Below are 56,549 nucleotides of genomic sequence, written 5' to 3'. Positions count from 1 at the left end.
TCGGCGAGTTCTCCTCCAAGTTCGCGAAGGCGGCGAAGCTCGCCCCGTGGCTCGCGGAGCCGACGGTGATCTCCTCGGACCCGGGCACGCACCCCGACCCGGAGGCCGAAGCGGGCGTGGACGTCTACGCGTTCACGCACAACGAGACCTCCACCGGCGTCGCCGCCCCGCTCGCGCGGGTCGCGGGCGCGGACGAGGGCGCGCTTGTCCTGGTGGACGCCACGTCGGGCGCGGGCGGCCTGCCGGTCGACATCGCCGAGACGGACGTGTACTACTTCGCCCCGCAGAAGTCGTTCGCGTCGGACGGCGGCCTGTGGATCGCCGCGTTCTCCCCGGCCGCCCTGGAGCGGGCGCGGCGGGTGCACGCGAGCGGCCGCCACGTGCCGGAGTTCTTCAGCCTGCCCACGGCGATCGACAACTCGCTCAAGAACCAGACGTACAACACGCCCGCGCTCGCCACGCTGTTCCTGCTCGGCGAGCAGCTGGACTGGCTCAACGGCCAGGGCGGCCTCGACTGGTCGGTGCGCCGCACCGCCACCTCGGCCCGCACGCTGTACGGCTGGGCGGAGGAGTCGAAGTACGCGACGCCGTTCGTGACGGACCCGGCGAAGCGCTCGCAGGTGATCGGCACCATCGACTTCGACGACGAGATCGACGCGGCGGCGGTCGCGAAGGCGCTGCGCGCGAACGGCATCGTGGACACGGAGCCGTACCGCAAGCTGGGCCGCAACCAGCTGCGTGTGGCGATGTTCCCGGCCATCGACCCGGCGGACGTCGAGGCGCTGACGCGCTGCGTGGACTACGTGATCGAGAAGCTGTAACGGCACCTTTGACGCGGTGAAGGGCCCGGCACGCACCAAGCGCGCCGGGCCCTTCACCGTGCTCGGCCCCCGGCCCTCACCGGCTCAACGCCTTGAACTTCCGTACCGCGAGCGGCAGGAACAGCGCGGTCACGGCCAGCGGCCACACCGCCGCCATGAGGACGGCGTGCTGCTCGACCCAACTCGCGCCGCCCGCGCCCGGGTTGCCGAACAGCTCGCGGGCGGCGGTGCCCGTGGACGACACCGGGTTCCACGCGGCGACGGGGGCGAGCCAGTCGGGCATCAGGGACGGCGCCACGAACACGCTGGAGATCATCGTGAGCGGGAAGGCCACCGCGTACAGGCCGCCCGCCGCCTCCGGGGTGGGGACGACGAAGCCGAGCCACACGCCGACCCAGATCAGGCTGAAGCGCAGGAGCAGCAGCAGGGCGAAGGCGGTCAGGGCGTTGCCGACGCCGTGGTCGGGGCGCCAGCCGATGGCCACGGCGGTGAGCGCGAGGATCGTCAGCTCGGCGCAGGCCACGACGAGGTCGGCGAGGCCGCGCCCGGCGGCTACGGCGGAGGGCGCCATGGGCATGGAGCGGAAGCGGTCGATGACGCCCTTGGAGGCGTCGGTGACGACGCCCATCGCGGTGTTCATGAAGCCGAAGGCCATCGTCATCACGAACATGCCGGGCATCAGGAAGTCCTTGTAGTCGCCCGTGCCGCCGGGCACCTTCATCGCCTCGCCGAAGACGAAGCCGTACAAGAGCACGCTGATGATGGGGAAGCCCAGCTGCCAGGCGATGAGGACGGGTACGCGCCGGAAGTGGGTGAGGTAGCGCCGGGCGATGTTCAGGGTGTCGGCGACGGCCCAGTAGGCACGGCCGTGCGCGGGCCCGGGGCCCGGTCCCGCGTCCGGGCAGGACAGCCCGTCCCGGGTCAGTACGTCGCTCATGCCGCCGCCGCCTCCGTCCGGCCCGCCGCCGCCTCGGCCTGGGGCGGCCGCTCGCTCTTCGCCTCCGTCAGCTTCAGGAACACGTCGTCCAGGCTCGGCCGCCGCAGGCCCACGTCCTCCACGGCGACGCCCTCGTCCCGCAGGGTGCGGGCGACCTCGGCGAGGGCACCGACGCGGTCGGTGACCGCGGCCCGTACGCGCCGCTCGGTGTCGACCGCCTCCGGCTCGCCGTCCGCGACGCGCGCCACGGCCTTCACGGCGGCGGGCAGGTCGGCGGCCTCGCTGACGACGACCTCCAGCTGGCTGCCGCCGACGGTGGCCTTGAGGCCGTCGGGGGTGTCGTCGGCGATGGCGCGTCCCTGGTCGATGACGGTGACGCGGGAGGCGAGGCGGTCGGCCTCCTCCAGATACTGGGTAGTGAGTAGAACGCTCGTTCCAGTCGCCACCAAGTCCCGTACGGAGTCCCAGACCTCGCTGCGGCCGCGCGGGTCGAGGCCGGTGGTCGGCTCGTCGAGGAACAGCACGGACGGGGCGAGGATCATGGACGCGGCGAGGTCGAGGCGCCGCCGCATGCCGCCGCTGTACTGCCCTGCGCCCTTGTCGGCGGCGGCTTCGAGGCCGAACCGCTCCAGGAGCTCCTGCGCGCGGCGAGCGGCCCGGCGGGAGCCGAGGTGGAAGAGGCGGCCGAACATCTCCAGGTTCTGACGGCCGGTGAGGACCTCGTCCACGGCCGCGTACTGACCGGTGAGGCCGATGCGGCCGCGCACGACGGCTGGTTCGTGCCCGACGTCGGCGCCGCCGACGGTGGCGCGGCCGCCGTCGGGGCGGACCAGGGTGGCCAGGACGCGCACGGCCGTGGTCTTGCCCGCGCCGTTCGGCCCGAGCAGGCCGTGGACCGTGCCGTGCGCGACGGTCAGGTCGAAGCCGTCGAGGGCCTTCTTGTCGCCGTACCGCTTGTGCAGGCCGCGGGCCACCACCGCGTACTCCCCACGGTCGGCCCCACGGCCCGCCCGGCGGTCCGCCCCGCGCGTGTGCTCACGCATCACCGCTCCACTCACCATCCGTTCCCCCTCGTCACACCCTTGCCGAGCCTTGCTGAGTACACCGTACTCAATAGAGAGTACATCGTACCCAGTTTTCGTCCAAGGGCTTATCGTGAGATCCATGACGACCACGGAGACCAGCGGCAGCGGCGACATCACCCGCAGCCTCGAACTGCTCTGGGGCGACGGCGAGCGCCGCACGCGCGGCCCCAAACCGGCCCTGACCCTGGAGCGGATCGTCACCGCCGCGGTCGCCCTCGCCGACGCGGAGGGCATCGCGGCCGTCTCGATGCGCCGCCTCTCGCAGGAGCTGGGCACCGGCACGATGTCGCTGTACCGCTATCTGCCGGGCAAGGCCGAACTGCTCGACCTGATGCTCAACCACGTCCAGGCGCCCACCGACGACGAGGACACCTTCACCGGCGGCTGGCGCGCGGGCGTCGAGGCGTACGCCCGCGAGGTCCTGGAGCGCCACCGCGCGCACCCCTGGCTGCTCCAGGTCAACCAGGCGCGGCCGGTGCTCGGCCCGAGCGCCGTCGGCGGCCTGGAGAAGGTCCTGTCCCGCATCAAGCCCATGGGCCTGCGGGACCCGGAGCTGATCTCGGTCCTGATCCTCGTCGAGGGGTACGTCACCGGGGTGGCGCGCATGCAGACCCAGTCGGTGGAGGCCGACGCCGCCGGGCTCTCCGAGGAGGCCTTCTGGGAGAAGCAGGGGCCCGTGCTCGGCCGGATCATGGCCAGCGGCAGCTATCCGCTGGTCGCCGGACTCTCCGACGACACGTTCGGCCCGGACTTCGACCACTTCGAGTTCGGCCTCCAGCGGATCCTGGACGGACTCGACGCCCTGGTCGAGCAGCGCGAGCGCGCGGCGGGGCGGCAGCGGGGGTGACAGACCGGGCCGCCCGTGCCTGTATGGAGGGATGAAGCCGAATCCCGCGCGTCCGGCGAGCCCGGAGCTCGCCCGGTTCGAGAAGCAGCAGGCGGTCCTGCTGACCAGCCACAAGAAGGACGGCACCGGCGTCGGCACCCCGGTCCACTTCGCGGTCGACGGCGACCACGCGTACTTCCGCACCTTCGGCAGAGCGGGCAAGGTCAAGCGGCTGCGCCGGGATCCGCGGGTGGAGATCGCGCCCTCGACGCTGCGCGGCAAGCCCACCGGGCCCGGGATCGCGGCCCGGGTGCGGCGCCTCGAACACGGCACCGGCGAGGACGCGCGCGCCGCCCGCCTCATCGCCCGCAAGTACCCCGTGCAGCAGGGCGTGCTCGTACCGCTGTGGCACAAACTCCGCCGGGACACCACCCTGCACTACGAGATCCGCCCGGTCCCGAGCCCCGACCCCGGCCCTGCCGAACCCACGCCGGGCGACACGCCCCCTGCCCTCTAGCGCTGCTGCCCGCGGGTCATCTGCGGCTCAGCGCGGAGATCCGGCGTTGCGCCCGACCTTGAAGCATGACCAAACGATCTTCCCTAACGGTTCGCGGGTGGTGACGCCCCAGTCGTCGGACAGGGCAGCGACGATCAGCAGGCCGCGTCCGGTCACGTCCGTGTCGGCGGGCTCCCCGGGAACCGGATGCTTGCTGCGGCTGTCGTGGACCTCCAGGCGTACGACGTCGTCATCGATGACGATCCTCACGAGGAAACCGTGCCCGGGAGTCGTGCCATGGGTGACCGCGTTGGAGGCCAGCTCGGAAACGCAGAGGCGGATGTCCTCGGTCCGGACGTCGAGTTCCCGGGCGGTGAGGGTGCGGGTGGTGAAGTCCCGCGCCGCTCGCACGGATTCAGGCCGTGCTGTGAAGAACTGCTGCGTAGGGTCAGGCATGGTCGCCTTCATGTCTCGGCATCCGGCACACGGGTGGGCTTCCGGGTCCGACAGCGGGAGGGCTCGTCCCAAGGCCTCGCTGTCGCGCGTCTGGAGGAGGACGGACGGGTGTCACGGACCAGAAGGAGCCGCACACCTGCCGCGTCGATGCCTCTGCGGCGCTTCGTCGCTATTGCTTTCGGCCCCAAGTGGGAGAAGGCGGGGAGGACGACGCCATACGCGCCAGGGGCCGACAACGCGTCCAGGAGCCCGGTGAACGCCGGGGTCACGGCCCCCGCGTCAGCGCGGTCGGCGAAGGTGCCGGAAAGCCGAAGTTCGTGTCGGCGACAGTACTCGGCGAGCGAACCGAGCAGCGCGTCCTGCCTGGCCTCGGGGACCCGGATCAGCCTCAGGAAGCCGTACACGACGGGGCCGTCGACCGGGCGGAGCTCCGTGACTGATGCCATGCTCGTAACCGTCCAAAGGGTGGGGAAGTAGGGGCACTCAGAGCGTGCCGTGCTCCCGGCCGACGTGAAATCGACCGTCGTTCCACTTGCGTTCCACTTCTGTCCCGTCGGCTGCCGAGTGCGTGCTTCGATGGCCGGAAAGGCGTGGCAAAGGGAGCGACGCGTGGCGACCGTGCACCATTGGACCGGCCTGGAGGCGAGGGCGCTGCGTCTTGCCCTGCGCATGAGCGTGCGGGTGTTCGCCCAACACCTCGGCCTGGCGGTCGCGACCGTCTCCAAGTGGGAGAAGCACCTTGTCGACACCGAGCCGAGACCCGACACCCAGGCCATCCTCGACACCGCACTCGCACGCGCGGACTCGGCGGCCCATCTGCGCTTCGAGGCGCGCCTCTCGGAGGCCGGAGTCGCGCCGTCGGCGAGCGGGCGGCGCCTCGTCCCGACCTGCCCCAGAGCTTGGGAGTACGAGTCGTGGACCGACGACCTGGACCGTACCGTCGCCGCGCTGTCGACGCAGCACTTCGCCTTCGCCGACAACCTGCTCACCCGCTGGTTGCACCGGTTCGCCCCGCAGGAACTGGACGATGAGGGCCTGTATCTGTTCGCCCGCTCCACCGCCTTGCTCGGCGACCTCCAGCGTGACCAGGGTGCCGTGCTCGGCCCGTTGTCGGCCCAGCACTCCTACGCCACGGCCCGCCAGGTCTTCGTCCAGCTCGACATCCCGCGCCGCGTCGCACAGCTGGACCTGTCTCTGGCGGTCGTCGCGGAGATGACCGGCGAGCTGGAGGGCGCGGCCCGTCAGTACGAAAGCCTCACCAGGGACGACCGGCTCTCCCGCCGTGACCGGGCGAGGGCACGGCTGTGGGTGGGGACCGCGCTCAGCAAGGGCGGCGACCACGACTACGCGACCCGTGTCATGCAGGTGGCGACCCGCGAGTTCGAGGACCTCACCGAGCCGGAGGACTGGGCGGTGTCCCACCAGAAACTCGCCCTGGCCCGCCGCGGCGCAGGTGACCTGACACAAGCCCTGGCGCTCATCGACATCGCCCGCGGCAGTGGTACGGCCCACTCACCTTTGCAGTGCGTACGGCTGGACACGGCTCATGGGCACATCCTGCTCTCCGACATGGCGACCCGGGATGATGGGCTCCTCGTCCTCGACCTTGCCGCCAGGAACGCCGCGCGATTCGGACTCGTACACCAACTGCGCTGCATCGAGGACATCAGGACCACGAGCGAGGGGCCGCCCGGCCTCCGCCGACGGTGACCAGGGAGACGACGCGTGCGCAACGACCAGCGGGCCATCACCGACGACCAGCGGACCCATGCCGGGCTGATCTGGGACTACCACCAGATGCGCCACCCGCTCCAGCCCGTCGACGTGGCGATCGGACTGGGCAGCCACGACCTCGGAGTAGCCGCCCACAGCGCGCGGTTGTACGCGGCCGGGCTCTTTCGGACACTCGTGTTCACCGGCGGCAACAGCCCCACCACGGCCGAGGTCTTCCCGCGGGGCGAGGCCGTGCACTTCCGCGAGCACGCCATCGAACTGGGCGTCCCGGCGGGGGCCATCCTGCTGGAGCCGAAAGCCGCCAACACCGGCCAGAACATCTCCTATTCGCGCGATGTCCTGGCAGCCGCCGGTATCACCCCGAGGTCGGTGCTGCTGGTCTCCAAGCCGTACATGGAGCGGCGCTCCTTCGCCACCGCCCGCAAGGTGTGGCCCGAAGTGGAGCTCACGTGCGCGTCGGAACCGCTGGAGCTTGACGACTACCTCAAGAGCATCGGAGACGAGAACCTCGTCTTGGACATGCTGGTCGGGGACCTGCAACGGGTCATCGAGTACCCCAGGCTCGGCTTCGCCGTCGAGCAGGACGTACCGGACGCCGTGCGTGCGGCGTACGAATCCCTCATTCATGACGGCTTCACCAGTCGCCTCATCGCGTCGTGAGCCGGGCTCCCGGCCAGAAAGCACCCCGCCTCGACCGTAAATAACCAAGCGCGCTTGATTGTTTCTTCGGGCGCTGCCATGCTCCCAGGGCACACCGCCGTGCCCTGAGGGGAGCGCACCGTGTCCGACGCCCGCGCCGTCATCGGCGTACTCGACGATCTGCGCGACGAAAGCGACGAACTCGACCGCCTCGTCGGTGACTTGGAGCCCGAGCGGTGGGCCCTGCCCACGCCCGCGCCCGGCTGGACCGTCGCCCACCAGATCGCGCACCTCGCCTGGACCGACCGGGCCGCGCTGCTGGCCGCGACCGACCCCGACGCGTTCGCCGTGGAGGCCGCCGCCGCGCTGGAGGCGCCGGACACCTTCGTCGACGACGGTGCCCGCGAGGGCGCGGCCCAGCCGCCCGCCGTGCTCCTCAAGGACTGGCGCGCCGGGCGCGACGCGCTCCAGCGGGCCCTGCGCGCGGCCCCGGCCGGGGCCCGCCTCCCCTGGTACGGGCCGCCCATGGCGCCCGCCTCCGTCGCCACCGCGCGGATCATGGAGACCTGGGCCCACGGCCAGGACGTCGCCGACGCGCTCGGCGCGACCCGCGCCCCCACGGCCCGCCTTCGGCACGTCGCCAGGATCGGGGTGCGGGCGCGGGACTACGCCCACGCCGTGCGCGGTCTCGACGCCCCGGGCGAGGAGTTCCGCGTCGAACTGACCGCGCCCGACGGCTCGTTGTGGACGTACGGGCCCGAGGGGGCGGCCCAGCGCGTCACCGGGCCCGCGCTCGACTTCTGCCTCCTGGTCACCCGGCGCGCCCACCGCGCCGACCTCGCCCTGCGTGCCGAGGGCGCCGACGCCGACCGCTGGCTGGACATCGCCCAGGCGTTCGCGGGGCCGCCAGGACCGGGGCGGTCGCCGGAAGGGGCCGACCGGTGACGGGCGGGCGTGCGGAAGGCCGTGCGGAAGGCCGGGCGGCCGAAGAGCGACGGCCACCGGCCGCGCCCCTGCGCATAGGCAACGCCTCCGGCTTCTACGGCGACCGCTTCGACGCCGTGCGGGAGATGCTCACCGGCGGCCCCCTCGACGTCCTCACCGGCGACTACCTCGCCGAGCTGACCATGCTCATCCTCGGCCGCGACCGCCTCAAGGACCCCGACCTCGGCTACGCCAAGACCTTCCTGAAGCAGCTGGAGGAGTGCCTGGGCGAGGCCCACGACCGGGGCGTGCGCATCGTCGCCAACGCGGGCGGCCTGAACCCGGCCGGGCTCGCCAGGGCCCTGCGCACGGCCGCCGCCCGCTTCGGCCTGCCCACACGCGTGGCGCACGTGGAGGGCGACGACCTGGGCGCCCGCTTCCCCGGCGCCCTCACCGCCCACGCCTACCTCGGCGGCTTCGGCATCGCCGAGGCCCTGCGCGCGGGCGCCGACGTCGTGGTGACGGGGCGGGTCACCGACGCCGCCCTGGTCACCGGGCCCGCCGCCGCCCACTTCGGCTGGGCCCCGGACGCGTACGACGAACTCGCGGGCGCCGTCGTCGCCGGGCACGTCCTGGAGTGCGGCACCCAGGCGACCGGCGGCAACTACGCCTTCTTCACCGAGCACGACCCCGCCGTGCTGCGCCGCCCCGGCTTCCCGCTCGCCGAGGTCCACGCGGACGGCTCCTGCGTCATCACCAAGCACGACGGCACCGGCGGCGTCGTGGACGTCGGCACGGTCACCGCGCAGCTCCTCTACGAGACCTCCGGCGCCCGGTACGCGGGCCCCGACGTCACCGCGCGCCTGGACTCCGTACGGCTGCGCCAGGACGGGCCCGACCGCGTCCGCGTCGACGGCGTGCGCGGCGAACCCCCGCCCCCCGACCTCAAGGTCGGCCTGAGCCGCCTGGGCGGCTACCGCAACGAGGTCGTGTTCGTACTCACCGGGCTCGACGTCGACGCCAAGGCCGACCTCGTCCGCGCCCAGGTCGAGGACGCCCTCGGCGGCGCCAAGACCCGTCCGGCCGAGGTGCGCTGGGAGCTCGCCCGCACCGACCACCGCGACGCCGCCACCGAGGAGAGCGCGAGCGCCGTGCTCCGGCTCGTCGTCCGCGACCCCGACGCGGCGGCCGTGGGCCGCGCCCTCACCAGCGCGGCGGTGGAGCTCGCGCTCGGCAGCTACCCGGGCTTCCACGTCACGGCCCCGCCCGGCGCGGGCACGCCGTACGGGGTGTTCGAGGCGGCGTACGTGCCCGCGGGCTCCGTACGGCACGTGGCGGTCCTCCCGGACGGGCGGCGCGTGGACATCCCGGCGGCGGCCCGGACCCGCGACCTCGTGGACGCCGAACCGCCGCCGCTGCCCGAGCCGTTGGCGCCCGCCGGGCCGACCCGCAGGGTTCCGCTCGGGTACGTGGCGGGCGCCCGCAGCGGCGACAAGGGCGGGGACGCGAACGTGGGGGTGTGGGCGCGCACCGACGAGGCGTGGCGGTGGCTGGCCCACCGGCTCACGGTCGAGGAGTTCCAGGAGCTGATCCCCGAGAGCCGGACGCTGAAGGTCACCCGGCACCTCCTGCCCCGCCTGCGCGCGCTCAACTTCACGGTCCACGGCATCCTCGGCGAGGGCGTCGCCTCCCAGGCCCGTTTCGACCCCCAGGCCAAGGGCCTCGCCGAATGGCTGCGGTCCCGGTACCTGGACATACCGGAGGAGCTCCTGTGACCGTCCTCGCGTCCGCGCTCGACACCGCGGGCCCCGAATACGCCGCCCACCGCGAGGCCATGCTCGCCAAGCTCGCCGAGCTCGAAGCCGAGCAGGCCAAGGCCCTGGAGGGCGGCGGCGAGAAGTACGTCCGGCGGCACCGGGGGCGCGGCAAGCTCCTCGCCCGGGAGCGGATCGAGCTGCTCCTCGACCCGGACACGCCCTTCCTGGAGCTGTCCCCGCTCGCGGCCTGGGGCAGCGAGTACCCCGTCGGCGCCTCGATGGTGACCGGGATCGGCGTCGTCGAGGGCGTCGAGTGCCTCATCACCGCCAACGACCCGACCGTGCGCGGCGGCGCCAGCAACCCCTGGACGCTGAAGAAGGCCTTCCGCGCCCACGAGATCGGGCACGCCAACCGGCTGCCCTCGATCCACCTCGTGGAGTCCGGCGGCGCCGACCTGCCCTCGCAGAAGGACATCTTCATCCCGGGCGGCGCCCTGTTCAAACACCTCACGCAGGCCTCGGCGGCGGGCGTCCCGACCGTCGCCGTCGTCTTCGGCAACTCCACCGCGGGCGGCGCCTACGTCCCCGGCATGTGCGACCACGTGATCATGGTCAAGGAGCGCGCGAAGGTGTTCCTCGGCGGGCCGCCCCTGGTGAAGATGGCCACCGGCGAGGAGAGCGACGACGAGTCCCTCGGCGGCGCCGAGATGCACGCCCGCGCCTCCGGCCTCGCCGACCACCTCGCGCAGGACGAGCACGACGCGCTGCGCCAGGCCCGCCGCGTCGTCGCCCGCCTCAACTGGCGCAAGGCGTACGCCGATCCGCCGCCCGCCGAGCCGCCGAAGTACGACGCCGACGAACTCCTCGGCGTCGTCCCCGCCGACCTGCGCACCCCCTTCGACCCGCGCGAGGTCGTCGCCCGGATCGTCGACGGCTCCGACTTCGACGAGTTCAAGCCCCTGTACGGGGCCTCGCTCACCACCGGCTGGGCGCGCCTGCACGGCTATCCGGTCGGGATCCTCGCCAACGCCCAGGGCGTGCTGTTCAGCGAGGAGTCGCAGAAGGCCGCGCAGTTCATCCAGCTCGCCAACCAGCGCGACATCCCGCTGCTGTTCCTGCACAACACCACCGGCTACATGGTCGGCAAGGAGTACGAGCAGGGCGGCATCATCAAGCACGGCTCGATGATGATCAACGCGGTGAGCAACAGCCGGGTCCCGCACCTCTCGGTGCTCGTGGGCGCCTCGTACGGCGCCGGGCACTACGGCATGTGCGGCCGCGCCTACGACCCCCGCTTCCTCTTCGCCTGGCCGAGTGCCAAGTCCGCCGTCATGGGCCCGCAGCAGCTCGCGGGCGTCCTGTCCATCGTCGCCCGGCAGTCGGCCGCCGCGAAGGGGCAGCCCTACGACGACGAGGCCGACGCGGCCCTGCGCGCGATGGTGGAGCAGCAGATCGAGGCGGAGTCCCTGCCGATGTTCCTCTCCGGGCGGCTCTACGACGACGGCGTGATCGACCCGCGCGACACCCGCACCGTCCTCGGCATCTGCCTGTCGGCCCTGCACACAGCCCCCTACGAAGGCGCCCGTGGCGGCTTCGGCGTCTTCCGGATGTGAGGCGGTCACCCGTGATCACCAAGCTGCTCGTGGCCAACCGGGGTGAGATCGCCGTCCGGGTCTTCCGCACCTGCCGGGAGCTGGGCATCGCCACCGTCGCCGTGTACTCCGACGCCGACGCGGGCGCCCTGCACGTCCGCGAGGCCGACGAGGCCGTACGCCTGCCCGGCGCGGCCCCGGCCGCGACCTATCTGCGCGGCGACCTGATCGTGGCCGCGGCCCGGGCGACGGGCGCCGACGCGGTCCACCCCGGCTACGGCTTCCTGTCGGAGAACGCCGTGTTCGCCCGCGAGGTCGCCGGGGCGGGGCTCACCTGGGTCGGGCCGCCCCCGGAGGCCATCGAGGCCATGGCCTCCAAGACCCGCGCGAAGGAGCTGATGGGGCTCGCGCCGCTGGCCCCGGCGGACGTGACCGAGGCGGACCTGCCCGTCTTGGTGAAGGCGGCGGCGGGCGGCGGCGGCCGCGGCATGCGCGTCGTACGCGAACTGGCCGCGCTGCCCGGTGAGTTGGCGGCGGCCCAGGCGGAGGCCGCGAGCGCCTTCGGCGACGGCGAGGTGTTCGTCGAGCCGTACGTGGAGGGCGGGCGGCACGTGGAGGTGCAGCTCGTCGCCGACGCGCACGGCACGGTGTGGCCGCTCGGGACGCGCGACTGCTCGCTCCAGCGCCGCCACCAGAAGGTCATCGAGGAGGCCCCGGCGCCGGGCCTGCCGGACGCCCTCGTCGAGCGCCTGCACGCACTGGCCACGCGCGCCGCCCACAAGGTCGGCTACCGGGGCGCGGGCACCGTCGAGTTCCTCGTCGCCGCCGACGGCACCCCGCACTTCCTGGAGATGAACACCCGCCTCCAGGTCGAGCACCCGGTGACGGAGGAGGTGTGCGGCCTGGACCTGGTGGCGCTCCAGCTCCGCGTCGCCGAGGGCCACGCCTTGACGGGGCCGCACCCGCCCCGGCCCGTCGGGCACGCCGTCGAGGCCCGCCTGTACGCGGAGGACCCGGCGGCGGGCTGGGCCCCGCAGACCGGCACGCTGCACCGCATGGCCGTGCCCGACGGGGTGCGCCTGGACACCGGGTACGCGGACGGCGACACGGTCGGCGTGCACTACGACGCCATGCTCGCGAAGGTCGTCGCGTACGCGCCCACGCGCGCCGAGGCCCTCCGCAAGCTGGCGGGCGCCCTGGAGCGGACCGTGGTCCACGGGCCCGTCACCAACCGCGAGCTGCTCGTCCGCTCGCTGCGCCACCCCGAGTTCACCGCCGGGCGCATGGACACCTCCTTCTACGACCGGCACCTGCCCGGGCTGACCGTGGCGGACGCGGGCCCCGAGGTCCGGTACGCCCCGCTGGCCGCCGCCCTGGCCGACTCCTGCGGCCGCTCCCGCTTCGGCGGCTGGCGCAACCTGCGCTCCCAGCCGCAGGTCAAGCGGTACCGCGACGCGGCAGGCGCCGAGCACGAGGTCCGCTACACGCGGACCAGGGACGGCCTCCTGGCGGACGGCGTCCGCGTCCTCGACGTGACCCCCGGTCGGGTCACCCTCGAAGTCGACGGCGTGCGCAGGGAGTTCACGGTCTCGCGTTACGACGACAGCGGCCGGGTCCACGTCGGCAACGTGGCCCTGGTGGCGCTGCCCCTGCTCCCGGAGCCCACCGTCCGGCAGGAGCCCGGCTCGCTGCTCGCGCCCATGCCGGGCACGGTCGTCCGGGTTGCCGAGGGGCTCGCGGAGGGCGCCGAGGTCACCGCCGGGCAGCCGCTGATCTGGCTGGAGGCCATGAAGATGGAGCACCGCGTCACCGCCCCCGCGTCCGGCACCCTGACCGCGCTGTACGCGGAGCCCGGCCGACAGGTGGAGGTGGGCGCGCTCCTGGCCGTCGTACAGGAAGTAGTCAAGGAAGTCGTACGGGAGCAGGAAGCAGAGCCCACGTCTCGGGAGGAAGTCTCCGCATGACCGGCATGAGCACCGTCCTGGAAACCGAGGAACACACCGCGCTGCGCACCGCCGTCGCCGCGCTCGGCCGCCGCTACGGCCGCGACTACCTGACCCGCGTCGTCACCGAGGGCGCCCACCCCGACGAACTGTGGGCGGACGCCGCCAAGCTGGGCTATCTCGGCGTGAACCTGCCCGAGGAGTACGGCGGCGGAGGCGGCGGCATCGCCGAACTCTCCCTGGTCCTGGAGGAGTTGGGCGCGGCTGGCTGCCCGCTGCTCATGATGGTGGTGTCCCCGGCGATCTGCGGCACGGTGATCGCCCGCTTCGGCACCGACGCGCAGAAGCGGGCCTGGCTCCCGGGCCTCGCCGACGGCAGCCGCACCATGGCGTTCGGCATCACCGAGCCGGACGCGGGCTCCAACTCCCACCGCATCACGACGACCGCCCGCAAGGACCCCGGCACCGGCGACTGGCTCCTGACCGGCCGCAAGGTGTTCATCTCGGGCGTCGACATCGCGGACGCCACGCTGATCGTGGGCCGCACCGAGGACGCCCGCACCGGCCGCCTCAAGCCGTGCCTGTTCATCGTGGACCGGGACGCGCCGGGCTTCCAGCGGCGCGCCATCCCCATGGAACTCAAGGCGGCGGAGAAGCAGTTCGAGCTGGTCCTCGACGACGTACGGCTGCCCGCCGACGCGCTCGTCGGCGACGAGGACGCGGGCCTCCTCCAGCTCTTCGCGGGCCTCAACCCCGAACGGATCATGACGGCCGCGTTCGCCCTCGGCATGGGCCGCTACGCGCTCGCCCGCGCGGTGGAGTACGCCAAGGACCGCACCGTGTGGAAGGCCCCCATCGGCGCGCACCAGGCGATCGCCCACCCGCTCGCCCAGGTCCACGTCGACCTCGAACTCGCGGGCCTGATGACCCGCAAGGCCGCGCTCCTGTACGACGGCGGGGACGACGTGGCGGCGGGCGAGGCCGCCAACATGGCGAAGCTCGCCGCCGCCGACGCCTGTGTGAAGGCCGTCGACCAGGCCGTCCACACCCTCGGCGGGAACGGCCTGACGGCGGAGTTCGGCCTGGCCTCGCTGATCGTCGCGTCCCGCGTGGCCCGGATCGCCCCGGTGAGCCGCGAGATGATCCTCAACTACGTCTCGCACCAGACCCTGGGCCTGCCCAAGTCCTACTGACCCCGCACCCCGTGGGAAGGGAAGTGCCCATGACCGTGGTGACCGCGTCGAAGCCCGAGCGGGGCGTCGTGACCCTCACCCTCGACGCGCCCGCCCACCGCAACGCGCTCTCCGCCGACCTGGTCGCCGAGCTGACGGCCGCCCTGGAGCGGACCCGGGCGGACGACGGCGTACGAGCCGTGGTGCTCACGCACACGGGCTCGACGTTCTGCTCCGGCGCGGACCTGCGGCAGCCGCCAGACCCGGCGGCGTTCGTGGCGCTGATGCGGCGGATCCTGACCCTGCCCAAGCCCGTGGTGGCGCGGGTGGCCGGACACGCGCGGGCGGGCGGCCTCGGCCTCGTCGCCGCCTGCGACATCGCGGTCGCGGGCGGCGGAGCGGCCGGATCCGCCTCCTTCGCCCTGACCGAGGTGCGCGTCGGGGTCGTCCCCGCCGTGATCTCCATCCCGCTCCTGGCCCGCGTCGACGCCCGCGCCGCCGGGCGCTACTTCCTCACCGGCGAGCGCTTCGACGCGGCGGAGGCGGCCAGGATCGGCCTGGTCACCGCGTACGACGACGACGTCGACACGGCCCTCGCGCCCGTCCTCGACGGCCTGCGCCAGGCGGCCCCCGGGGCGCTGGCCGACACCAAGGAACTCCTCACGGCTAAGGTTCTGACCGCATTCGACGAGGAGTCGGACGCCGCCATCACCCTGTCCGCGCGCCGCTTCCGCTCGGCCGAGGCACAGGAGGGCATGGCGGCGTTCCTGGAACGACGGGAGCGCCCATGGGTGCTGTGACGGAGGCCCACCGTTCGCCCAAGCAGGACCGCAGCCGGGCCACCCGGCGGCGGCTCCTGGAGGCGGCCGTGGCCTGTCTGGCCGAACACGGCTGGACCGGCTCGACGGTCACCGTCGTGTCCGAGCACGCCGGGGTGTCCCGGGGCGCGGCCCAGCACCACTTCCCGACCCGCGAGGACCTCTTCACGGCCGCCGTGGAGTACGTCGCCGAGCAGCGCTCCGCCGCCCTGCGCGGCCTCTTCCCCGAGGGGGCCCGCGCCGCCGACCGGGCCGCGGTCGTCCGGGCCCTCGTCGACCTCTACACCGGGCCGCTGTTCCGCGCCGCCCTCCAGCTGTGGGTGGCCGCCGCCAACGAGCCGCAACTGGGGCCGCGCGTCGCCGAGTTGGAGGCCCGCGTCGGCCGCGAGACCCATCGCATAGCCGTCGAGCTCCTCGCCGTCGACGAGTCCCGCCCCGGCGCCCGCGAAACCGTCCAGGGCCTCCTCGACATGGCCCGCGGCCTCGGCCTCGCCAACCTCCTCACGGACGACGCGACCCGCCGTGACCGGGTGGTCCACCAGTGGGGCCACCTGGTCGCGTCAGCGCTGAGCTGATCCCTCGCGGTGCGCCCCTGACCCGCCCCTTCCCGATCCGGGGGCTGCGCCCCCCTGCCCCCGCTCTTCGGCGCTGCGCGCCTCGTCCTCAAACGCCGGACGGGCTGGGACTGTCGCTGGTTGCGGCAGACCTTTCAGCCTCTCCGGCGTTTGAGGAGCGGGGGTCTGGGGGCGGAGCCCCCAGGAAGCGGGAAGGGGCGGGCTTGGGGAACCCTCCGTTAGGGCCTCAGCCCGAGATGTCCGCGTACCCCGGGATGTCACGCGGGCCGCGGGCCGCAGGGCCCACGTAGCGGGCGGACGGCCGCACGAGCCGCCCCGTCCGCTTCTGCTCAAGAATGTGCGCCGACCACCCCGCCGTACGAGCACACGTGAACATCGACGTGAACATGTGCGCCGGCACCTCCGCGAAGTCGAGCACGATCGCCGCCCAGAACTCCACGTTCGTGGCGAGCACCCGGTCGGGCCGCCGCGCGTGCAGCTCGTCGAGCGCCGCCTTCTCCAGCGCCTCGGCCACCTCGAAGCGGGGCGCGCCCAGCTCCCGCGCGGTCCGCCGGAGGACCCGCGCCCGCGGGTCCTCGGCCCGGTACACCCGGTGCCCGAAGCCCATGAGCCGCTCGCCCCGGTCGAGCGTCTGCTTCACGTACGCCACGGCGTCCCCGCTGCGCTCGATCTCCTCGATCATGCCGAGCACCCGGGAGGGCGCCCCGCCGTGCAGCGGCCCGGACATGGCCCCGACGGCCCCGGAGAGCGCGGCCGCGACGTCGGCGCCGGTGGAGGCGATGACCCGCGCGGTGAACGTGGACGCGTTCATGCCGTGCTCGGCGGCGGACGTCCAGTACGCGTCGACGGCCTGGACGTGCCGCGGGTCGGGCTCGCCGCGCCAGCGCCGCATGAACCGCTCGACGACGGTCTCGGCCTTGTCGATCTCCCGCTGCGGCACCATCGGCAGGCCCTGCCCGCGCGCGGACTGCGCGACGTACGACAGGGCCATGACGGCGGCCCGCGCGAGGTCGTCGCGGGCCTGCGCCTCGTCGATGTCGAGCAGCGGCCGCAGGCCCCACACGGGGGCGAGCATGGCGAGCGCGGACTGCACGTCGACGCGGATGTCGCCGGAGTGGACGGGGATGGGGAACGGCTCGGCGGGCGGCAGGCCCGGGTCGAACGCGCCGTCGACGAGCAGCCCCCACACGTTGCCGAAGGAGACGGCGCCGACCAGGTCCTCGATGTCGACGCCCCGGTAGCGCAGGGCGCCGCCCTCCTTGTCCGGTTCGGCGATCTCCGTCTCGAACGCGACGACTCCTTCAAGTCCGGGTACGAAGTCGGACATCAGGCGGCTCCTCATGATGTGGACGAGATGTGTACGACAGAGGCGTGCGACCAGTGGCCTCGCGATGCTCTGGGGTAACCCGGTGATGCCCCGCGCGGCCGGAGGTCACCCAACCGAAACGGTTTCGGCACGATAACCCTTGGTGCCACCCTTCGCGATGGACTGCGGCACTCAGTGCCACACATCACCTCATGGAGGGGCGCGCGGGGGCCACGCGCCCGCCGACTGCCGCTTCGTGCCCCGGCATTCGTATACGGCAAGATGACCGCGTGACCGAGTCCCGCGCCACCGCCTCCGAGTCCGCAGCAGCCGTAGACCTGGCCGCCATGCGTGCGCAGTACCGCACCGACGGCATCGCGGAGGCCGACTTCCCCGGTGATCCGTTCCAGCAGTTCGAGCTCTGGTTCCGGCAGGCGGCCGCGGAGGCGGCGGACCCGGCCGGTGTCCTCGCCGAGCCGAACGCGATGGTCGTGTCCACGGTCGACGCCGAGGGGCGGCCGAGCTCACGCACGGTGCTCCTGAAGGGCTTCGACGAGCGCGGCTTCGTCTTCTTCACCAACTACGAGTCCCGCAAGGCCCGGGACATCGCGGGCAACGCGCGGGTGTCGCTGCTCTTCCCCTGGCATCCGATGGGGCGTCAGGTGATCGTCGAGGGCGTGGCGGAGCGGACCGGGCGGGAGGAGACCGTCCGCTACTTCCGCAGCCGCCCGCACGGCTCCCAGCTGGGCGCCTGGGCCAGCGCGCAGTCCACGGTGATCGCCACGCGCGCCGAACTGGACGCGGCGTACGCGGACTTGGCCGCGCGCTATCCCGAGGGCGAGCAGGTCCCGGCGCCGCCGCACTGGGGCGGCTTCCGCGTCCGCCCCGAAACGGTCGAGTTCTGGCAGGGCCGCACCAACCGCCTCCACGACCGCCTCCGCTACACCCGAACCCCCACCACCTGGACCCTCCAACGCCTCAGCCCCTGACCGCGCCTTCCCCCCAGGGGCCACCCTGGCCCGGCGCCACCGTGGCCCCACGAGCAGCCCCCGGCCCGGTGCCGCAGCCGCCCTGGGCCCAAGGCCCAGCCCCGGCCCGGCGCCGCAGCCGCCCCGGGCCCACACGCAGCCCTCCGAGCCCGCGCTGCGCGCCGCCGGGGCGGTCCCACCCGCCCGCCCCCACCTTGACCAAGGGGCCCGCAGCGGAGGGGCCACTGCCCAGCACCTCACCCCGGCCTCGCGCGTCAGGGACAGTCCCACTCGCCTGCCCCACCCAGGCCAGGAGACTCGCGCTGCGCGCCGCCAGGGCGGTCCCACCCGCCCGCCCCCACCCCGGCCAAGGGGCCCGCAGCGAAGGGGCCGCTGCCCAGCACCCCACCCCGGCCTCGCGCCACCGGGGCGGTCCCGCCGCCCGCCCTCGCCCGGCCCTGGGCCCCCGTGGGGGCGCCACCGGCAAGCGCTTCGCGTCGGGGCCTGCCGGGCAAGGCTGGGGAGTGTCGGGTGGGAGGGTGGGAGAAACCCGCCGCGGTAGCGGCGGCACCACCCACCGACCCGCACCGCTCCCCGCCACCGGGGCAGGCACCCGCGCCGGGCCCCGCCCGGCAAAGGCCAGGCAGTGTCGGGTGGGCGGGTGGGAAGAGGGCGCCCGGGCCTAGGGGTCCGTGAGGACCCGGTCGAGGAAGGGCTCGATGGCTTCGCGCCAGCCCTCGGGCCGGTCATAGTGCACAAGGTGCCCCGCGTCGGCAACCTCCGCATAGGCCCCCCGCGGCAGCACCCGCACCATCTCCTGGGCCTCCGCCCGCCCCAGCTCCCCGTCGAGCCCGCGGACGACGAGGGCGGGGCAGCGGACCTGGACGAGCTCCTCCCAGTGCGCGTCGTACACCCACGTCTCGCGGGACTTGAGCATCTGCGCGGGGTCGAAGACGGGCCGCCAGCCGTCGGGCCCCTCGGCCATGACCTCGGCGAAGAAGGCGCCCCGCGAGGGGTTGGGCCGCTCCACCCAGGGGTCGTCCTCGCCGAACCACTTGCGGACGTCCGCGAGCGTCGCGAACGGCACCGGCCAGGACTTGAACCAGGCCTCCCACTCCCGCTGCGAGGCCGCCCCGAGCGCGGAGGCCCGCATGTCGCAGATGATCAGGCCCCGGACGAGGTCGGGGCGGCGCGCGGCCAGCTGCCAGGCGGTGAGGGCGCCCATGGAGTGGCCGATGAGCACGGCGGGGGAGAGGGCGAGCTGTTCCAGGGCGGCCTCGGCGTCGTCGACGTAGGCCTCGCGGGTGTAGGGGCCGTCGGCGGGCTTCTCGCTGCGGCCGTGGCCGCGCTGGTCGATGGCGACCGCGCGGTGTCGCTCGGCGAGCCAGCGGGCGGTGCCCGCCCAGTGCGAGGCGCGTCCCATGAGCCCGTGGAGCAGGAGTACGCCGCCCCGCGGCTGCTCGGCCTCCCTGGATTTGGGAGGGTCGGCGTACTCCCAGGCCGCGAGGTTCACGCCGCCCGCGCCGGTCACGTCGATGCGCCGCACCATGGTCCCAGGCACCCCCCTTGGTTCCGCTCGGGTTCTCAGCTCACGCTCCCCGGCACGCTATCGAACTCTCATTCGAGAGCGGCCGTATTGCCGCCAACACCCCTCGTTCGGGTGACCATGCTCAAGGATTGACCGCCGTCGCCGAGGGGAGATCTTCAGCGGGAGGCGGGCCGATCGGGGAGACCGGTCCGAGGGGGATGACCCTGAGAGCTCGGGGCTCTGGGTCAGCACAGGGGAGGACAGGCCCCGGCGCCGCGAGGTGCCGGGGCCCTCTGCCGTCCGGGGGCCGCGCGCCACGGGGGCGCCGCTCGCGCCGCCGCGGATCCTGCGGGGCCGCGGGTGGCGCACGCGGGACGCCGGGGCCGCGCGGCGCGGCGACCGCGCGCCGCCCACCCGCCGCCGCGCGCCGCGGACGTACGCGCCCTGCCGCGGGTCTCCGGGGCGCCCGGGGCTCCGCCCCGCGTACCCCTGTTCACAAGGCGGGCACATCGTCCGTCCCCTCTCCGGCCGGGACCGGGCGGCCACTCGGCCAAGGCCTGGTACCGGCGCGGTCAAGAGCCCTCAGGTCATATGCCTCTCGCGACAGCGTCGCACGCAAATCGTCCCGGCGCTGCGATTCGGCACACTGAATCTTGGACTCCGGCGCGTCCCGGCCCCGCCTCAACCACCGCTGTGGTAACGGCCGTTGACACGCGTGCCGGGGCGGGCCGGAGCCCGGTGCGCCGGTCTCAGCGCTTGGCGACGAAGACGTGCGAGGCCACGTCCGCCGCCAGCTCGGCGGCTTCGCCGCTGCTGCCGACGAGCACGCCGCCCGCCGACTCCGTCACGCTCACCACGGAGCCGGGCTGCACGCCCGCGCGCCGCAGCGTGTACATCAGCTGCGCGTCCGTCTGGATCGGCTCGCCGATGCGGCGCACCACGACCGTCTTGCCGTCCGTGCCCGGGTCGAGGTCGATGAGGGAGACCATCCCCTCGTCCAGGAACGGGTCCGCGCCGTCCTTCTCGCCGAGCTCTTCCAGGCCCGGGATCGGATTGCCGTACGGCGACTCGGTGGGGTGGCGCAGGAGCTCCAGGACGCGGCGCTCCACCGCCTCGCTCATCACGTGCTCCCAGCGGCAGGCCTCGGCGTGCACCTGCTCCCACTCCAGGCCGATCACGTCGACCAGGAGGCACTCGGCGAGGCGGTGCTTGCGCATGACGCGGGTGGCCAGGCGGCGGCCCTCCTCGGTCAGCTCCAGGTGCCGGTCGCTCGCGACGGCCACCAGGCCGTCGCGCTCCATCCGCGCCACGGTCTGGCTCACCGTCGGGCCGCTCTGGTCGAGCCGCTCGGCGATGCGGGCGCGCATGGGGACGACACCCTCCTCCTCCAGTTCGAGGATGGTGCGCAGGTACATCTCAGTGGTGTCAATAAGCCCCGACATGGGTCGCCCCTCAGAATTCGCTCGTGCGCTGGCCCTGCCCTCAATTCTGACCCATACCACTGACAAGCGGGCCGCGCCGGGTGAGAGAGGCGCTGTGAGCCCGTATTGACAGGGCGCTGGTTCAGACCGCACCGTGATCCGCGACACGACGGGACGCGGCGGGACGAAGGGGTTTCGCGGATGACCAACGGTACGCGGGACGGCGGCGCGGGCGGACCCGGAGCTGCTGGGCTCGCCGGACGGTACCTGGACGCCGCGATCGGCCTCCTGGAACGGGTGCGCGACGAGGAGGCCGCCGCGATCACCGCCGCGGCCGACGTCATCGCCGACGCCGTCGCCGCCGACGGGCGGCTCTTCGCCTTCGGCGCCGGGCACTCCTCGCTGGCCGCGCAGGACGTCGTCTACCGCGCGGGCGGGCTCGCCCTGATGAACCTGCTGTCCGTACCGGGCGCCGTCGGCGTGGACGTCATGCCCGCGACCCTCGGCTCCGCCCTGGAGCGGGTCGACGGCCTCGCGGGGGCCGTCCTCGACTCCAGCCCGGTGCGGCCCGGGGACGTCCTCGTGATCATCTCCCTGTCCGGGCGGAACTCGCTGCCCGTCGAGATGGCCGTGAACGCCCGCGCGCTCGGCCTCAAGGTCATCGGCGTAACGTCCGTGGCGTACGCGGAGGGGACGAAGTCGCGGCACTCCTCCGGCACGTTCCTGAAGGACCACTGCGACATCGTGCTCGACACGAAGATCGCTGTCGGTGACGCGGAGCTGACCCTCGACTCCGTCGAGGCGCCCTTCGGCCCGGCCTCCACGATGGTCGCGAGCGCCCTGATGCAGGCCATGATGGCCACGGCGGCCGCGGGGCTCGCGGACCGCGGGATCCAGCCGCCGCTGCTCCGCTCGGGGAACGTGGACGGCGGCCACGACTGGAACGGCCGCGTCTTCCAGGAGTACGGCGACCGGATCTTCTACCGCCACTGACCCCCAGGACCGCAGCCGACCCATCGGGCAGGCCCTAGTCCCCGAGGACCGCCGCGAGGTCGAGGGCGGCGGCGATGCGGACCGCCACGCTCTCCGCGTACGCCGCGTCCGCGCGCTCGAACTGGGTGCGCGCGCCGCCCCGCAGAAACGTCACGACGCCCAGCGTGCGGCCCCGGCTGCGCAGCACCGCGCACAGGGCGTGCACGGAGGAGTCGGGCCACTGGCGGGCCGACGCCCACTCGCGGGCCCGCTCGGGCGCCGCGAGCCCCGCGCTGGCGCGCACGGACCCCATCCGCTCCACGGCCTGCGTCGCCGGATGCCCCTCCGGATAGCGCACGGGAAGACCGGCCTTGTCGGCGGCCAGACAGGGCCCGGGCGACCCGGCGGGCGTCGCCGCGGCCCGCACGAGGCGCACCGCGGGCTCGGCGGCGGTCAGGAGGTCGATCAGGGCGTGGTCGGCGAACCCGGCGAGGGCGAAGTCTAGATGGACGGTGGCGGCCTCCATCGGGTCCTCGCACTCGGCGGCGGCCCGCGCGGAGCGGTGCAGCTGCTGCGAGCGGAAGCGCAGCTTCGCGGCCTCCTGCTCGGCCCGCTTGGCGTCCGTGACGTCCCGGAAGAGCCAGCCGACGCCCAGCGGCACCGGCTCCTCGGCCAGGGGCGAGCCGAGCCGCAGGAAGCCGCTGCGCCAGCACCGGCGCTCGGCCTCGCCGCCCTCGCCGCGGGCCGTCACCCACAGCTCGGCGGGCGCGGGCGGCGCGCCCTCGGCCAGCACGTGCGTGAGAGCGCTCTCCAGCTCCTCGACGCCCTGGAGCAGCACCTCGCCGAGGGGCCGCCCGAGCAGCGCGGTGCGGCCGATGCCGAGCAGCCGCGCGGCGTGTTCGTTGACGACGGCGGGCCTGAGGTCGGCGTCGACGAGGACGACGCCCCAGGAGGCGTGCTCGAACAGGGCCTCGCTGAGGGCGATGGACCGCTCCAGGTCGATCTGGGCGTGCACCTCGCTGAAGGCGCAGTACACCCCGGCGGGCTTGCCGTCGCCGCCGCGCACGGCCGCGGACTGGGTGCGCACGAGGACGCGGCCGCCGCCCTTGGTGAGGAGCGCGAACTCGTGCACCTGGCGGCCGGGGGCGTGCATGGCGGCGAGGAGCCGCTCCTCGACCTCCTCGGCGTCCGCGGGCCGCACGGCCCACCCGGCGAACCCGCGCCGCCCGACGGCCTCCGCGGCGGTCCAGCCGAGGATCCGCTCCGCCTCGCGGTTCCAGTGCGTCACGACCCCGTCGGAGTCGAAGGCGCACAGGGCGGCGTCCATCCCGTCGAGGAGCGCCGCGAGCAGTTCGGCCCCGCCGGGCTCGGGCTCTTCCGGGCCCAGTTCGTCCGTCGTCCCGCTCTGTCGGGAAGCACTCACCTGGAACCCCCTGCAGGCCGCGTTCTCTTCCGCATGAGCTGAGTGTGCTGCACGTCAGATCATTCAACTCGAACGTGACGCGGACCACAGTAGGTTCCCGGAAGTTGAGGCAAATCGTTGTGAGTCCCGGCACGCGGAAAAACAGTTGAACGCGCCCGGCCCGGTTCCTAGGGTGAGTGTTACTTCGGAGAGGAGGTGGTTCGGCAGATGTATGGAAACCGGACGGAAGAGGTGGCTGCGGGCTAGCGGCCCGCCACCACGCTCAGTGCGGTGCCGGACCAGCGCGTGAGACAGGCGCGCAGCCGGCCAATCCACAGCAGTCACCCGACCCGCGAGCCGCCGGTACGTCCGGCCGGCTCCTCCCGCCCCCAGGGGCGAGGAGGACCAGGCTCGCGGGTTGCTGCGTTTCCGGGGCCTTCGGCTCAGCCCTTGCTGACCGCCGCCAGGATCTCCGGGAGCCGCGCGGCCGCGCGGGGCGCCGCGAGCCGCAGGCCGAGGGCGGTGACGGCGGCGCCGTAGCCCGCGCCGACGGGCAGCAGCAGCCAGGACCAGGAGCCCTGTCCCGAGGCGTGCAGCCAGATGGTGAGGGCGATGACGGGCGCGCACAGGGCGACGGCGCCCAGCATGCCGCCGAAGATGGAGATCCAGGCGAGGCCCGCCTGGCCGGGCGCCACGTTCTTGTGGCCCTCCTGCGGGATGGAGTACGGGAAGCGGGCCGACGCCCAGGCGCCGGTGGCCAGCATGGCGCCGAGCAGCGCGAAGGAGAGCCCGAGGGCTTCGGCCAGGGAGTGCCAGACGCCGAGGAGGGCCGTGGTCGAGGCGGTCACGAGGGCGGCGTAGGGGAGGGTGACGAGCAGCAGGGCGAGGGCGCGGGCCCGCAGTTCGTCGTAGGCGTCGCGCGTCGAGGCGATGGTCATCGCCACCATCCAGAAGGCGGACGTGTCCTGGCCGAACTGGTTGTACATCTGGATGCCGAGCATGCCCGCCGCGAAGCAGGCGAAGTAGACGGATCCGGTGCCCTGGAGGGCGTTGAAGAGCGGCACGATCAGGCCGATGGCGAGCGAGGTGACCCAGGCGGCCTTCGTCTTGGGGTCGCGCCACACGTAGCGCAGGGTGCGCTCCATGACCGGGCCGGTGCGGCCGGAGGGCAGCAGGCCCGCGAGGCCGCCGCCGCGCCGGGTGCGGGCCGGCTCGGCCGCGGCGAGCGTGGAGCCGTCGGGCGTGGTCATCAGGCGGGTGAGGCTGCGCTGCCACAGCCGCAGCAGGAGCACCAGGGCGGCGGCGGTCAGGGCCAGTTGGGCGGCCGCGACTCCGTAGCGGGCCTCGCCGGTGGCTCGTACGGCGGACAGGGCGGAGGCGGGCGGGATCCAGCCGACGACGTCCGCCGCCGGGTCCAGCTCGCCGAGGCCCGCGTCGGAGGAGCCGATGCGCTGCACCCCGAAGTTGACGAGCTGGGCGCCGACGGCGATGACGAGGCCGCTGAGGACGGCGAGGTCGCGGCCCTTGCGGCTGGTGAGCAGGCGGATGTTGGCGGCGGCGACGGCGCGGGCGAGCGCGACGCACAGCAGCAGGACGAGGGGGACGGCCGCCACGCCCACCGCGACGGCGGCGCCGCCCCGCGCCACCGCGATCACCGCGCCGAGCGCCAGGCACAGCGTGACCAGCGGCCCGATGCCCACGAGCGAGGAGACGAGCAGGGCCCGTACCAGCGGCCGCGGGCGCAGCGGCAGCATCACCAGGCGGGTGGGGTCGAGGGTTTCGTCGCCGCTGGGGAAGAACAGCGGGAGCACGGCCCAGCCGAGCGCGAGGACCGCGACGAGCAGGACCGAGACCGTGGCGGCGTGCGGGTCGCCGCGCAGCAGGACCAGGCCGAGCAGCTGGAGCGCGGCGACGAGCAGGGCGAGCACCGCGGAGGCGGCGTAGGCGGCGCGGCGGCCTGAGGACTGGCGCAGGCCGTTGCGCAGGAGCGACAGCTTCAGACGTACGAAGACGGGGATCAGGCCGGTCTCGACGGGGGCGAGGGGCGCGGTGGCGGTCATCGGGCGCCGCCGCCGAGCCAGTCGAGGTCGGAGCCGGTGTCGCGGCCGTGCGCGCCGACGAGTTCGAGGAACGCCTGCTGGAGCGAGGGGGCCGCGCCGCGGACCTCGGCGAGCGGCCCCTGGGCGCGGATGCGGCCCGCCGCCATGACGGCGACCCAGTCGCACAGGGACTCCACCAGCTCCATGACGTGGCTGGAGAAGACGACGGTCGCGCCGGACGCGGTGTACCGCTCCAGGACGCCGCGGATGATCTGCGCCGACACCGGGTCGACGCCCTCGAACGGCTCGTCGAGGAAGAGCACTTCGGGGTTGTGCAGGAGCGCCGCGGCCAGGCCGATCTTCTTGCGCATGCCCGTGGAGTAGTCGACGACGAGCTTGTGCTGGGAGCCCGCGAGGTCGAGGACGTCCAGGAGCTGGGTCGCGCGCTTGTCGACCTCGGGGCCCGCCAGGCCGCGCAGCCGCCCGGTGTACGCGAGGAGTTCGCGTCCGGACAGCCGCTCGAACAGGCGCAGGCCTTCGGGCAGGACGCCGATGCGGGCCTTGACCTCGGCCGGGTCCCGCCACACGTCGTGGCCGACGACCTCGACGGTGCCCCGGTCGGGGCGGAGGAGGCCGGTGACCATGGAGAGGGTGGTGGTCTTGCCCGCGCCGTTCGGGCCGACGAGGCCGACGAACTTTCCCGCGGGCAGGGTGAGGTCGACCCCGGCCACGGCGACTTGCGTGCCGAAGGCCTTCCACAGGTTCTCTACGCGTACTGCCGCGTGGGTCACGGGTGCCCCTTTGCCGTCGCCGCCGTCGTCCGTGTGCGCACGATACGTCGGTGACGCGGGGCCCGGTTCCTACCTCCGGCGGGCCTCGCGGCCGCAGGCGTAGGCCAGGGGGGAGATGATTTCCTCGGCGTCCGGGAGCCAGCGGTTGGCCGCGGTGGGGCGGCAGGCCCACTGCACGGCTCCGGAGGCGCCGAAACGCGTGGGCGGCGCGGCCACGTACGCCCCTTCACCGAGGGTGACGAGGTCGAGGGTCGCGGGCGGCCAGCCGAGCTTGCGGACGAGGTCGGGAACCTTCGCCGCGGCGCCGGGCAGGACGAAGAACTGCATGCGCCGGTCGGGCGTGCAGGTGACCGGGCCGAGCGTCAGCTCCATGCGCTCCATGCGGGCGAGGGCGAGGAACCCGGCGGTCTCGGGGACGTCGACGGCGTCGAACGTACGGCCCGTCGGAAGGAGGATCGAGGCGTTCGGCTGCTTCGACCAGAGGCGGCGGGCGACGGTCGCACTGCCCGTGGCCTGCGTCGGCCAGTCGTCGCGCACGGCGTGCGCGCCGGGCGCGGGGCACGCCGCGTCGCCGCACGAGCAGCGCCAGGTACCGTCGACGGACTCGAGCCAGGCGCCGGGGAAGACGTCCCAGTGCCGTTCCTCCGCGTACCGTACGGCTGAATCCTGCAGGGCCTCTCCGCGCTGCTTCGGGATCTGCGCGGCTGACGTGACTCCGATGGTCTCTTCCACGGAGTCCTCAACTTCCGCTCGTCAGCTCCGGTTACGGCCCGTCATGTGCGCGGGGGAGGAGCATCGTTCCCGCTACGGGGCGCATGGGTGCACGAGTGGGGGCGCGCATGGGCAAGGGGGGCCGAGCGCGGGTAGCCACGTCCAGGGGCAGTCGGAGTTCACCCAAGTTCACCCGGCTCGCTGATGTGTGACGCGTTATGCCATGTTGCGATGTATTGCGATGCGTTGTAGCAGAGTGTGGTGCGTTTGTGGGTGTTTGTGGTGCATCTTCCGGTTGTTTCCCGGGCATTGATCATCTGGGCGGCTCGGACGGACCAGTCCGGGACCGTTCCTCATTCGTCATCCGACCCGAAGTACCAGATGGTCCACGGTGCACACAGGGGGTACGCCATGGCCGCCAGGCCACTCGTCGCGCGGCAGCCCAATGAAAGGCTGCAAGCACTCATTCAGGAAGCCGGCTGCTCGAACGCCGGTCTGGCCCGCCGCGTCAACATGTGCGGGGCGGAGCACGGTCTCGATCTTCGATACGACAAGACGTCGGTGGCGCGCTGGCTGCGCGGGCAGCAGCCGCGCGGTCGCGCCCCCGGCATCATCGCGGAGGCGCTCGGCCGCAAGCTGGGGCGCACGGTCACGATCGACGAGATCGGCATGGCGAACGGCAAGAACCTCGCCTCCGGGGTGGGACTGCAGTTCTCGCCCACCGTTCTCGGCGCGATCGAGCAGGTCTGCGAGCTGTGGCGCAGCGACGTGGGGCGCAGGGACTTCCTGTCCGGCTCCTCCGTGGCCGCGTCCGCGCTCGTCGAGCCGAGCCGCGACTGGCTGATCTCCTCGCCCGACCCGCAGGTGGGCCGCACGGCCGGGCCGCGCGTGGGCCTGTCGGACGTGGCGGCGGTCAAGGCCATGACCGAAGCACTGACGCAACTGGACCACCAGTACGGCAGTGGACACGTGCGACCGGTCGTCGTGCACTATCTGAACTCCGTCGTCTCCGGGCTGCTCGCGGGCTCGTACCGGGAAGCGGTGGGGCGCGAACTGTTCGCGGCCGTCGCGCGGTTGACGGAGCTCGCCGGGTACATGGCGGTGGACACGGGCCAGCCCGGCCTCGCCCAGCGGTACTACATCCAGGCCCTGCGCCTGGCCCAGGCCGCGGGCGACCGCGGGTACGGCGGCTATGTCCTGGCGGCCTCGATGAGCCATCTCGCCGCCCAGCTCGGCAACCCCCGCGAGATCGCCCAGCTCGCGCGGGCGGCGCAGGAGGGGGCGCGCGGGCGCGTCACCCCGCGCGCGGAGTCCATGTTCTACGCCGCCGAGGCCCGGGGCCACGCCCTGCTCGGCGACGCCCGGTCGACCCAGGCCGTCGCGGGCCGCGCGGTCGAGGCGATGGAGCGGGCCGTCGGCGGCGAGCAGTCCGGCGACGACCCGGTCTGGATCCGCCACTTCGACCAGGCCTATCTGGCCGACGAACTGGCGCACTGCCACCGCGACCTGGGCCAGGCGGACGGCGCGGCCAGGCGCGCGGAGGAGGCCCTCGCCGGGCACCCGGAGACCCGGGCGCGGCGGCGCGCGATCGGCCTCGTGCTGCTCGCCACCGCCCAGGTCCAGCGGCGCGACGTGGAACAGGCCTGCCACACGGGCCTGAAGGCCGTGGAGCTCCTGGGCACCCTGCGCTCCAACCGCGGCGCGGAGTATCTGGAGGACTTCCAGCAGCGCCTGGAGCCGTACCGGGAGGAGCCGGTGGTGCGGGAGTTCGGCGCGCGCGTCGAGCTGCAGGCCGCGTGAGGTGGGCGGGAGGCGCGTCCGGGGCGGCCGGTCGCACGCGGTGCGGCCGCGGCGCCCCTTGAACAGCGTCTCCCGCGCAACTTCCGTTACTCCCGCGGCGTCTGTGACAAGGGCGTCATCTGAGTGCTCTGAGCTGCGTGGCAGACGGCCACGGGGACCCGGTAGCGTGAGCCGACGTTCCGAAGGTCCCCCATAAGTAGGAGTCCCGGTGACGCAGCAGAGCGGTCAGGGCGCCGCGTCCTCCGACCCGCGGCAGCCCGCGGAGCGGCACGCCCACGAGGGCATCGTGCTGCCCGCGGACGGTGGCGAACCCCTGATGCCCGGCGGCCACCAGGCGGCCCCGCCGGTCGGCAGCCCCTGGGGCGAGCCGTGGGGTCCGGAACCCACCCAGCCACCGGCGGGCCCCGGCCAGGCCTGGACCGCCCAGGGGCACGCCGGAGCCGCGCCGCGCCCGGCGGGCGGGATGCCGCTGCCCCCCGAGGGCACGCCCCTGCCGCCCAGCACGCCGCCGCAGCAGTCGTACGGCGGCCCGGCGGGCGCGGGCGCGCTGCCGCCGGAGCAGCACGGGACGTCGGGGTACGGGCAGCCGCTGCCGCCCCTGGGGCAGGACAGGACCGGCTACGGCGAGACGTTTCCGCCCGCCGCGCAGAGCCAGCCGCTCCCGCCGCCGGGTCCCGCGCAGAGCCAGCCGCTGCCCCCGTCCGGCCCCGCGCAGAGCCAGCCGCTGCCCCCGCCGGGCCCCGCGCAGGGCCACCCCCACGCGCCGCCCTACGCCGGGCAGGACTACGGCCTGCCGCCCGCGGGCCCCGCCCCGGCCGCCGAGCACACCCAGGTCCTTCGGCCCACCGACGCGGGGCAGCCGCTGCCGGGCGGGCCCGACGCGCAGGCGACGCAGTACATACCCCCGGTCGCGCCCGGTGCGCTGCCGCCCGAGATGCCCCCGGGGGGCGCGGGGGGCGCAGGGCACGGCGCACGGCACGCGATGCCCGCGGCGGACTCCACGCAGTTCCTCGGCCGCGCCGACTCCACGCAGTTCCTGGGCCAGGCCGCGGACGTCGTACCCGAAGAGCCCGCCTTCCACGGCGACAACGCGCCCACCCAGTTCATCGCCCCCGTCACCGACGACGGCCCGCCCGCCCCGGCCGCGGCCGCCGGGGGGTACGGCGAGCGGCAGCCGCCCGCCGAGTTCGACAGCCTCTTCCGCCAGGAGCCGGAGGGCGCCTCCGCCACCCAGCAGATGCCCCTCGTCCCGGCCGCCGCGGCGGCGCCGGACCCGGTGCCGGAACCCGCCTCGCGCCGCAAGGGGCGTACGGGATCCAAGACGCCGCTGCTCGTCGCCGTGGGCGTGGCCATCGCCGTGGTCGGCGTCGGCGCGGGCGCGATGCTCGCCGGTGGCGGCGGGGACGCGAAGGCGGAGAACTCCGACGGCAAGGAGCCGCTGGCCGCGACCTCTTCGGAGGCCCCGGACGACAAGGAGAGCGCGAAGCCGTCCCCGTCGGCCGACCCCGTCAAGCGGCAGGCCGTCGCCCTGGACAAGCTCCTCGCGGACAGCAACGACAGCCGCGAGTCGGTGATCAGGGCCGTGCGCAACGTGGGTACGTGCAAGAACCTGCGCCAGTCCGCGGCCGACCTCCGCGACGCGGCCAAGCAGCGCAACGGCCTCGTCGGCCGCCTGTCGGGCCTGACCGTCGACAAGCTGCCCTCGAACGGGCGGCTGACCGCCGAGCTCAACCGCGCCTGGCGGGCGTCCGCGTCGGCCGACAACCACTACGCCGCCTGGGCCGACCAGGTCCGCGGCAAGAAGGGCTGCCACAAGGGCCGCGCCCGCACGACCCCGCAGACGGCGGCGGGCAACCGCGCGAGCGGCGAGGCCACCAAGGCCAAGCGGCAGGCGGCGGCGCTGTGGAACGCGATCGCCGACAAGCACGGCCTGACCAAGCGGAACCCCACCCAGCTCTAGCCGGGGCGGGGCGCGGGTCAGCGGGCGGACTCCAGGGTCTTCTGTACGTTCACGAACGACCTGCGCGTCACCACCAGGCGGCCGTCGCGCACCACCTGGAAGGTCACGTCCGCGTTCACCAGACGCGGGTACTCGCCCGCCGCGAGCATGTCGTCGAAGCGCCAGCTCAGCATCGGCGTGAGCCCGCCGGTGTCCACGCGCAGGCCCTGGTCGAGGGTCTTGCGCAGGGCCCGGGACGTCACCTCGCCGCCGTTCAGCGACTCGACGGCCTGCCGCAGCACGGTGTACGCGATCCAGGTGGTCTGCACGCCCGCGTCCGAGGGGTCCACGCGGGTGTCGTCGAAGGCGTGCTCGCGGATCACCTCGCGCATCGGCTCCCAGCGCTTGTCGCGCTCGGCCGGGTACCAGCCGGTGACGTACGCGCCCTCGTAGGGGCCGTCGGCGCCTCCGGTGCGGTCCAGGAGGGTCTGGTCGACGCTGCCGAGCACGGAGGCGGTGCGCACCTTGGGGTAGTTCTCCTCGACGCGCCGGAACGAGTCGAAGAACGTGTCCGTGCGCGCGCCGAGCGCCGCCGCCACGCAGCCCTTCTTGCCGCCGCGCGCGGAGCGTTCGAGGGCCTGCCGCGCCTGCCAGGTGTAGTCCGAGGCGTCCTCGGGCGCCCGGATGTCGGCGGAGGCGGCGCGGTCGCCCTCGGCGAGGCCGGAGTCGAGGAGCTTGGAGAGGTTGTCGCCCGTGGTGGTGTCGGGCCGCACCAGGGACACGCGGTCGCAGACCCCGGCGAGCTGGCGTCCGTTGCCCGCGAGCAGCGCGGGCTGGCCGCCGTTGACGGGGTAGGACAGCGGGCTGGAGAACTCGTCGTCGGTGAGGCCGTAGCCGCCGATGTACGGGATGCCCGCGACCTCCAGGGGGGACATGAAGGACCGGCCGTGCTGGCTGTACGAGCCGACGACCGCGACCACCTTCTCGTCGGCGGCCCGGCGGGCGCAGCCCGCGGCCTCCACCGGGTCGTTGTGGTCGTTGCAGGTGAGGACCTTGAGCTGGTGGCCGTCGAGGCCGCCGCTGGCGTTGACCCAGCGGGCGAACGCCTTGGCCATCGCGGGCATGCCGGGTTTGTTGGTGGCCCGGGTGCCGTCCGGCGCCCAGGTCATGACGGTGATGGGGGCATCCCCGGAACCCCCCGTGGTACCGGGGATGACCCCACACCCGGCCGTCAGGGACGCACACGCCGCCAGGGCCGCCGCGCTGAGCACGGCCGTGCGCGCTCGGTGCGCGGTCTCGGCGGGGCGGGGGAGGAAGACGCGTCGCAAAGCGGCCATGGACCCGCACGATTCCGCGAGGGGAACAACCAGGGAGTGACGCCCACCCAACGGTGGGTGACGAACACGTGAACGGGTGGGGCCCGGGAAGCGGGGAACGTGTGGGAACGTACGATCGATGACCGTGCAAGGTTCGGAGAAGTCTTCCCGTCGCGGCCGTCGGTCAAGGACCATAGGCGCCATGCCAACGAACGACATGCCGTGGTGGCGCTGGCGCTGCAATGTGCGCTCGGCGCTCCACATGCTCTCGGACCAGGAGTTCCAGCGGGAGTGCTGGCTCGCGGGTCGCGAGGAGTACGGGGACGTGACGGACGCCGTGTACCGCCTTGTCGAGGATACGTGGCTGGACAACTGGTCCGCGGAGAAATACGTCGGGACGATCTTCCGCGACTCCCAGGAGGCGGCCCTCGTCGACTCGGCCGTGCTGCGGGTCCTGCGGATCATGCACGAGGTGGGCCCCGACGCCGCGGTCGCCGCGTATCTGGACCACCCCGGGTGGCCGGACGCGGTGCGGGCGGCGCGGGACGCGCACGTACGGCTCGCGACCGGTGACGACGACGACCCGGACACCGCGCCGCGCACCCTGGAGGTCCTGCGCATCCTCACGCGGTCGGCCTGAGCGGCGGCGGCACGGGGCCGAGGGGCCCGTCCGGATATGGGACCCTGGGCGGATGAACGAGCAGTCCGCCGCCGTGAGCGAGAAGCCCACCGACCGCACGACCGACCGCGCCGAGCAGTACGTCCTCACGCTCTCCTGCCCGGACAAACAGGGCATCGTGCACGCCGTGTCGAGCTATCTGTTCATGACCGGCTGCAACATCGAGGACAGCCAGCAGTTCGGCGACCACGACACCGGGCTGTTCTTCATGCGGGTCCACTTCTCGGCGGAGTCGCCCGTCACCGTGGACAAGCTGCGCGCGAGCTTCGCCGCGATCGGCGACTCCTTCGGCATGGACTGGCAGATCCACCGGGCCGAGGACCGGATGCGGGTCATCCTGATGGTGTCCAAGTTCGGCCACTGCCTGAACGACCTGCTCTTCCGCTCCCGCATCGGCGCGCTGCCCGTGGAGATCGCGGCCGTCGTCTCCAACCACACGGACTTCGCCGAGCTGTCCGCCTCGTACGGGATTCCGTTCCACCACATCCCGGTCACCAAGGACACCAAGGCCGACGCGGAGGCACGCCTCCTCCAGCTCGTCCGGGACCTGGACGTCGAGCTCGTCGTGCTCGCCCGCTATATGCAGGTGATCTCGGACGACCTCTGCAAGCAGCTCAGCGGGCGGATCATCAACATCCACCACTCGTTCCTGCCGAGCTTCAAGGGCGCGCGGCCGTACCACCAGGCGCACGCGCGCGGCGTGAAGCTGATCGGTGCCACCGCGCACTACGTGACCGCGGACCTCGACGAGGGGCCGATCATCGAGCAGGAGGTCGAGCGGGTGGGGCACGAGGTGACTCCGGCGCAGCTCGTGGCCATCGGCCGGGACGTCGAGTGCCAGGCCCTTGCCCGGGCGGTCAAGTGGCACGCGGAACACCGCATCCTCCTGAACGGCCACCGCACAGTCGTCTTCGCCTGACCCCCACCCCGCGGCGGGGCCGCGGCTACATGCGGCTCAAGGATGCTGCGGCGAAGAGGACGTCTCGGATGGCTTCGCGGTCGCCTACCTGGCCCGCCGCGGCCTCCTCGGGGGAGACGTGGCCCGCGGCCAGGCGGCAGAACTCCACGCCGTCCAGGGCCACGTGCGCGACCTCCAGGTCGGCGGAGCCGCTGGCCCCGGGCGAGTCGAGCGGGATCAGCCACTCGCCGCCCCCGACGCCCTCGACCTCCAGGCGCAGGCTGCGCCCCGGCGCCCCCGCGGCGACGAGCTCCCGCGCGGGCCCCGCGCGCCCGGCCCGGCGCCGCTCGGCCAGCGTCGCGGGCAGCAGCCGCGCCGCCAGGTCGATCATGTGGTGCAGATGCCGGGGCGCGGGCGGCTCGTACGGGTAGTCGACGGCCTGCGCGATGTCCTCGGCGTGGATCCAGCACTCGAAGGCCCGCTCCAGCATGGAGTCGCGCAGCGGCAGCTCGATCCGCCGGGCCGGGCCGCCGGGCGCGTCCGGCGCGATCCCGTACGTCACCGCGAGCCGCCCGGATCCGCCGCCCGCGAACGACACCGTCCGGATCAGCTCGTGCGTCTGGTCCCGCCAGGGCCCGCGCACCGCCCGCGTGGGCGGGAACTGCGACGCGCGCCAGTACGCCTCCGTGCGCTCCCCCGGGTCGAGGCTCGGCGGCGCCCCGGCACCCAGCGGGTCGTCGAGGCCGAGCGCGGTGCCGACCAGGCCGTCGACGGCGATGAGGTGGGCGATGACCCCCGCGACGGTGGTCTTGCGGGTCACGGGGTGGTCGTCGTCGAACCAGCGCAGCCGCACCGGCGCGTGCCACTCGGCGTCCCCGATGTCCTGGAGCAGCGCGTCGAGCCGGGCGGCCTCCGCGTCGTACGGAGCGGCCCACTCCGGCAGCGGGACGCGGGGCGGGCGCCGTCCGAGGCAGCTCGCCAGGACGCGGGTGCGCAGGCCGGGGTCGAGGTCGAGGCTCTCCTCGGGGTGGAGGAGCCCGACGGCGTCCCGCAGCCGCAGCGCCTCCTCCGCGCACGGCCCGCAGTCGCCGAGGTGCTCCTCGACGGCCGCCGACTCCGCGGCGGAACACGCGGAGAGCGCCCACGCCCCGAGGAGGGACTTCAGGACGCGGTGGTCGAGCACGAGCGGCTCGGGCGCGGCCGCGACGGGCCCGGCGTCGGGCAGGGGCGCGCCGGTGTCCTCCACGGAGGCGCGCGGTGCCGGTATGCGCGGCTTGCCGACGCCGCCGTCGTCCCGCCCGGCGCCCGCGGCCCCGGCGCCGCCCGCGCCCGCGGGGAACTCCTCGTCGGGCCCGCGGCCCGTGCCCTCGCCCCCGCTGTCGTACGGATCGGGGCGGCCCGGCCAGCTCACAGCGCTCTCCCGTACCCGTGCGCGCCGTCGTCCTGATCGGCGGGGCCGTCGCCGAAGGCGGCCGCGGTGGTGTCGTGGGCGGTGGAGAGCAGCTGCAGCCCGAGGCGGAGCCTGCGGCGGGCCTCGTCCTCGGTGACGCCGAGGTCGGCGGCGGTCTGGCGGTAGTCGCGCCGCTGGAAGTAGGCCAGTTCGAGCGCGGCGCGCAGCGGGGCGGGCATGGCCGTGACGATGTAGTCGGCGCGGGCGGCGGCGGAGGCGCGGCGCACCTTGCGCTCCAGGTCCTCCGCGGTGCCCGCGCCGCCCCGGGCGAGCGCGGCGGACTCGGTCTGGCGCAGCCTGCGCACGGCCTGCTGGTGGGCGAGCGTGGCGATCCAGGAGCGCAGCGGGCCCTGCTTGGGGTCGTACGCGTCGGGGTTCTCCCACACGTGCGTGAACACGTCGCGCGTGATGCGGTCGGCCGCCGCGACGTCGCCGAGCACGCGGTGCGCGAGGCCGTGCACGAGCGAGGCGAAGCGGTCGTACAGCTCTCCGAGTGCCGCCGCTTCCCCGTGGGAGAGCCGCTGTTGCATGCGGCGGTCCCAACGACGCGGCGCGTCCTTCGGCATGCGGCCCCCTCGTGCACTCGCCGTGCTCACCTTCACCGTTGAATCGAATGTAGTCGGCGTCCGCGAGGACGCACCTGCCTTTCCCCGTGCTTTCCCGCTCTTTGCGGCAACGCGGGGCCGCGGGGCGCCGCGGATGATATTGACCGGCTCGTCCGCAACGCCCGCTTCCCGCGCCCGCGCGGGCCTGGTGTTTCATGGAAGGACGGTGGGGCAGCCGCGAAGCAGGAAGCGGAAGGGTTCTGGTGGGTTCGGTGGACGAGAGGCGTGGCGCGTGACGCTGAAGGTTGCCGTCGGCGAGCAGCGCGGCTGGGCCGTGCTGCGGGTCTCGGGTGAGATGGACCTCCTGACGTCGCCGGTGCTGCGCCAGCGGGTGCACGAGGCGGTGGCCGAGGGCCGCCGCAGCCTGGTCCTCGACCTGTCCGACGTGCTGTTCTGCGACTCCAGTGGCGTGGGCGTACTGATCGCCACGCGCCGCCTCATGCGCTCGTGCCGGGGCCGACTGCGGCTGATCCTGCCCGCCCAGGGCGCGGTGGAGGGCTCGCACGTCAACCGGGTCCTCGCGGCCCTCGGCGTACGGCGCCTGTTCGAGGTGTACGCGGACGCGGAGCGGGCCGTGGACGACGCGGCGGAACCCCTGTCGGCGTAGGGCCCGCGGCAGAAGCGGAACCCCGTCTACCCCCCAAGATCAGCTTGCTGATACAACCGTTCCGAGCGGATGCCACCGTCGGCGCCACCGCCGGGCCCGGGGCGCGTCCGCGACACGCTCTTGTCGCGGAATTCCCGCGGTCTTGGCACAAGCGTCGCCTTTCTGCCTCCCGGCTGCCGTCGGCGTCGTACGCTCGCTGGACAGATACCTGAAGGACGTCCGGGGCGGCCCACGGCCGCGCCGGAAGATTCCACCGCATGAGAAGTGAGGCGGCCCCAACACCATGGACAGTGCCGAGTACGAGCGTAAGATCGCGGCCCGTTTCGCCACCTTCGACCAGGACGGCAACGGCTACATCTCCCGTGAGGACTTCAGCACGGCGGCCGCGGCGCTGCTCGCCGAGTTCGGGGTGACCGCGCGGTCCGAGAAGGGCCAGGCCCTGTACGTCGGGGCCGAGGCGTTCTGGCAGGGCATGGCCGGGATCGCCGACCGCGACGGGGACCAGCGGATCACCCGGGACGAGTTCGTGGGCGGGGCCGTGAAGCGGCTGCGGGACAATCCGGCGCGGTTCGCGGAGATCGCGCGGCCGTTCCTCCACGCGGCGTTGTCCTTGGCGGACGGCGACGGGGCTGTGCAGGGGGCGGATGTGGAGCGGGCCCTGCGGGCGCTGGGCGTGCAGCGGGAGATCGCTTCCCTGGCCGCGCAGTCCCTTGGGCCGGTGACGGAGGACCAGGTGGTGTCCGCGTTCGCCTCGTACTTCACCGTCCCTGAGTAGTCGGTCTGCGCCGCCGCTTCGCGGCGGATTTCTCCCACCCGCCCACCCGTGACGCGCGGCTTCGCAGCCTGAGCCCCGACGCGGAGCGCTTTCCCCGCCGTTTTCAGTCCGCGTACCGCTCCCGCAGTTTGTACTTGAGTACCTTCCGCAAGGCGTCGTTGCGCGGCAGTTCGTCCACGAGTTCCAGCTGTTCGGGGAGCTTGTGGACGGACAGGCCCGCGGCGCGCAGGTGTGCGGTGGCCTCGGCGAGGGTCAGGCCGGGGGTGCCGGGGGCGCGTTGCACGACGGCGCAGACGCGTTCGCCGCGGGTGGGGTCGGGCAGGCCGATCACCGCCACGTCGGCCACGGCGGGGTGGCCGTGCAGCAGGTCCTCGATCTCCTTGGCGGAGATGTTCTCGCCCTTGCGGAGGATGACGTCCTTGGCGCGGCCGGTGAGCACCAGGTGCCCGGAGGCCAGGACGTGGCCCAGGTCGCCGGTGCGCAGGAACCCGTCGGCGTCGAAGGCCTCGCGGGTCGCCGCCGCGTCGAGGTAGCCCCGGCAGACGGCCTCGCCGCGCAGCCGCACCTCGCCGTCCTCGCCCGCGGGCAGCTCCCGGCCCGCGGGGTCGGTGACGCGGATCTCCATGCCCGCGGGCGGGCGGCCCTCGGTGGTGGCGAGGTGCTCGGGGCTGTCGTCGGGGGAGCCCATCGTGATCATGGGCACCTCGGTCATGCCGTAGCCGTGGGTGAGCGGGCAGCCAAGCTCGCGGACCACGGCGTGGTACAGCTCGGGCGGCTTCGGGGCGCCGCCGCCCGCGAGCAGCCTGAGGGTGGGGATGAGCGGGCGGCCGGGGTCCTTGCGCTGCTCGGCGAGGAACATCGAGTAGAAGGCCGTGGAGCCGCCCGCGACGGTCACCCCGTGCCGCCGGTAGCCGTCCAGGGCCTCCGGCAGCGCGAAGCGCTCGAACATCACGGCGGGGAAGCCGTACAGGAGCAGCATCACCGTGTAGTCGGGCCCCGCGATGTGCGCGAAGGGGAACGCCATGGAGCCGACGTCGCGCGGGGACAGCTTCAGGGCGTGGGCGAGGCACGCGCCGCCCGCGATCAGCGAACGGTCCGTGTGCAGCACGCCCTTGGGGTCGGAGGTCGTGCCGGAGGTCCAGTAGATCCAGCGCACGGCCGTGCCGTCGCGCGGTGGCGCGGGCAGCCCGCCGGGGTCGCCGTCGGGCAGTTCGTCGTACGCGGTGAAGACGCCGCGCGCGCCGAGGCGGCGGGCCATCTCGGTGTGGTCGTAGCCCCGCCACACCCCGGGCACCGCGAAGAACTCGGCCTTGGACGCGCGCAGCGCGAAGCCGACTTCGCGGTCGCGGTAGAACGGGATGACGGGGGACTGGACGGCGCCGAGCCGGGCCAGGGCGAAGGAGAGCACGGCGGTCTCGATGCGCGTGGGCAGCTGCCAGGCGACGACGGTGCCGGGCCCGACCCCCCGCTCGTACAGGCCCGCCGCGACCCGCTCGCAGCGCTCCCGCAGCCCGCCGAAGGTGAGGGTCCGGTCCTCGCCGGGGTCGTCGGCCGCCTGGACGAGGGCGGGGGCGCCGGGGGTGAGCGCGGCGCGCCGCTCGATCAGCTCCCACAGGGTGCGGCTGGCGGCGAGCGCGCGGGCGGTGTCGGTCACGGGGTGCCCCCTTCCGGCGGCCGGACGACGGAACGGCCCGACGGCGCCCGTTGCTGACGCTTCGTCAGATCGTGCGCAGAGCGTAGGGCGCCACGCCTTGTCGGTCCAGGGGTGCGGGGCTAGCCTGCCGTCTGACGGCCCATCAGAAACTGTCGAGGCGGGTGACCCCGGTGGACCTCTCGTACACCGCGCAGGAGGAGGACTTCCGCGCCCGCCTGCGGGACTGGCTCGCCGACGTGCTGCCGAAGCTGCCCGAGCGGCCCGACCCGCTCGACTGGCCCGCGCGGCGCGCGTACGACACCGGCTGGCAGCGGACGCTGTACGACGCCGGGTACGCGGACGTCCACTGGGAGGCGTCGCCCACGCTGCGGATGATCTTCCTGGAGGAGAGCGAGCGCGCCGGGGCGCCGTACGTGGGCGCGAACTTCGTCGGCCTGCTGCACGCCGGGCCCACCATCGCCGCCGAGGGCACCCCCGAGCAGCGGGCGCGCTGGCTGGAGCCGATCCTGCGCGGCGACGAGGTCTGGTGCCAGGGCTTCAGCGAACCGGACGCGGGATCGGACCTGGCGTCGCTGCGCACCCGCGCGCGGCGCGACGGCGACCACTACGTGGTGAGCGGCTCCAAGGTCTGGACCTCGCACGCCGAGGTCGCCGACTGGTGCGAACTCCTCGTGCGGACCGACCCCGAAGCGCCGAAGCACCGGGGCATCAGCTGGCTCGCCCTGCCGATGGACGCCCCGGGGATCACGGTGCGGCCGCTGCGGACGCTCGCCGGGTCCACGGAGTTCGCCGAGGTCTTCCTCGACGAGGTGCGCGTGCCCGTCGCCAACCGGGTCGGCGCCGAGAACGACGGCTGGCGCGTCACCATGGTGACGCTGTCCTTCGAACGCGGCACCGCCTTCGTCGGCGAGGTGGTCGCCTGCCGCCGCGTGCTCGGCGAACTCGCCCGCGAGGCCCGCGCGAACGGCCGCTGGGACGACCCGGTGCTGCGCCGCGGACTCGGGCACCTGAGCGCCGAGTTCCAGGCCCTGTGGCGCCTCACGCAGTGGAACGTGAGCGAGGCCCAGCGCACCGGCGGCGTGCCCGGCGTGGGCGGTTCGGTGTTCAAGCTGCGCTACTCGCACGCACGTCAGGCGCTGTACGACGCCGCCGCCGAGGTCCTCGGGGACGGCGCCCTCGACCTGGAGAACGCCTGGACCCGGGAGCGGCTCTCCTCGCTGTCGTACACCATCGCCGCGGGCACCTCGCAGATCCAGCGGAACATCGTGGCCGAGCGGATCCTCGGACTGCCGAAGGGGCGGTGACGGCCCACGTGGACCTCCAACCGGACGACGACCAGCGGGCGTTGCGCGACGGCTTCCGCGCGCTGCTCGAACGCCGCTTCGGGCGGGACGCGCTGCGGACCGCCGTGGCCGCGCCCGGCCTCGACCGCGGGCTCTGGCGGGCCCTCGGCGAGGCCGGGTTCTTCGCCCTGCGCGTCCCCGAGGCGCGCGGCGGGCTCGGCCTCGGCGCGGCCGAGGCGGTGCTCGTCTTCGAGGAGGCCGGGCGGGCGCTGCTGCCCGGACCTCTCGTGGCGACGTTCCTCGCGGCGGGCGACGTCGAGGGCGCGGCGACCGGCGAGGTGGCCGTGACGGCCGTGGACGGCACGCTCGTGCCCTGGCTCGACGCGGCCGACGTCGTCCTGGGGGACGCCACCGGCGCCGAGGCCCTGCGCTCCGTGGACCCCCTGACGCCCCTGCACCGCGTCCCGGCCGGGCGCGCCGGGGCGCCCGGCGAGGCCTCGCTGCTGCTCGCCGCCGAACAGCTCGGGTCGGCCTGCCGCACCCGCGACCTGGCCGTCCAATACGCCCGCGAGCGGGAGCAGTTCGGCCAGCCCGTCGGCGCCTTCCAGGCGGTCAAGCACCTGTGCGCCGAGCTGCTCGTACGCACCGAGGTGACGCGTGCCGCCGTGTACGCCGCCGCCGTCACGGGCGAGCCGGGCGAGGTCGCCGGGGCAAAACTCCTCGCCGACGACGCCGCCGTGCGCAACGCCCGCGACTGCCTCCAGGTGTACGGCGGCATGGGGTTCACCTGGGAGGCGGACGTGCATCTGCACCTGAAGCGGGCCTGGGTGCGGGCCGGGCTCGGCACGACGGCGGCCCGCGCGGAGGAGGAGCTGGCCGCCGCGCTGTGACGCCGTGGGCGGCCGCCGTGGGGCGGCTTCCGCGTCGCTCGTCGGGGTCGCGTCGTCACGCGGTGCTTGCGGGCGGCTTGATCGACTTGAGGAACCCGGAAACGGCGGGAAGGCTACTGAGCGTCGATATCGGGTTGTGTCCTACGCGTGACTCGTCGCGACGCGGAGTCGGCGCCCGGCTCCGGTACCTTGTGTCAGATGCGAGTGGTCCTGAGGCCGAGCCGTGCCGGTGTTGCCCCCGAGGCAGCTCCGCGCCTGGTGGCGCGCTCCGCTCGCCGCACAGGACGCGGCCGAGCGCCCGCCTGTTCGACCCCCTGCGGCGCGCGTCGCACAGTATGCCGCACGCGTACTCCTTCGCGCTGGAATATGCCCGAAGCGCTTGTTGGGGTGACTGTACGTCAACCATGCTGTCTCCTCAGGGGCTCACGTTCCGTGACCCTGGGGCGTCACGAGGCGTTGTGTCCGCCGGTTCGGATGGTGTGAGCGGTGCAGGTGCTTCAAGTTCAGCTGGAAGTCGGGCCGGACCCCGAGGAAGTGGGACGGGCCCGCAGATGGGCGCGGTCACGGCTCGCCGGGTCCGGCATAGCGGCGGACGAGCCGCTGGCCGAGACGCTCATCCTGCTGATCTCGGAGCTCGTCACCAACGCCGTTGTGCACACGGGCTGTCCGGCCGTCCTGCGCATGCTGCTCCCCGGCGTGCCCGCCAGCGAACCGGGCACGGTGCGCGTCGAGGTCACGGACCGCAGCGCGCGGCCGCCGCGGCCGCGGCACGCCGAGGGCGACGAGACCAATGGGCGCGGGCTTGAGCTTGTGGATGGGCTTGCGGATCGGTGGGGGTGGCAGCCGGAGGGGGGCGGTAAGCGGATCTGGTGCGAGGTGGATCGGTGTGACGCCGCCGCGGCTTCCGCTTCGCGGGGGCTTGCGTATGGGGAGGTTGCTCTCGGGGTGCGCTGACCGTCCCTCGCGGGGCGCCCCAGGCCCGCCCCTTCCCGAACCGGGGGCTGCCGCCCCCGGGCCCCTGCCCTTATCGGCGCTCCGCGCCTCGTCCTCAAGCGCCGGACGGGCTGGATGGTGCCGCTTGCGGCCTGCTGTCGGATGTCCGGCGTGCCCCCGGTGTGCTGGCGCGTGCGCCGTCGCGTGCTGCGGTGCGCGGCCGTGCGCGGGCGGGGTAAAAGGGGCATACTTCTTAAATCCCCGAGCGGGTGTTGACGTACCGTATTCGGTTGATCACGCTGGTGGGCAGCGATTCGCCGCGAGGGGACGTCGAGGGGCGGTGGAGCCTGTGGCCCGGTCCTTGGCGAGGTGCGGTTCGCGATTCGGCGTCGCGCTCCTTTCAGGGCAGAAGGGGGGCGGGGCTCGTACGCCGGAGCCGGATGGCGGCGCGCGGTCACGCGCTCGGGGCGGAGCGCCGACGCGCCGCCACCCGAACTCCGTACGGGTCAGAAGACGGCCACCGGGGCCACCGGAGTGCCCGTCGCGCCCGTGAACGGCTCGGGCATCGCCGCGAGCAGGAAGCTGTGGCGCCGTTCTTCTCCACAGGCTGTGGACAACTCTTCGAGATTCCAGTTCTGGCCCTGGAGCATGCCCATCTCCACCAGGTGGAGGGCGTGCACCGGCAGCCACAGGTTCTCGATCTCCGGCGGGAAGATCTCGAAGGTGAGCGTGTCGTTGGCGACGGCCGCCACGTCCCGCGCGTGGAACCACTCCGGGGTGCGGCAGGAGAGCCCGGGCGACGGCAGCGCGTACGCGTGCTTGTCGCCCGCCAGATAGAGCTGGACCTGGCCCGTGCGGACGAGCACGACGTCCCCGGCGCGCACCGTGACGCCGCCGAACTCCTCGGCCAGGGACAGGTCTTCGGGGGTCACCGCGTGGTCGCCGGGCAGCCGGTCGAGGCCGTGGGCGCGCGCCACGTCGAGCAGGACGCCGCGCGAGAGGAGGTGCGGGACCTTCTCGATGCCGCTGAAGCGGGCGCCCTCGTGGGCCGTGACGCTGTCGGCGGGGCGGCCGTTGTAGAGCAGGCCCGAGTGCGAGGCGTGCGGGAGGGCGTCCCAGTGGGTGGCTGCCTGGAGGCCCATGGTGACCGCGTCGTCGCTGGTCGCGACGGTGCCGGGGCCGAAGAGGCACTGGTTGATCTGCACCATCGTGTGCAGCGGGTTGACCCGGCCGGGGATCAGGCCCGCCTGGACGCCGTCGTGGCGCAGCGGAAGGGCGAGCGGGACGCGGCGGCCCGTGCGCACCTCGGCGGCGGCCTCGCGCACCACCGCGTCGGTGATCAGGTTCAGGGTGCCCAGTTCGTCGTCGGCGCCCCAGCGGCCCCAGTTGTTGACCCGCTCGGCGAGCTTGCGGAACTCGGGCGGCATGGCCGACATGGGTCCTCCCCGGGGCTTGTCTCACCGTATCTGACGGGTCATAGAATCTAACGGTCCGTCAGAAACCGCGGGAAGGGGCCGGTGTGGGGAACTTCTTGGCAGGCAAGGTGGTCGCCGTGACGGGCGCCGGGCGCGGCATCGGCAGGGCAGTCGCCCTCGCCGCGGCGGCCGAGGGCGCCAAGGTCGTCGTCAATGACTACGGGGTGTCGGTCGAAGGCGCGGAGCCCGCGAGCGAGATAGCCGACGCCGTGGTCAAGGAGATCCAGGCGGCCGGGGGCGAGGCGGTGGCCGTCGCCGACGACATCTCCACCATGGCGGGCGGGCAGCGCGTCGTCGACGTGGCCCGCACCGCGTACGGGCGGCTCGACGGGGCCGTGTGCGTCGCCGGGATCCTGCGCGAGCGGATGCTGTTCAACATGACCGAGCAGGAGTGGGACCCGGTCCTCGCCACGCATCTGAAGGGCACCTTCACCGTCTTCCGGGCCGCCTCCGCCGTGATGCGCGCCCAGCGCTCCGGCACCCTCGTCGGCTTCACCAGCGGCAACCACCAGGGCTCCGTGGCGCAGGCCAACTACAGCGCGGCCAAGGGCGGGATCATCTCGCTGGTGCGCAGCGCCGCGCTCGGTCTGCACAAGTACGGCGTGACCGCCAACGCGGTGGCGCCCGTGGCGCGCACCCGGATGTCCGCGAACGTGCCGATGGAGCTGACGGAGATCGGCGAGCCGGAGGACGTCGCCGCCTTCGTGGTGTATCTGCTCAGCGACCGGGCCCGCGACGAGCGGATCACTGGGCAGGTGTACACCGTCGCCGGGCCCAAGATCGCGGTGTGGGCGCAGCCGCGCGAGCTGCGGGCCGCGTACGCCGAGGGCGGCTGGACGCCGCAGCGGATCGCGGACCTGTTGCCGGGCACGGTGGGCGCCGACCCGATGCCGCTCCTGGAGCGGGTGGAGGCGATGGCGCGGGCGGCGGCGGAGGGCGCGCGGCCCAACGCGGGGCCGGGCGGCCGGTCCGCGTCGGGCCCCACCGCCTAGGCCCGGCCGTGGACTTCGCATTCGGGCCCGCGGACGAGGAGTTCAGGGCCGAGGCGCGGGAGTGGCTCGACGGGCATCTGACCGGCGGCTTCGCGGCGGCCGCGGGGCGCGGCGGGCCCGGCGGCGAGCACGAGGACCCGGGCCTGCGCCGGGCCTGGGAGCGGGAGTTGGGGCGCGGCGGCTGGATCGGCATCGGCTGGGACACGGCGCCGGGCGCGTACGGGAACCGTACGGCCTCGCTCACCCAGCAGGTCGTGTGGGCCGAGGAGTACGCGCGCATGCGGGCGCCCGGCCGCTGTGGGCACATCGGCGAGAAGCTGCTCGCGCCGACGCTGCTCGCGTACGGGAGCCGTGAGCAGCAGGACGCGTTCCTGCCGGACATCGCACGCGGGCAGGCCCTGTGGTGCCAGGGGTACAGCGAGCCGGGCGCGGGCTCCGACCTCGCGGGCGTCCGTACGGTCGCCGAGCGGGACGGGGACGCGTACCGGATCAGCGGGCAGAAGATCTGGACCTCGCTCGCGCACGAGGCCGACTGGTGCTTCGTGCTCGCGCGCACCGGGGGCGGCGGGGCGCGGCCGCACGAGGGCCTGTCGTTCCTGCTCGTGCCGATGGACCAGCCGGGGCGGATCGAGGTGCGGCCCATCCGGCAGCTCACCGGGACGGCGGAGTTCAACGAGGTCTTCTTCGACGGGGCCCGCGCGCAGGCCGGGCACGTCGTCGGGGGCGAGGGCGCGGGGTGGCGCGTCGCGATGGGGCTGCTCGGCTTCGAGCGCGGCGTGTCGACGCTCGCCCAGCAGATCGGCTTCGCGGCGGAGCTTGCGGCCGTCGTCGAGGACGCGGTGCGCGGCGGCGCGGTGCGCGATCCGGTGCTACGGGAGCAACTGGTCAGTCTTTGGGCCGAGTTGCGGGTCATGCGGTGGAACGCGCTGCGGACCCTCGGCGGCGGCGACCCGGGCGCGCCCAGCGTCGCCAAGCTCCTGTGGGGCGGCTGGCACCGGCGGCTCGGGGAGCTCGCGGTGCGGGTGCGCGGGGCGCTCGGCGCGGCGGGGCCCGGCGACTGGTCCGCCGACGCGCCCTACGCACTCGACGCGGCACAGCGGCTCTTCCTCTTCTCACGCGCCGACACGATCTACGGCGGCTCCGACGAGATCCAGCGGAACATCATCGCCGAGCGCGTGCTCGGCCTGCCGAGAGAGGCCCGGGGGCCTCGGTGAGGGGTGTGCGATGAGGGGCGTGGTGTTCGACGGGCGGAGCGTGGAGGTCGTCGACGACCTTGAGGTCCGGGACCCGGGTCCCGGCGAGGTCCTGGTGGCCGTCGCGGCGGCCGGGCTCTGCCACAGCGACCTGTCGGTGCTCGACGGGACGATCCCGTTCCCGGTGCCGGTGGTGCTCGGGCACGAGGGCGCGGGCGTGGTGGAGGCCGTGGGGCCCGGCGTCACGCACGTCGTCCCCGGTGACCACGTGGCCCTGTCGACGATCGCGAACTGCGGGGCCTGCGCCGAGTGCCACCGGGGGCGGCCCACCATGTGCCGCAAGGCGATCGGGGCGCCCCGGCAGCCGTTCACGCGGGGCGGGGCGCCGCTGTACCAGTTCGCGGCGAACTCCTCCTTCGCCGAGCGGACCCTCGTCAAGGCCGTGCAGGCCGTGCGGATCCCCAAGGAGATCCCGCTGACGTCCGCCGCGCTCATCGGCTGCGCGGTGGTCACCGGCGTCGGCGCGGTCCTCAACCGGGCCCGGGTCGCGTACGGGGACTCCGTCGTCGTCATCGGCACGGGGGGCATCGGGCTCAACGTGCTCCAGGGCGCGCGGATCGCGGGCGCGCGGCCGGTCGTGGCCGTCGACGCGAACCCGGACAAGGAGGAGGCGGCGCGGCGGTTCGGCGCCACGCACTTCCTGCCGTCGGCTCGGGGCGTGGCGGAGATCCTGCCGACCGGCGCGGACCACGCCTTCGAGTGCGTGGGCCGCGTCGAGCTCGTCCGGCAGGCCGTGGACCTCCTGGACCGGCACGGGCAGGCGGTCCTCCTCGGGATGCCGCCCGCCACCGCCGAGGCGTCGTTCGTCGTCTCCTCGCTGTTCCTGGACAAGTCCGTCCTCGGCTGCCGCTACGGATCGTCCCGGCCCCAGCGGGACTTCGCGCTGTACGCGGAGCTCTATCTGGCGGGGCGGCTCCTCCTGGACGAGCTGGTGACGCGCACGTACGAGGTCGAGGACTTCGCCCGGGCCCGCGCGGACGCGGAGGCGGGGCGGGTGGCGCGGGGGGTGGTGGTGTTCTGACGCGGCCGCGGCCCGCGCCCCAGCCGACCCTCGCTCCCTCCAGAGAGGAACCTCATGGACGACCCCCGGATCCACCACACCACGCGGCGCCACGTCACCTGGATCACCCTGGACCGGCCCGAGGTGCGCAACGCGCTCGCTCCGGTCGACCGGGATCGGCTCATCGGCCTGCTGGGGGAGGCCTCCCGGGATCCGGGTACGCGGGCCGTCGTGATCACCGGTGGGGGTGGGGCCTTCTGTTCGGGGGCCGATCTGCGGGGCGTGGCCGCCGGGGGCGAACGGGTCGTGGGGGACATCGCGCGGACCCTGCGCGAGGGGGCCCAGCGGCTGATCACCGGGGTCCTCGACTGCGAGAAGCCCGTGATCGCCGCCGTGAACGGCACCGCCGCCGGGCTCGGCGCCCATCTGGCCCTGGCCTGCGACCTGGTGCTCGCCGCCGAATCGGCCGCGTTCGTCGAGGTGTTCGTCCGCAGGGGGCTCGTCCCGGACGGCGGCGGGGCCTATCTGCTGCCGCGGCTGGTCGGCCCGCAGCGCGCGAAGGAGCTGATGTTCTTCGGCGACGCGCTCGCCGCGGCGGACGCGGAGCGGCTCGGGCTCGTCAACCGGGTCGTGCCCGACGGCGACCTGGAGAAGACCGCCCGGGCCTGGGCGGAGCGGCTGGCCGCCGGGCCCACCCGGGCCCTCGCCCTCACCAAGCAGCTGGTCAACGCGTCCCTGGACTCTGACCGCGCGATGGCGCTCGCGGCGGAGGCTGCCGCGCAGGAGATCAACATGGGCTCCCGGGACGCGCGGGAGGGCGTGGCCAGCTTCGCGGAGCGGCGGGCGCCTTCCTTCGAGGGGCGTTAGGGCCTGTCCGATGGGTCGGCGTGGAGCAAGGAGCGGCGTCTGGTGCGTGCGATCGCAAGGCGCCGAGATGTCCTCGGGTGGGGTCTCCCCTGCTCGAACGCAGCTGAGAGCTTGGGGAAGGAGCTACTAGGGCATTTCGGCAACGCGGCGAGAATGGGGCCTCCCCTGCTCGAGCGAAGCCGAGAGCTTGGGGAAGTGCCAGGCGTCGCGACGCCGCGCCGACCCATCGGACAGGCCCTAGCCCGGTGCTCTGTCCGCGGGCCGCCGGTGGCTGGGCGCGCAGTTCCCCGCGCCCCTTCGGGGCGCTCCTGGCCAGGCCCGCCCCACCCCTTCACATCTGACGGGCCGTCAGCTTCAATGGGAAGCGTGATGGGACACGCGGGAATGGCGGCCACGGTCGTCCGCTACCTCAGGTCGGTCGGCGAGCCCACGGTCGCGGACGTGCCACGGCCCCGGCTGCGGGCCGTCCGGGAGGGCGAGCGCGCGCCGGTCGACGCGGGTGAGTTCCGCCGGGCCCTCGGGGCCTTCGCGACCGGTGTCACCGTGGTGACGGCCCCTGGTGACGCGCCTGAGGGCCCCGCGGGCTTCGCCTGTCAGTCCTTCTCCTCGCTCTCCCTGGACCCGCCCCTGGTCTGCTTCATGGTGGGCCGTACGTCCACGACGTGGCCGCGCATCGCCCGCGCGGGCGTCTTCTGCGTCAACGTCCTGGGCGCGGGCCAGGCGGACCTGTGCCGGGCGTTCGCGGTCAGCGGCGCCGACAAGTTCGCGGGGGTCTCCTACGACGCCGCGCCCGTGACGGGCGCCCCGCGCCTGGCGGGCGCCGTGGCGTGGATCGACTGCACCGTGCACGCGGTGCACACCGGCGGCGACCACCTCATCGTGGTCGGCCGGGTGGAGGCCCTGGACGCCACGGACAGCGACGCGACCCCGCTCCTCTTCCACCGGGGGCGGCTGTTCTGAAGGCATGTGCTCACGCCGTGAGCATCGTGCCGCGGCGGATCACCAGTGACATCAGCGCCGCCGCCGCGCACAGGCCCCCGGACGCGTACCAGACCACGTCGTAGGAGCCGAAGACGTCCCGGGCCACGCCGCCGAGGAAGGCGACGAGGGCCGCCCCGACCTGGTGCGAGGCGAGTACCCAGCCGAAGACGATCGCGCTGTCGGCGCCGTAGTGCTCGCGGCACAGGGCGAGCGTGGGCGGGACCGTGGCCACCCAGTCGAGTCCGTAGAAGACGATGAAGAACACCATCGGCACGTGCACGCTGGGCGCGAGCAGGATGGGCAGGAACACCAGGGAGACGCCGCGCAGCGCGTAGTAGACGGCGAGGAGGCGCCGGGCCTCGAAGCGGTCGGTGAGCCAGCCGGAGGCGATCGTGCCCACGACGTCGAAGACGCCGATCACGGCGAGCAGCGACGCGGCGGCGGTGACCGGCATGCCGTGGTCGTGCGCGGACGGCACGAAGTGCGTGCGGACGAGCCCGTTGGTGGACGCCCCGCAGATGGCGAAGGTGCCCGCGAGCAGCCAGAACGGGCCGGTGCGCGCCGCGTCGAGCAGCACCCGCACGGTCCGCACGGCGGCGCCGCGCGTGGGCTCCGGCTTGGGCGTGAACTCGCCGCCGTACGGGGCGAGTCCGACGTCCGCGGGGTGGTCGCGCAGGAGCAGCCACACGAACGGCACCACGACGAGCGCGGCCAGCGCGACCGTCACGGACGCGGGCCGCCACCCGTGCTCGTCCACGATCCACGCGCACAGCGGCAGGAACACCAGCTGGCCGGAGGCGCCCGCCGCCGTCAGGACGCCGGTGACCAGGCCGCGCCGCTCGACGAACCAGCGGTTGGTGACGGTCGCGGAGAAGGCGAGCGCCATGGACCCGGTGCCGAGGCCGACCAGGAGGCCCCAGTACAGCAGCAGTTGCCAGCTCGCGGTCATCCACACGCTGAGCAGCGCGCCCGCCGCGACCAGGCCGAGCGCGGTCACGACGACCTTACGGATGCCGAAGCGGTCCATGAGCGCGGCGGCGAACGGCGCGGTGAGCCCGTACAGCGCCATGTCGACGGAGACGGCGAGGCCGATCTCGCCCCGGGACCAGTCGAACTCCTCGTGCAGGGGGTCGATGAGCAGGCCGGGCAGGGAGTTGAAGGCGGCGCCGCCGATGATCGTCACGAAGGTGACGGCGGCGACGAACCAGGCGCGGTGGACGCGGGGCGCCCGCCGCCGCGGGCCCCGTGGGGACTCGGCGCCGCCCGCCCGTGCGGAGGTCTCGGTTGTCTGGGTCACGTCAGCCAGCATCCGGTGCGGGAGTGGCGCGATCGAGTGGCCGAGAGGTCAGCGTTCGCTAGGATCGGGCCATGGCCGAGCAGCGGGTGCGCGGGGGCGGGCGGGGGCGGCGGGCACCGGCCCCGCACCGCGTCGCCGTCCTCGTCATGGACGGTGTCATCCCCTTCGAGCTGGGCATTCCCCAGCGCGTCTTCGGCCGCGCGCGCGATGCCGAAGGGCGGCGCCTGTACGAGGTCGTGACCTGTTCCGTACGGCCGCCGGGGCCGGTCCGCACGGACGCGGACTTCGCGGTCCTCGTCGAGCACGGGCCCGAGGCGCTGGCCGCCGCCGACACCGTCGTGGTGCCCGCGTCGCACGAGCTGGGCCCGGTGTACGAGGAGGGCCGCCTGACCGACGACCTCGCCGCGGCCTTCGCGCGGGTGCGCCCCGGCACCCGCATGGTGTCGATCTGCACGGGCGGCTACGTCCTGGCGGCGGCGGGCCTCCTGGACGGCCGCCCGGCCACCACGCACTGGGCGCACGCGGAGCACTTCCAGCGGCTCTTCCCGCGCGTCGAGGTCGACGCGGACGTGCTGTTCATCGACGACGGGGACGTGCTCACCTCCGCCGGGGTCGCCGCGGGCCTCGACCTGTGTCTGCACGTGGTGCGCCGCGACCACGGCTCGGCCGTCGCCAACGAGGTGGCCCGCTCCACGGTCGTGCCGCCGCACCGCGACGGCGGGCAGGCGCAGTACGTCCAGCGCCCGGTGCCCGAGCCGCGCCTCGCGACGACGACCACCGCGCGGGCCTGGGCCCTCGGCCGCCTCCACGAGCCGCTCCAGCTGCGCGACCTCGCCGAACAGGAGGCCATGTCGGTGCGCACCTTCACCCGTCGCTTCCGCGAGGAGGTCGGGGTGAGCCCCGGCCAGTGGCTGACCCGGCAGCGGGTGGAGCGGGCCCGCCACCTCCTGGAGTCCACGGCCCTGTCCGTCGACCGGGTCGCCCGCGAGTGCGGCTTCGGCACGGCCCAGTCCATGCGCCAGCACCTCCAGTCGGTGCTTGGCGTGACGCCGACCGCGTACCGCCGTACGTTCCGCGGCGCGGACGGGCGCTGATCCGCGCGGCGGCGGTCAGCCGCAGCGCACGAGGGCGTCCAGGGCCACCGCACCCTGCCCGCGGCCGAGGACCATCAGGGGGTTGATGTCCAGCTCCGCGACCCGCCCCGCCAGTTCGAGGGCCATCCGCTGGACGCGCAGGACGACCTCGACCAGGGCGTCCAGGTCGGATGGCGGCGCCCCGCGCACCCCGTCAAGGAGGGCCCGGCCGCGCAGCTCGTCGAGCATCGCGCGGGCCTGGTCCTCGCCGAAGGGCGGCACGCGCACCGCGGTGTCGTGCAGGACCTCCACGAGCACTCCGCCGAGCCCCACGGTCACGGTGGGCCCGAACAGCGGGTCCTGGCTGACGCCGACGACCATTTCGACGCCGCGCTCCACCATCTGGCAGACCAGGACGCCGTCGAGGTCGATGTCCTCGTAGCGGGCGATGTCGGTGAGGTCGCGGTAGGCGTCGCGGACCTGGCTGGCGGAGGTGAGGCCGATGCGGACGAGGCCGAGTTCGGTCTTGTGGGCGATCCGCGCGCCGGAGGCCTTCATGACGACGGGGTAGCCGACCTGCCCGGCGGCGCGGACGGCCGCGGCCGCGCTGGTGACGAGCTGTTCGCGCGGTACGCGGATGCCGTACGCGCGCAGGAGCTGCTTCGCGGCGTGCTCGCTGAGCTGGCGGCCCGGGCGCATCAGGGCCTCGGCCTTGCGGTAGGAGGGCGACGCGGTGCGCGGGGCCTCGTCGAAGGGGGAGCGGTAGGCCGCGGTGAAGCGGTGGTGGTCCACATAGGCGCGCACGGCCGTGACGCAGTTGGCGAAGGTGCGGAAGGTGGCCACGCGCGAGGAGCCGAGCAGGGTCGTGCGGTAGGCCTCCTCGGTGCCCACGGGGGAGCCCCAGACCACGCAGATCAGCTTGTCCGTCGCCTCGGCCGCCGCGACCAGGTCCGCGGCCAGCCTGTCGCTCATCGGCGGGAAGGGGCCCGTGATCGGGCAGATCAGGACGCCGATCGAGGGATCGGCCAGGATCGCGTCGATGATCTTCCGGCCGCGCCAGTCGCCGACGGGGTGGCCGCCGCTGTCGATGGGGTTGGAGACGTTCAGGTCGTGCGGGATCCACTGGTGGAGCTCGGTCTGCCGGGCCTCGGGGAGCGTCGGCAGGCGCAGGCCCGCCGCCGTCGCCAGGTCGGCGAAGTGCGCGCCGGTGCCGCCGGAGATCGAGTAGACGGCCACGCCGTCGGCCCTGGGCGGCCGGGCCCGTGCCAACAGGGCGGCGGTGTCCTGGAGTTCGTCGAGCCCGTCGACGCGGATCACGCCGAACTGCCGCATCGCCGCGTCCACGACGGTGTCGGCGCCGGTCAGCTTGCCGGTGTGCGACGCGGCCGTGCGGGCGCCGGTCTCGGTGCGGCCGACCTTGACGGCGACGACCGGGACGCCGCGCCGGGCGGCCCGGTCGGCGGCGAGCAGGAAGGCGCGGCCGTCCTTGAGGCCCTCCACGTACGCGGCGATGGCGCCGACCTCCGGCTGCTCGGCGAAGTACGAGAGGAAGTCGGCGGTCTCCAGGTCGGCCTCGTTGCCGGTGGGCGCCCAGTGGGAGAGGCGGATGCCCAGCTCCTGGAGGGTGAAGACGGGGCGGCCCTGGTGGCCGGACTGGGTGATGAGGGCGATGGCGGGGCCTTCGAGGTCCTCGCGGAACTCCTCGAAGGCGTTGAGGTTGGTGTTCGGGCCGAGCAGGCGCAGGCCCGAGCGGCCGACGGCGGCGGCGAGCCGGTCCTGCGCGGCGGCGCCCGCCGCGCCGGTCTCGGCGAAGCCGGAGGCGAAGACCACCGCGAACCGGGCCTTGGCCTCGGCGAGTTCCTCCACGACGGGCAGTGGATCGCGCACCAGGACGACGGCCACGTCGACGGGGCCGGGCAGCTCGGCGACCGAGCGGACGCAGGGGATGCCGAAGACGGCGGGCCTGCTGGGGTGCACGGGGTGGAGCCGGGAGCCGACGCGCTCGGCCCAGGCGACGAGCTGGCGGGTGATGCCGGTGTGCGGCCGCCCCTCGGCGTCCGACGCGCCGACGACGGCGACGGACTCCGGGCGGAAGAACCGGTCGAGGTCGGGGACGTCGGCGTACAGCGGGCGCCCGCTGACGTCCAGGTCACCGGGGGTGGCGGCACGGCCGTGGACGGTGGCGGCGGGGAGGCCGCCACAGGCGACGGCGCGTGCGCGGCGGGGGTCGGAGGTGAAGGTGCCGTACGTCGATCCAAGCATCGGTACGCCCGCTCCTGTGTGACGGCGACGACTGGGCCGACCGGGCCCCGGGTGCGGGGGCCGCGGGCGGCTGCGACAGTGCCGGGACTCGAAACTGACGCTTAGTCAGGTTACTGAACTGACGGCCCGTCAGGAATGGGGCTGCGGGCAAAGTCCGGCGGGGCGCGTGGGGCCGCTGCGGTGGTTGGGCGCCCGTGCCCTTCCACGGAACCGCACGAACGGCCGCCTGCCAAGAGTGCCTTGGCGCTCCGCTGGGGTTGCCGCGGTGGGTCGTTCGTTGTCTGCGGGGGCTTCGTGGCTGGTCGCGCAGTTCCCCGCGCCCCTTCGGGGCCCCTACGCCTGCGCCACCGCGCGGGCGATTTTGCTTGCGTCCCTCGCCAGTTCTCGGAGTGTGCCGCTGATGGGGGTGGTGAAGCCGGTGAAGTACAGGTGCGGGGCCTCGGGGGCGGTGCGGGGGCCGTGTGCGCGGGGGCGGCCCCGGGCGTCGAGGACGCCGAGGTGGCCGAGGAGGGGCTCCAGGGCGCGGCGGTAGCCGGTGGCGGCGATGACGGCGTCGGGGCCGAGGCGGCTGCCGTCGGCGAGGAGCACCTTGCCGCCCTCGAAGGACTCGACGGCGGCGACCGGTTCGACCCGGCCCGAGCGCACCGCGTCGATCAGGCCGACGTCCTGCACCGGGATGGCGCCCTCGCGGACGCGCGAGTACAGGCCGGTGCCGGGGCGCGGCAGGCCGTGCGCGGACAGGTCGGGCACGCTGACGCGGGCGATCGCGCGGCCGAGCCGGTCGACCACCGGCACGGGCAGCCTGCGGCACAGGATGCCGGAGCGCTGGGCGGGCCAGCCCGCGGTGGAGCGGCGCATGATGTGCGGCGGGGTGCGCACGGCGATCCGGACCCGGGCGGCGCCGCCCGCCGCGAGGTCGACGGCGATCTCGGCGCCGGTGTTGCCGATGCCGACGACGAGGACGTCCTGGCCCGCGTAGGGGCTGGGCTCGCGGTAGGCGCTGGCGTGCCGGAGGTCGCCGGGGAAGGTGTCGGCGCCCGGCCAGTCGGGCACGTGCGGGGTGTGGTTGTGGCCGGTGGCGACGATCACCGCGCGGCCGGTCAGCTCGCGCCCGCCGGTGCCCCGCAGGAGCCAGCCCCCGTCGTCGGCGGCGCGCTCCAGGCGGGTCACCTCGACGCCGGTGACGACGTCCAGTTCGTGGTACTCCGCGTACTTCTCCAGATAGCGCACCACGTTGTCCCGGGAGACCCAGCGGCCGAACGAGCGCGGCATCGCGAGGCCCGGAAGCCCGGACAGGCGGCGCGTGGTGTGCAGGTGGAGGCGGTCGTAGTGACCGCGCCAGGACGCGCCGACGCGGTCGGACTTCTCCAGGACGACGGCGCGTACGCCGCGTGCGCGCAGCGCGGCCGCGACGGCGAGGCCGCCGGGGCCGCCGCCGATGACGTACACGGGGCGGACCGGTCCTGGTCTGTCCGGGAGGGGCCGGTCGGTGCTGGGGGGAGGTGGGTTCGAGTCGGCCATGACGGGAGAGTAACCACGCCGTCACTTGATGGGTGACGGACAAGTCCGAAACCGGTTGCGAATTGATCACGTACGACGGCCCCTTGCGCGCGCCCTGACCGATGCGCTGAACTGACGTCCCGTCAGGTTGACTTCCCCGCACCCGCTGATCAGGAGAGATCCCCGCATGGACACCACCTGCCCCCAGGGCGCCGCACGGCCCGCCACGCCCCGCACCGGCCGCGTCCCCCGACGGTCGGGGAGCCGGTGGCGCGGGGCCGAGAAGGGCCGGTTCGAGCGGGGCGCGGGGGCCGTCCGGTGACGGCCGAGGGACGACCCCGCTTCGACCTCCCCCAAGTTGACGCCTTCACCCGGACCTACTGGGACGCCGCCGCCGAGGGCCGTCTGCTGCTCCGCCGCTGCCACGCGCCCGGCTGCGGGCTCGCCCACCACTACCCGCGCGAGTTCTGCCCCCACTGCTGGAGCGAGGACGTCACCTGGGAGAGCGCCCGCGGCGACGCCACGCTCTACACCTGGTCCGTCGTCCACCGCAACGACCTGCCGCCCTTCGACTCGCGCGTCCCGTACGTCGCCGCGGTCGTCGACCTCGTGGAGGGGCCGCGCATGATGACGGAGCTGGTGGGCTGCGCGGAGGGCGAGCTGCGCGTCGGGATGCCGCTGCGGGTCGCGTTCCGCGAGCTGGGGGAGGGCCTGGCGGCACCGGTGTTCGGGCCCGCCGGGTTCACGCGGGCGCGGTGAGCTGTTTCACGTAGCGGTGGCAGGGGACGCGGATGGGGCCCGTGGTGCCCGCGGCGAGGTATTCGAAGAGGCCCTCGTCGCGCCAGCCCTGGCGTTCGTAGAAGCGGCGGGCGCGGGCGTTGCCGTCGACGACCGCGAGCCAGGCGCGGCGGTGGCCCTTGGCGGCGACCACGCGCTCGGCCTCGGCGAGCAGCGCGACGGCCACGCCCGTGCCCCGGTGCGCGGCGGACACGTAGACCTGCTCGACCTCGTCGTCGACCACCATCACGAAACCGGCGAGCACCCCGGCGACCAGCGCGACCACCGTGTCGTCGACGCGGCTCGGGGCGCGCAGCACGAACGACTGGGGGGTGCGGACCGTGAGGAGCGCCTCGGGGACGTGCCCCAGGTGGCCGTCGCTCCAGCCCGCGTGCCAGATCCGGGCGACCGCCGCGGCGTCCTCCGCGCGGGCGGGGCGCAGGACGAGCCGGGCGTCCTCTCCGGTCAGGCCTTCCTCTTCGGTCACGGCCACAGCAACTCCCTCAGCCAGGCCCCCTGTTGGTCCGCCGCCCGGTACCGCAGGCGCACGTGCCGCCGTCGGGCGTCCCCTTGGAAGAACTCCACCTCATCGGGGGCCAGTACGTACAGCGTCCAGCTCGGCGCGTCGGCGTCCGGTCGCTCGGCCGCACGCTCCCAGGCGGCCTCCGACGCCTCCGTCAACACGGCGCGCGAGGCGAGGACTTCGCTCTGGTGTCCGACGAGCGCCGCAGCGAGCGCCCCCGTGCTCCGCGCGTGCAGGTCCGCGAGGGCCTCGGCGTGCGGGGCGACGGCGACCGGGCCGCGCAGCCGGATCTGGCGGGCCTGGGCGGGCCAGTAGAAGTGCAGGGCCGCGTGCGGGCGCTCGGCGAGCTGGCGGCCCTTGCGGCTGATGTCGTGCGAGGCGAAGTGCCAGCCCGCCGTGTCGGCGTCGTGCAGCATGACCGTGCGCGCGTCCGCTCGGCCCGCCGCGTCCGTTGTCGCCAGGGTCATGGTGTGTGGCTCGGTCTGGCCTGCGGTGATCGCCTCGGCGAACCAGTGGTGGAAGAGCCCGAGTGGCGCGTCGGGCGTGGCCGCCGGGTCGAAGGCGGGGAGGTCGGTGTCCCACACCTTCTGGGATCTGAGCAGGTCGCGAAAGCGGTCCGTCGTTGTCATGGCTCGATTGTGCGCCGTCGTTCGCCTGCGGGTTCGTAGGGGCTGGTCGCGCAGTTCCCCGCGCCCCTTTGGGGCGCTGCCCGCTCGGCCGCGGCCGCCCCTTCGGGGCGTTCAGCCGCGGGCGAGCACCACCGTGGCTGAGGAGCAGAACCAGCCGCCCGTGCCGGAGGCCACCGCT

General features: G+C 74.1%; 52 protein-coding genes (2 of these 52 cut by a window edge). 30 read left to right on the top strand and 22 right to left on the bottom strand.

The features are described 5' to 3' along the window. Positions 1–821: the 3' portion of a phosphoserine transaminase gene (serC, locus tag ACIG3E_RS14350; protein WP_399615439.1), read on the top strand. It extends 298 nt beyond the left edge of the window; only the last 821 of its 1,119 coding nucleotides appear in the window; its start codon lies off the left edge, out of view; it ends in the stop codon at positions 819–821. Positions 822–897: 76 nt separating this feature from the next. Here serC and ACIG3E_RS14345 read toward each other — a convergent pair whose 3' ends face one another. Beyond that, positions 898–1,758, bottom strand: a complete 861-nt coding sequence (locus ACIG3E_RS14345) for an ABC transporter permease (protein ID WP_399615437.1) — start codon at positions 1,756–1,758, stop codon at positions 898–900. Further along, complete coding sequence (locus ACIG3E_RS14340) at positions 1,755–2,801, bottom strand: ATP-binding cassette domain-containing protein (RefSeq protein WP_399615435.1); 1,047 nt, start codon at positions 2,799–2,801, stop codon at positions 1,755–1,757. The genes ACIG3E_RS14345 and ACIG3E_RS14340 overlap by 4 nt, the downstream gene beginning before the upstream one ends. Before the next feature lie 121 nt (positions 2,802–2,922). Here ACIG3E_RS14340 and ACIG3E_RS14335 point away from each other — a divergent pair, with 121 nt between their 5' ends. Next, positions 2,923–3,690, top strand: coding sequence for a TetR/AcrR family transcriptional regulator (locus ACIG3E_RS14335; RefSeq protein WP_399615433.1), 768 nt, complete (start codon positions 2,923–2,925; stop codon positions 3,688–3,690). 31 nt (positions 3,691–3,721) lie between these two features. Beyond that, on the top strand, positions 3,722–4,186 hold the full coding sequence (locus ACIG3E_RS14330; protein WP_399615431.1) for a PPOX class F420-dependent oxidoreductase: 465 nt from the start codon (positions 3,722–3,724) through the stop codon (positions 4,184–4,186). Positions 4,187–4,213: 27 nt separating this feature from the next. Here ACIG3E_RS14330 and ACIG3E_RS14325 read toward each other — a convergent pair whose 3' ends face one another. Together ACIG3E_RS14325 and ACIG3E_RS14320 are read right to left on the bottom strand one after the other, a co-directional pair. Continuing rightward, complete coding sequence (locus ACIG3E_RS14325) at positions 4,214–4,633, bottom strand: ATP-binding protein (RefSeq protein WP_399615429.1); 420 nt, start codon at positions 4,631–4,633, stop codon at positions 4,214–4,216. Then, complete coding sequence (locus tag ACIG3E_RS14320) at positions 4,630–5,067, bottom strand: hypothetical protein (RefSeq protein ID WP_399615427.1); 438 nt, start codon at positions 5,065–5,067, stop codon at positions 4,630–4,632. The genes ACIG3E_RS14325 and ACIG3E_RS14320 overlap by 4 nt, the downstream gene beginning before the upstream one ends. Positions 5,068–5,230: 163 nt before the next feature. Here ACIG3E_RS14320 and ACIG3E_RS14315 point away from each other — a divergent pair, with 163 nt between their 5' ends. From ACIG3E_RS14315 to ACIG3E_RS14275, 9 genes are all read left to right on the top strand, one after another. After that, positions 5,231–6,331 carry a helix-turn-helix domain-containing protein gene (locus ACIG3E_RS14315; RefSeq protein WP_399615425.1) on the top strand — a complete coding sequence of 367 codons (1,101 nt, stop codon included), beginning with the start codon at positions 5,231–5,233 and terminating at the stop codon, positions 6,329–6,331. Positions 6,332–6,346: 15 nt separating this feature from the next. Beyond that, the gene (locus ACIG3E_RS14310; protein WP_399615423.1) at positions 6,347–7,015 is read left to right on the top strand and encodes a YdcF family protein; all 669 of its coding nucleotides are present in this window, start codon (positions 6,347–6,349) and stop codon (positions 7,013–7,015) included. Positions 7,016–7,135: 120 nt separating this feature from the next. After that, positions 7,136–7,939, top strand: a complete 804-nt coding sequence (locus ACIG3E_RS14305) for a TIGR03084 family metal-binding protein (RefSeq protein WP_399615421.1) — start codon at positions 7,136–7,138, stop codon at positions 7,937–7,939. 68 nt (positions 7,940–8,007) lie between these two features. After that, entirely contained in the window at positions 8,008–9,693 is a 1,686-nt protein-coding gene (locus ACIG3E_RS14300) for an acyclic terpene utilization AtuA family protein (protein ID WP_399615816.1), read from the top strand. Further along, on the top strand, positions 9,690–11,288 hold the full coding sequence (locus tag ACIG3E_RS14295) for an acyl-CoA carboxylase subunit beta (RefSeq protein ID WP_399615419.1): 1,599 nt from the start codon (positions 9,690–9,692) through the stop codon (positions 11,286–11,288). The genes ACIG3E_RS14300 and ACIG3E_RS14295 overlap by 4 nt, the downstream gene beginning before the upstream one ends. Before the next feature lie 11 nt (positions 11,289–11,299). Then, entirely contained in the window at positions 11,300–13,231 is a 1,932-nt protein-coding gene (locus ACIG3E_RS14290) for an acetyl/propionyl/methylcrotonyl-CoA carboxylase subunit alpha (RefSeq protein WP_399615417.1), read from the top strand. Positions 13,232–13,236: 5 nt separating this feature from the next. Then, complete coding sequence (locus ACIG3E_RS14285) at positions 13,237–14,403, top strand: acyl-CoA dehydrogenase family protein (RefSeq protein ID WP_399615814.1); 1,167 nt, start codon at positions 13,237–13,239, stop codon at positions 14,401–14,403. 29 nt (positions 14,404–14,432) lie between these two features. Further along, positions 14,433–15,182, top strand: coding sequence for an enoyl-CoA hydratase family protein (locus ACIG3E_RS14280; RefSeq protein ID WP_399615415.1), 750 nt, complete (start codon positions 14,433–14,435; stop codon positions 15,180–15,182). Then, a complete protein-coding gene (locus ACIG3E_RS14275) occupies positions 15,170–15,775 on the top strand; it encodes a TetR/AcrR family transcriptional regulator (RefSeq protein WP_399615413.1) in 606 nt (201 codons plus the stop codon). The genes ACIG3E_RS14280 and ACIG3E_RS14275 overlap by 13 nt, the downstream gene beginning before the upstream one ends. Before the next feature lie 226 nt (positions 15,776–16,001). On the opposite strand, the gene ACIG3E_RS14270 is transcribed toward ACIG3E_RS14275, so the two are convergent. Then, positions 16,002–17,102: a citrate synthase 2 gene (locus ACIG3E_RS14270; protein WP_399615411.1), complete on the bottom strand. Its 1,101-nt coding sequence runs from the start codon at positions 17,100–17,102 to the stop codon at positions 16,002–16,004. A gap of 326 nt (positions 17,103–17,428) precedes the next feature. Here ACIG3E_RS14270 and pdxH point away from each other — a divergent pair, with 326 nt between their 5' ends. Next, positions 17,429–18,070 (top strand): pyridoxamine 5'-phosphate oxidase, encoded by a 642-nt coding sequence (gene pdxH, locus ACIG3E_RS14265; RefSeq protein WP_399615812.1) that lies wholly within the window; start codon positions 17,429–17,431, stop codon positions 18,068–18,070. Positions 18,071–18,731: 661 nt separating this feature from the next. Here the strand turns inward: pdxH and ACIG3E_RS14260 are convergent. Together ACIG3E_RS14260 and ACIG3E_RS14255 are read right to left on the bottom strand one after the other, a co-directional pair. Continuing rightward, a complete protein-coding gene (locus ACIG3E_RS14260; protein ID WP_399615409.1) occupies positions 18,732–19,598 on the bottom strand; it encodes an alpha/beta fold hydrolase in 867 nt (288 codons plus the stop codon). Between the two features lie 728 nt (positions 19,599–20,326). Beyond that, positions 20,327–21,019 (bottom strand): metal-dependent transcriptional regulator, encoded by a 693-nt coding sequence (locus ACIG3E_RS14255; RefSeq protein WP_030361523.1) that lies wholly within the window; start codon positions 21,017–21,019, stop codon positions 20,327–20,329. Between the two features lie 180 nt (positions 21,020–21,199). Here ACIG3E_RS14255 and ACIG3E_RS14250 point away from each other — a divergent pair, with 180 nt between their 5' ends. Continuing rightward, positions 21,200–21,991 (top strand): SIS domain-containing protein, encoded by a 792-nt coding sequence (locus ACIG3E_RS14250; protein ID WP_399615406.1) that lies wholly within the window; start codon positions 21,200–21,202, stop codon positions 21,989–21,991. A gap of 34 nt (positions 21,992–22,025) precedes the next feature. Here the strand turns inward: ACIG3E_RS14250 and ACIG3E_RS14245 are convergent, their stop codons facing one another. The 4 genes from ACIG3E_RS14245 to ACIG3E_RS14230 form a co-directional block, all read right to left on the bottom strand. Further along, positions 22,026–23,393, bottom strand: a complete 1,368-nt coding sequence (locus ACIG3E_RS14245; protein ID WP_399615404.1) for a PAS domain-containing protein — start codon at positions 23,391–23,393, stop codon at positions 22,026–22,028. A 422-nt stretch (positions 23,394–23,815) separates the two neighbouring features. Further along, entirely contained in the window at positions 23,816–25,432 is a 1,617-nt protein-coding gene (locus ACIG3E_RS14240; protein WP_399615402.1) for a transporter, read from the bottom strand. Then, positions 25,429–26,202 (bottom strand): ABC transporter ATP-binding protein, encoded by a 774-nt coding sequence (locus ACIG3E_RS14235; RefSeq protein WP_399615400.1) that lies wholly within the window; start codon positions 26,200–26,202, stop codon positions 25,429–25,431. The genes ACIG3E_RS14240 and ACIG3E_RS14235 overlap by 4 nt, the downstream gene beginning before the upstream one ends. A gap of 69 nt (positions 26,203–26,271) precedes the next feature. After that, positions 26,272–26,934, bottom strand: coding sequence for a bifunctional DNA primase/polymerase (locus tag ACIG3E_RS14230; RefSeq protein ID WP_399615398.1), 663 nt, complete (start codon positions 26,932–26,934; stop codon positions 26,272–26,274). A 390-nt stretch (positions 26,935–27,324) separates the two neighbouring features. On the opposite strand from ACIG3E_RS14230, the gene ACIG3E_RS14225 reads away from it, so the two are divergent. After that, on the top strand, positions 27,325–28,713 hold the full coding sequence (locus ACIG3E_RS14225; RefSeq protein WP_242719263.1) for a transcriptional regulator: 1,389 nt from the start codon (positions 27,325–27,327) through the stop codon (positions 28,711–28,713). Between the two features lie 208 nt (positions 28,714–28,921). Then, positions 28,922–30,673: a hypothetical protein gene (locus ACIG3E_RS14220; protein WP_399615396.1), complete on the top strand. Its 1,752-nt coding sequence runs from the start codon at positions 28,922–28,924 to the stop codon at positions 30,671–30,673. 17 nt (positions 30,674–30,690) lie between these two features. On the opposite strand, the gene ACIG3E_RS14215 is transcribed toward ACIG3E_RS14220, so the two are convergent. Beyond that, positions 30,691–31,989 (bottom strand): ABC transporter substrate-binding protein, encoded by a 1,299-nt coding sequence (locus tag ACIG3E_RS14215; RefSeq protein WP_399615394.1) that lies wholly within the window; start codon positions 31,987–31,989, stop codon positions 30,691–30,693. A 118-nt stretch (positions 31,990–32,107) separates the two neighbouring features. On the opposite strand from ACIG3E_RS14215, the gene ACIG3E_RS14210 reads away from it, so the two are divergent. Together ACIG3E_RS14210 and purU are read left to right on the top strand one after the other, a co-directional pair. Further along, positions 32,108–32,608, top strand: coding sequence for a hypothetical protein (locus ACIG3E_RS14210; protein ID WP_399615392.1), 501 nt, complete (start codon positions 32,108–32,110; stop codon positions 32,606–32,608). 52 nt (positions 32,609–32,660) lie between these two features. Beyond that, positions 32,661–33,566, top strand: coding sequence for a formyltetrahydrofolate deformylase (gene purU, locus ACIG3E_RS14205; RefSeq protein ID WP_399615390.1), 906 nt, complete (start codon positions 32,661–32,663; stop codon positions 33,564–33,566). Positions 33,567–33,591: 25 nt separating this feature from the next. Here purU and ACIG3E_RS14200 read toward each other — a convergent pair whose 3' ends face one another. Further along, complete coding sequence (locus tag ACIG3E_RS14200) at positions 33,592–34,956, bottom strand: maleylpyruvate isomerase N-terminal domain-containing protein (protein ID WP_399615388.1); 1,365 nt, start codon at positions 34,954–34,956, stop codon at positions 33,592–33,594. Next, a complete protein-coding gene (locus tag ACIG3E_RS14195; protein ID WP_399615386.1) occupies positions 34,953–35,561 on the bottom strand; it encodes a sigma-70 family RNA polymerase sigma factor in 609 nt (202 codons plus the stop codon). Before ACIG3E_RS14195 ends, ACIG3E_RS14200 begins: the two co-directional genes overlap by 4 nt. Positions 35,562–35,832: 271 nt before the next feature. Between ACIG3E_RS14195 and ACIG3E_RS14190 the strand changes: the two genes are divergently transcribed. Continuing rightward, positions 35,833–36,207, top strand: a complete 375-nt coding sequence (locus tag ACIG3E_RS14190) for an STAS domain-containing protein (RefSeq protein WP_399615384.1) — start codon at positions 35,833–35,835, stop codon at positions 36,205–36,207. Positions 36,208–36,490: 283 nt separating this feature from the next. Next, positions 36,491–36,982, top strand: a complete 492-nt coding sequence (locus ACIG3E_RS14185) for an EF-hand domain-containing protein (RefSeq protein WP_399615382.1) — start codon at positions 36,491–36,493, stop codon at positions 36,980–36,982. A 103-nt stretch (positions 36,983–37,085) separates the two neighbouring features. Here ACIG3E_RS14185 and ACIG3E_RS14180 read toward each other — a convergent pair whose 3' ends face one another. Continuing rightward, positions 37,086–38,636 (bottom strand): class I adenylate-forming enzyme family protein, encoded by a 1,551-nt coding sequence (locus ACIG3E_RS14180; protein WP_399615380.1) that lies wholly within the window; start codon positions 38,634–38,636, stop codon positions 37,086–37,088. A gap of 170 nt (positions 38,637–38,806) precedes the next feature. On the opposite strand from ACIG3E_RS14180, the gene ACIG3E_RS14175 reads away from it, so the two are divergent. The 3 genes from ACIG3E_RS14175 (at position 38,807) to ACIG3E_RS14165 (ending at position 41,763) form a co-directional block, all read left to right on the top strand. Continuing rightward, a complete protein-coding gene (locus ACIG3E_RS14175; protein WP_399615810.1) occupies positions 38,807–39,940 on the top strand; it encodes an acyl-CoA dehydrogenase family protein in 1,134 nt (377 codons plus the stop codon). Beyond that, entirely contained in the window at positions 39,937–40,809 is an 873-nt protein-coding gene (locus ACIG3E_RS14170; protein WP_399615378.1) for an acyl-CoA dehydrogenase family protein, read from the top strand. Before ACIG3E_RS14175 ends, ACIG3E_RS14170 begins: the two co-directional genes overlap by 4 nt. 486 nt (positions 40,810–41,295) lie before the next feature. Beyond that, positions 41,296–41,763 carry an ATP-binding protein gene (locus ACIG3E_RS14165; protein WP_399615376.1) on the top strand — a complete coding sequence of 156 codons (468 nt, stop codon included), beginning with the start codon at positions 41,296–41,298 and terminating at the stop codon, positions 41,761–41,763. Positions 41,764–42,248: 485 nt separating this feature from the next. Here the strand turns inward: ACIG3E_RS14165 and ACIG3E_RS14160 are convergent, their stop codons facing one another. Next, positions 42,249–43,178: a cyclase family protein gene (locus ACIG3E_RS14160; RefSeq protein ID WP_399615374.1), complete on the bottom strand. Its 930-nt coding sequence runs from the start codon at positions 43,176–43,178 to the stop codon at positions 42,249–42,251. An 83-nt stretch (positions 43,179–43,261) separates the two neighbouring features. On the opposite strand from ACIG3E_RS14160, the gene ACIG3E_RS14155 reads away from it, so the two are divergent. The 5 genes from ACIG3E_RS14155 (at position 43,262) to ACIG3E_RS14135 (ending at position 48,289) form a co-directional block, all read left to right on the top strand. Then, the gene (locus tag ACIG3E_RS14155) at positions 43,262–44,209 is read left to right on the top strand and encodes an SDR family NAD(P)-dependent oxidoreductase (RefSeq protein ID WP_399615372.1); all 948 of its coding nucleotides are present in this window, start codon (positions 43,262–43,264) and stop codon (positions 44,207–44,209) included. Between the two features lie 8 nt (positions 44,210–44,217). Further along, a complete protein-coding gene (locus ACIG3E_RS14150) occupies positions 44,218–45,423 on the top strand; it encodes an acyl-CoA dehydrogenase family protein (protein WP_399615370.1) in 1,206 nt (401 codons plus the stop codon). Positions 45,424–45,433: 10 nt separating this feature from the next. Beyond that, complete coding sequence (locus ACIG3E_RS14145) at positions 45,434–46,483, top strand: Zn-dependent alcohol dehydrogenase (RefSeq protein ID WP_399615368.1); 1,050 nt, start codon at positions 45,434–45,436, stop codon at positions 46,481–46,483. A gap of 54 nt (positions 46,484–46,537) precedes the next feature. Then, entirely contained in the window at positions 46,538–47,329 is a 792-nt protein-coding gene (locus ACIG3E_RS14140) for an enoyl-CoA hydratase/isomerase family protein (protein WP_399615366.1), read from the top strand. 369 nt (positions 47,330–47,698) lie between these two features. Next, positions 47,699–48,289 (top strand): flavin reductase family protein, encoded by a 591-nt coding sequence (locus ACIG3E_RS14135; protein ID WP_399615364.1) that lies wholly within the window; start codon positions 47,699–47,701, stop codon positions 48,287–48,289. 10 nt (positions 48,290–48,299) lie between these two features. Here ACIG3E_RS14135 and ACIG3E_RS14130 read toward each other — a convergent pair whose 3' ends face one another. Then, positions 48,300–49,619: an MFS transporter gene (locus tag ACIG3E_RS14130; protein ID WP_399615363.1), complete on the bottom strand. Its 1,320-nt coding sequence runs from the start codon at positions 49,617–49,619 to the stop codon at positions 48,300–48,302. A gap of 59 nt (positions 49,620–49,678) precedes the next feature. Here ACIG3E_RS14130 and ACIG3E_RS14125 point away from each other — a divergent pair, with 59 nt between their 5' ends. After that, the gene (locus ACIG3E_RS14125; RefSeq protein WP_399615361.1) at positions 49,679–50,701 is read left to right on the top strand and encodes a GlxA family transcriptional regulator; all 1,023 of its coding nucleotides are present in this window, start codon (positions 49,679–49,681) and stop codon (positions 50,699–50,701) included. A 15-nt stretch (positions 50,702–50,716) separates the two neighbouring features. Here the strand turns inward: ACIG3E_RS14125 and ACIG3E_RS14120 are convergent, their stop codons facing one another. Both ACIG3E_RS14120 and ACIG3E_RS14115 read right to left on the bottom strand, forming a co-directional pair. Beyond that, the gene (locus ACIG3E_RS14120; RefSeq protein WP_399615359.1) at positions 50,717–52,942 is read right to left on the bottom strand and encodes an acetate--CoA ligase family protein; all 2,226 of its coding nucleotides are present in this window, start codon (positions 52,940–52,942) and stop codon (positions 50,717–50,719) included. 333 nt (positions 52,943–53,275) lie between these two features. Further along, positions 53,276–54,463, bottom strand: coding sequence for a flavin-containing monooxygenase (locus ACIG3E_RS14115; RefSeq protein ID WP_399615357.1), 1,188 nt, complete (start codon positions 54,461–54,463; stop codon positions 53,276–53,278). Positions 54,464–54,760: 297 nt separating this feature from the next. Here ACIG3E_RS14115 and ACIG3E_RS14110 point away from each other — a divergent pair, with 297 nt between their 5' ends. Further along, on the top strand, positions 54,761–55,201 hold the full coding sequence (locus ACIG3E_RS14110; protein ID WP_399615355.1) for a Zn-ribbon domain-containing OB-fold protein: 441 nt from the start codon (positions 54,761–54,763) through the stop codon (positions 55,199–55,201). Here the strand turns inward: ACIG3E_RS14110 and ACIG3E_RS14105 are convergent. From ACIG3E_RS14105 to ACIG3E_RS14095, 3 genes are all read right to left on the bottom strand, one after another. Continuing rightward, on the bottom strand, positions 55,185–55,706 hold the full coding sequence (locus tag ACIG3E_RS14105; protein WP_399615353.1) for a GNAT family N-acetyltransferase: 522 nt from the start codon (positions 55,704–55,706) through the stop codon (positions 55,185–55,187). The genes ACIG3E_RS14110 and ACIG3E_RS14105 overlap by 17 nt on opposite strands. After that, positions 55,703–56,371 (bottom strand): pyridoxal 5'-phosphate synthase, encoded by a 669-nt coding sequence (locus tag ACIG3E_RS14100; RefSeq protein WP_399615351.1) that lies wholly within the window; start codon positions 56,369–56,371, stop codon positions 55,703–55,705. Before ACIG3E_RS14100 ends, ACIG3E_RS14105 begins: the two co-directional genes overlap by 4 nt. Positions 56,372–56,482: 111 nt before the next feature. Then, positions 56,483–56,549, bottom strand: partial view of a thiolase C-terminal domain-containing protein gene (locus ACIG3E_RS14095; RefSeq protein ID WP_399615349.1) — the final stretch only. The gene runs 1,118 nt beyond the window's last position; the window shows 67 of its 1,185 coding nt (coding positions 1,119–1,185); its start codon lies beyond the right edge, outside the window; its stop codon occupies positions 56,483–56,485.

The organism is Streptomyces sp. NPDC053474, from assembly GCF_044544845.1.
Classification (GTDB): Bacteria; Actinomycetota; Actinomycetes; order Streptomycetales; family Streptomycetaceae; genus Streptomyces.
The sequence above is the reverse complement of the archived record's forward strand: the minus strand, read 5'-3'. Positions and strand labels throughout refer to the sequence as shown.

Excerpts from the sequence above, each read along its gene's own strand:
- ACIG3E_RS14145 (WP_399615368.1), top strand. The coding sequence starts at position 45,434 with ATGAGGGGCGTGGTGTTCGACGGGCGGAGCGTGGAGGTCGTCGACGAC.
- purU (WP_399615390.1), top strand. The coding sequence starts at position 32,661 with ATGAACGAGCAGTCCGCCGCCGTGAGCGAGAAGCCCACCGACCGCACG.
- ACIG3E_RS14260 (WP_399615409.1), bottom strand. The coding sequence starts at position 19,598 with ATGGTGCGGCGCATCGACGTGACCGGCGCGGGCGGCGTGAACCTCGCG.
- ACIG3E_RS14280 (WP_399615415.1), top strand. The coding sequence starts at position 14,433 with ATGACCGTGGTGACCGCGTCGAAGCCCGAGCGGGGCGTCGTGACCCTC.
- ACIG3E_RS14115 (WP_399615357.1), bottom strand. The coding sequence starts at position 54,463 with ATGGCCGACTCGAACCCACCTCCCCCCAGCACCGACCGGCCCCTCCCG.
- ACIG3E_RS14215 (WP_399615394.1), bottom strand. The coding sequence starts at position 31,989 with ATGGCCGCTTTGCGACGCGTCTTCCTCCCCCGCCCCGCCGAGACCGCG.
- ACIG3E_RS14185 (WP_399615382.1), top strand. The coding sequence starts at position 36,491 with ATGGACAGTGCCGAGTACGAGCGTAAGATCGCGGCCCGTTTCGCCACC.
- ACIG3E_RS14335 (WP_399615433.1), top strand. The coding sequence starts at position 2,923 with ATGACGACCACGGAGACCAGCGGCAGCGGCGACATCACCCGCAGCCTC.
- ACIG3E_RS14130 (WP_399615363.1), bottom strand. The coding sequence starts at position 49,619 with ATGCTGGCTGACGTGACCCAGACAACCGAGACCTCCGCACGGGCGGGC.
- ACIG3E_RS14135 (WP_399615364.1), top strand. The coding sequence starts at position 47,699 with ATGGGACACGCGGGAATGGCGGCCACGGTCGTCCGCTACCTCAGGTCG.
- ACIG3E_RS14240 (WP_399615402.1), bottom strand. The coding sequence starts at position 25,432 with ATGACCGCCACCGCGCCCCTCGCCCCCGTCGAGACCGGCCTGATCCCC.
- ACIG3E_RS14160 (WP_399615374.1), bottom strand. The coding sequence starts at position 43,178 with ATGTCGGCCATGCCGCCCGAGTTCCGCAAGCTCGCCGAGCGGGTCAAC.
- ACIG3E_RS14140 (WP_399615366.1), top strand. The coding sequence starts at position 46,538 with ATGGACGACCCCCGGATCCACCACACCACGCGGCGCCACGTCACCTGG.
- ACIG3E_RS14320 (WP_399615427.1), bottom strand. The coding sequence starts at position 5,067 with ATGGCATCAGTCACGGAGCTCCGCCCGGTCGACGGCCCCGTCGTGTAC.
- ACIG3E_RS14125 (WP_399615361.1), top strand. The coding sequence starts at position 49,679 with ATGGCCGAGCAGCGGGTGCGCGGGGGCGGGCGGGGGCGGCGGGCACCG.
- pdxH (WP_399615812.1), top strand. The coding sequence starts at position 17,429 with ATGCGTGCGCAGTACCGCACCGACGGCATCGCGGAGGCCGACTTCCCC.
- ACIG3E_RS14325 (WP_399615429.1), bottom strand. The coding sequence starts at position 4,633 with ATGAAGGCGACCATGCCTGACCCTACGCAGCAGTTCTTCACAGCACGG.
- ACIG3E_RS14270 (WP_399615411.1), bottom strand. The coding sequence starts at position 17,102 with ATGTCCGACTTCGTACCCGGACTTGAAGGAGTCGTCGCGTTCGAGACG.
- ACIG3E_RS14210 (WP_399615392.1), top strand. The coding sequence starts at position 32,108 with ATGACCGTGCAAGGTTCGGAGAAGTCTTCCCGTCGCGGCCGTCGGTCA.
- ACIG3E_RS14225 (WP_242719263.1), top strand. The coding sequence starts at position 27,325 with ATGGCCGCCAGGCCACTCGTCGCGCGGCAGCCCAATGAAAGGCTGCAA.
- ACIG3E_RS14340 (WP_399615435.1), bottom strand. The coding sequence starts at position 2,801 with ATGCGTGAGCACACGCGCGGGGCGGACCGCCGGGCGGGCCGTGGGGCC.
- ACIG3E_RS14250 (WP_399615406.1), top strand. The coding sequence starts at position 21,200 with ATGACCAACGGTACGCGGGACGGCGGCGCGGGCGGACCCGGAGCTGCT.
- ACIG3E_RS14255 (WP_030361523.1), bottom strand. The coding sequence starts at position 21,019 with ATGTCGGGGCTTATTGACACCACTGAGATGTACCTGCGCACCATCCTC.
- ACIG3E_RS14120 (WP_399615359.1), bottom strand. The coding sequence starts at position 52,942 with ATGCTTGGATCGACGTACGGCACCTTCACCTCCGACCCCCGCCGCGCA.
- ACIG3E_RS14195 (WP_399615386.1), bottom strand. The coding sequence starts at position 35,561 with ATGCCGAAGGACGCGCCGCGTCGTTGGGACCGCCGCATGCAACAGCGG.
- ACIG3E_RS14345 (WP_399615437.1), bottom strand. The coding sequence starts at position 1,758 with ATGAGCGACGTACTGACCCGGGACGGGCTGTCCTGCCCGGACGCGGGA.
- ACIG3E_RS14330 (WP_399615431.1), top strand. The coding sequence starts at position 3,722 with ATGAAGCCGAATCCCGCGCGTCCGGCGAGCCCGGAGCTCGCCCGGTTC.
- ACIG3E_RS14100 (WP_399615351.1), bottom strand. The coding sequence starts at position 56,371 with ATGACAACGACGGACCGCTTTCGCGACCTGCTCAGATCCCAGAAGGTG.
- ACIG3E_RS14285 (WP_399615814.1), top strand. The coding sequence starts at position 13,237 with ATGAGCACCGTCCTGGAAACCGAGGAACACACCGCGCTGCGCACCGCC.
- ACIG3E_RS14275 (WP_399615413.1), top strand. The coding sequence starts at position 15,170 with ATGGGTGCTGTGACGGAGGCCCACCGTTCGCCCAAGCAGGACCGCAGC.